Raw genomic sequence first — 52,543 nt, 5'->3', positions numbered from 1 at the left:
CGAAAATCCCTGATTTCGAACCGATTGAAGACAACTTCGACGTACCGGTGATCCTCAAGATGGGGGACAACATCTCGACCGATGAAATACTCGCAGGCGGTTCAAGGGTCCTCCCGTACCGCAGTAACATCGAGATGATCAGTACATTCACTTTCGAAGGTGTGGATGAGACGTACAATGACCGCGCACTGGATATCCGTGAAGAAAGCGGCCATATGATCGTTGCCGGCCATAACTACGGACAGGGCTCCAGCCGTGAACACGCCGTGCTCGCACCGCGCTACCTCGGCATGAAAGTTGCCCTGGTGAAGGACTTTGCACGGATCCACCTGCAGAACCTCATCAACTTCGGCATACTGCCGCTCACTTTCGCCAACCCGGAAGACCATGAACTGATCGAGCATGGCGACATCATAGAATTCAGGAATATCCATGACAACATCAGGAGTGGCAGCACATTCGAAGTCACCCTGAAGGAATCCGGCAGGAAAATCCCGGTCAGACACAGCATGACACAAAGACACCTCGACATCATGCTCGCCGGCGGCATCATCAACTGGGTGAAACAGAGAAGCTAGACCTTAGCATGAAAGGCCCCAAAAGGGCCTTTTATTTTTGTGCAAAATAAAAACCGTATGCCCCTGAAGGCACACGGTCCGTCGTTTTTACTGATCATACTCGATCTGGTCTTCAATCTCTCCGCTGTCACTATGGATGATCGCCTTTGAACCGGCTTCCTCCGCCCGCTTCTTCGCATCCTCGATGGCGTCATTCTTATTGTCGAAAGTTTTGAGCGGCGGATTTTTACCTTCTTCCTTCACTGCCCAATCCTTCTTATCGCCAGGCACGACATGGTAGCGCGCATCATCCGTACCGGCCCGCTTCTCGAAATAATTGCCGCGTTCATCTGCCATATATATGCCTCCTCGTTTTTAAGTATCCATTTATCATGTTACCCGGGAGGATTATATTTAAACAGGTAGGAGAATGTTCAATATCTTGATCGTCTTTTCTTCGTATAGCCGTTCCTGCCGAGTGTGCCCAGCTGATAATTGTGGTAGGCATTGAACTCTTCTATGCTCAAATTATTGTCTTTGAGGATATTGTACGTGATGTGCCCAGCCATTCTCGCATCCGCCAATGCATTATGGTGGTTGTCGGTGGCTACATTGAAATATTTCGCCATGTTCACAAGTTTATGGTTCGGCAGCCGGTATAAGCTTTTCGACAGCCTGTAGGAACAGATGTAATTGAGCGGCGGTATCGCCATACTGTATTTCCTGTAGGCATCCTGGATGCCGTACATGTCGAATTGGGAAAAGTATGCAACCATTATCTGGTCACCGATGAATGACTCAATATCACTGTTCACTTCAGGAAACGTCGGCTCACCCGTGATATCCGCTTCCGTGATGCCGTGTATTTCTATATTTGCGTAGGAGAAATAATCCTCCGGGTTGATCAGCGTATAAAATTCATCAACGATCTGTCCTTCTTCAAACTTGACCATACCGATCGAACAGATCGAACTTCTTTCGCGGTTGGCCGTTTCTATATCAAGCGCCACATATTTCATAAGCCGCCTCCTGTTCATAATGTCTTATTATAACATCTTCCGCCCGGATTTTATTAATATAAAACCTCTCTCCTTTCCGTTGTCGAAATATTTTGATAATGGTATAATTTTACTGATAAAAAAGCAAAGGGGACCTGTCCATGGAAAAATTATTTTCGCATTTGGATGCGCTTTACGGGGAAATTGTCGATATCAGGCGTCATCTGCACAAGCATCCGGAATTGTCGTTTGAAGAAGTCGAGACAGCGAAGTATATTACAGAATATCACAGGAAGCTCGGCCACGAAGTGAAGGAGAAAGTCGGGGGAAACGGTGTGGTCGCGACTTTAAAAGGGGACCTGAAAGGTCCGACGGTCGCCTTAAGGGCGGACTTCGATGCGCTGCCCATTACAGAAGAGAACGATTTTGATTTCAAGTCGGTGAATGAAGGCGTGATGCATGCCTGTGGACATGACGGCCATACAGCCACCCTGCTCGGTGCGGCAAAAGCACTCAATAAATTGAAAAGCGAACTGAAGGGCAATATCGTCTTCATCCATCAGCACGCCGAGGAACTGCCGCCCGGCGGCGCCAAAGCCATGATTGAAGATGGGTGCCTTGACGGCGTGGATGTGATTTTCGGAACGCACCTTCAGGCACAGGTCCCGCTGCATGAAATCCAATACCGCACTGATGCGCTCCAGGCTTCGGCCGATAGATTTGAAATCACCATCCAGGGCAAGGGCGGCCACGGTGCCGTCCCGGAAGAGACGAAAGACAGCATATTGATCGCTTCCCAGGTCGTCACGAACCTCCAGCAGATCGTGAGCCGGAGGGTGAGCCCGCTGGATGCCGCAGTCATATCCGTCTGCTCATTTGACGCCAGGGGTCCCTATAATGTGATTGCGGATACAGCGCATCTTATCGGGACATCCAGGGCGCTGAATGAAGAAGTGCGCACAAAAATCGAAGAAGAGATCGAGCAGGTGGTCAAAGGCACATCCCTTCTCTCTCATGCTTCATATGAATACAAATATACAAGGGGCTACCCCGTGACGGTGAACCATAAGGAAGAGGCGGAATTTGTGATGGAAATTGCGAAGGATGTCCCGGGAGTGGAAGAAATCAAGATCACGGAGCCTTTCATGGGCGCAGAAGATTACTCTTACTATCTGCAGAAGGTCAAAGGCACTTACTTCTTCACCGGGGCGAGGCCGAGAGGTGCAACAGATGCCTATCCGCACCACCATCCCAAATTTGATATCGATGAAGAGGCTCTGCTGATCGCCGCCAAAATTTTATCAAAATCGGCAGTGGAATATATCAACAGGCATTCGTGATACCGGACAATTAAAAAATGTACCTCTATCAATTAGAGGTACATTTTTCTTTATACAAAATAAATGACTACAAGCAGTGCATATCCTGCTGCCCACAGGGCCAGGCTGTACAGCACGTTATGCTTCGGCAAAGTGAATATGCTCCGGTCGGCAAGGCTTGATATCAACAGGTTGATACCGGTGAATGGTGACAAATTGACCGTAACGCTCCAGTTGAGCAGCAAACCGACCGCGATATAATAATGATCGCTCACATCCATGTCCATGCTGAGAACAGCAAGGGATGCGATCGTGATCGAGATAATCGGATGCACACTCAGAAAGGCGAGCCCGATGATCATCACGGCGAATATCGGGATGAGCAGCAGTACATGGTCCACGCCCGCCGCTTCCAGCGTATTGATCAGGAGTGTGTCGAAACCGACGACGAGGAGCGATGTCCCGAATACGCCGGCACTGATGAAGACAAGCAGTTCGTTACCCATCTTCGGTATGCGCTCCTGAGTATAGCTCTTCAGCCCCCTCACCACTTTCTCGACGCCGCCGATGACGGGCGTCCATATGAAGAACAGGATGATGGCGACGAGCGGGATGATATTGACGATGGCAAAATCGCTGAATACATCAAGAACGATGATCAGCACAGTCATGCCGATCATTATGACGCTGAGTTCAATGAGCCGGCATTTATTGTAGTAGGCCGGAGGCGATGACGGCATCTCAGAGTATTTATTGTTGTTGAATAAAAACCATTCAGCCACCATGCTAATCACCGCAAGTGCGAGCCCGTAAGCCGCGATGGTGATCCACTGGACCTCGAAGTACGACAGGACGACCGCAATGGAGATGAAGTACGGCGACCAGGCGAATAAGAGTGCGAAACCGCGGTTCAGCGCCGCCATGCGCATCACTTTGTGGTCTTTGAACTGCTCGGTGTCGGTCAGATAGTAGAGTATCGGCAGCGTACCGACATTCAGCACCGCGCCGATGGAAAATGTCCCAAGCTTCAAGGCGTTGTAGGACTGCTTCGTATTTTTAAAAGACGTTTTCATTATCCCCGTGATGTCCTTCAAGTATCTCGGTGATGTGATCGGGATGGATAAGAGAGGTACGAATATGAAAATCATGAGCACTGCCGTGTTCATCAGAAGTCCTTCAATGACATCATCCATAGTGCCGCCGATGATATAAAAAATTACGGCGGTCACGTTCAGTATGATGACGACCGTGAGCGGCACCCTGCTCAAGTACGGCAGATAACTGAACAGCGTAAGAGCGGTGAAGATGGCGATCGCGACTTCAATGCCCGGTATATCTACGAATAATGATGTGAGGAACATGATCCCCATACTCAGGACGAAAAACGGCCTGAAGAATTTAAATTTCATATGTATCTTCCTTAATCAGCTTTTAATTTTATAATAGCGCATTTGGAGGAAGCTTGACAGTAAACGGGATTGAAGCAAGAAACAGCCTCCCGTCCCCGTTTCACAATTACCATACTCTTATTGGAATCTTCTAGTTGCTTTCTTACGTATATTTCAAATAATCGGAAATCACAAATTAATTCGGCAAAGAGCAAAAGTTGAAAATTACACGATAAAGGGTATATAATAATGAGTGATAGATTAACTCAGGGAGGTGTTAAAATGGTTCGGTTGGCAATGAAAAAGTTGTATTTACAATGGTTGCAGGTGCAATATGTAAAAAAAGGAAATAATGATATACGGACTGAAGAAGAGAAAGAAGTGCTCCGTTATCTGCTCAGGCATCCAGGAAGACTCACAGTGAAAGAACGGGTGGACGACAACGAACAGTATGCCAAACAGCTTAACATTTTAACATCCAATGTGAAAAATGAACGCCTCTATGAATTGACGAAAAAGAGGTTGAAAAGTGTATAAAATATATGATGATTCCTTAAAACGTTATGAGGTACTCGATGAATTGTTGAGAGAAGCGGGTATTTCCAATGTGGAAGTTATCATTAGTCTAGAAGATTATATTAAAATTAGAGATTTGGATAACAGAATATAGAGATTCGCCACCTGAAATGGTGGTATTTTTTATCCTTTAATCTGCTGTGAAGGTATATAAATCCTCACATGACTTCGTATTCTGTGTTTTTCAGAATAATTAAACGGCTCTGTCAAAGTCCGTCTATCTATCTTATAATTAATAAGCATATTGATAAATCTTCTTCCATAGAAATTATTCTGAAAGCGGGTCTTACATTGAGTATCCTATATAATCAGACCATATTAAGGAACTTCTTTTACATATATGCCACTCTGTTCGTCCTGTTCCTCATCTATTTCTTCAGCGGTATCGGGGTACTTGGACAACTCGTGAACTACTTGGCGGCCGGCGTGCTGGTCATTTCCTGGCTCTTCAGTTCCAGGCTGTTCAAAATGATCGGCGGCCTCTTCGTTGCGGCGGGCGCCATCTTCACGCTCACAGCCGGCGGAAGCATCGGTGAAATCATCAGCAATACGACAAGCAATCTCCCGCTTCTTTTGTTTTTCAGCCTCTTACCGTGGATAGGTGTGGTCGTAAAAGTGGGAGGGCTTGATGAAAGCATCACGCAAATGATCCAGGATGAGGCAAACAAAGTGGAGAAAATCTACGGCAGAAGTGTCGTGACCTCTTACTTTCTCGCAATCTTCCTGAACATATCCGCCATATACATCATCCAGAATATATTGCGTGATCTGTTCAAAAATGAGTCGGTCGGCTTCATGAACCGATTCATCATCAAAGCTACCCTCCGGGCCTTCGCGCTTGCGGTCATTTGGAGTCCGCTCGAAGTGATCGTCGGCCTTACGGTCGACTCGACGGGTGTGTCGTACTTCGCCCTGCTCCCATGGTTGCTCCTGACCTCGATCATCGTCGGCTTGACCGAGATTCTGCTGACGCGGCGCGAATTTAAAGGCATAACGATCGACGCGCCGTTCGATGAGATCAACAGCAGGGCTCTCCGCAGTTCCATCATCAAAATGGTGATTCTGCTGGTCAGCTTCCTCGCTGTCGTGATGTTCTTCAATGTGAACTCCGACTTAGGCTTCGTCATGACGATTGCATTGATCATCCTCCCGTTCTCCTTCGCTGCGGCATTTGTCATGATACGTCTGCCGATCTTCATGAAGACCGGCTGGAAAACGTGGAAGAACCACAACAATCATATGCAGAACTTCTCTGTTCTATTCCTGTCGCTCGGCATCTTCTCCGGCGGCTTCAACAGCAGTGCCGTCCCGGAGATGATGCAGCAGGTTTTCGGTTATGTCGATTCATTCCTGATACTGATACTTCTGCTGATCATGGTCGTAATCTACGGCCTCGCCATGATCGGGGTACATCCGGTTGCGGCACTCGCCATACTTGCGGAAGTGCTGGTCCCTGTCCTGACGCCTGAAAATGCACTTTCCATCAGCATTGCCATGGTCGTCTGCGGCATGAGCATATCCGCCGCTGCACCTTACGGCGTTAATGCGACCATGACCGCACAGAGCATGGGCATCAATCCATACAGAATCACAAAAATGAATATCGGCTTCTCGATCAGGATGGGTCTCACCGGCATCCTGATTGCGATGATTGCACTTATCGTCTAAAAAACGTTAAAGTTTTTGAGGAAAAAACATTATTGTACTACAATCGTCTTACAAGATACCGGAGGTGTGGTGATGAGTATTACAATACGATTAGAAAAGGAAGAGGAAGAAATCCTGCGCGGTATTGTCGAGGCCAAAAACACGAACATGTCCGCTTATATTAGAGAATTCATTTCAGAAAAGCTCGATGAAGAAGTCGACAAAGAAATGTTCAAAAAAGCTATGAAGATAATGGAAAATGATGATACTGAATTCGTCTCATGGGAAGAAGCTAAGGCAGAACTGGGTTTTTCCGATGAAATATGAATAGAAGATGAAGAATTAGTGATTGCATTAATCGATTTAGCATATAGAAAACATATTTACAGGTCATAAAAAAAGAGGAATCCCGCGGATTCCTCTTTTCCATTTCTTATTATTTAGTTGTACCTTTCAATTCCACTTCAATGCCGTCGCGGGCCATCTTTGAATACGGGCACAATTTATGCGCATCTTCCACATACTGCTGAGCCTTGTCCGTATCCACGTCTTCAAATTCCACTTCTATCGAAGCGCCAAGCTTGAAGCCGCCGTCTCCTTCATCTTTCAAGAGTTTGGCGGTCGCTTTGACCACGCGGCCGGTGTTCTCAACCTTCGCTTTCTTTAAGACACCATCAAGGGCACTGTTGAAGCACGCACTGTATGCTGCCGCGAAAAGCTGTTCCGGGTTCGTCTCTTTCGTGTCTTCACCGGTCATCTGCTTCGGCTGTTTGACATTCAATGAAAACGACTTGTCTTCGCTGTGTACTTCGCCGTCCCTGCCGCCTGTGTTGATCATCGTTGTCTCGTACAAAGGTTCCATCAAAAGCTCAACTCCTTTTATAGTCCACCTTCATTCTATTGGAGTTTTGAGAGGGTCACAAATAAACTGAATCCCCTCACTTTACGTATAGTACCTCGGGACTGTCTTCTCCCATAGTTATTGTAGATAGCTCCTTCAATATATTGTGCGACGGTTTCCGAAATAAATTTAATTGATTTTACAGAACACTGAGATCATTAAACTAAAGAGGATATTGAGCCGAAATTCTTCACAATCAGAAAATCCTGTGGTTAGATATATTAGAAAGTAATTTGCAAAGGAGAAGTATAAATGCAGAAAATAGAAGGTAAAGTGGCACTCATCACAGGTGCGGGCCGCGGCATCGGGCGTGCAACCGCAATCGCATTTGCCAAAGAAGGTGTCCACGTCGGACTTGTCGGGCGTACGCCAGAAAACCTGGAGCGTGTTGCAGAGGAGCTTCAGCAGTATGGCGTGAAGACAGCGACCGCTGCAGCCGATGTGGCTGATATCGATGCCATCACTTCTGCGGTCGAATCCATCCGCAATGCACTCGGTCCAATCGACATACTTGTGAACAATGCCGGTATTTCAAAGTTCGGAAACTTCATGGATCTCACTCCTGAGGAATGGACGAATATCATCAACGTCAATGTCAATGGTTTGTATTACACGACCCGTGCAGTGCTGCCTGAAATGCTTGAACGCGAAACAGGCGATATCATAAACATTTCATCCACCGCCGGTCAAAAGGGCGGACCCGTCACAAGTGCATATTCCGCTTCAAAAGCGGCAGTCAACGGACTGAGCGAGTCACTGATGATGGAAGTGCGCAAGAAGAATATCCGTGTCACGACACTGACGCCGAGCACGGTCGCAACTGATATGGCGGTCGAACTGAACCTTACAGACGGCAACCCGGAGAAAGTCATGCAGCCGGAAGATATGGCGGAACTGATGGTCGCACAATTGAAACTGAACCCGCGTGTCGTATTGAAAAATGCAGGCCTGTGGTCGAACAACCCTTAAACACACTGAAGCACTTCCCTGACGGGAAGTGCTTCTCTTTTGTGGGTGTTACTCATTTTCCAGTTTTTCGATATACTCATCCAGCTCTTTTTTCTTATCATCATCTATTTTAGGAAATTTAGGATTGATTTCTTCAAGCTTTTCAATCATCACTTTGGCGATGACCGCCCTTGAATACCAGTTGTTATCGGCAGGCAGGACATACCAGGGTGCAATATCGCTCGCGGTCTCTCTCAGAACGCTTTGGAACACTTCCTGGTATTCATCCCAGTATTCCCTTTCCTTCACATCATTGAATGAGAACTCCCACTGCATGTCTTCCGACTTCATCCGCTTGAGAAGCCTTTCCTTCTGCTCATCCTTACTGACATTGAAGAAGAATTTGATGACATGCATATTGTTCTCATATAGATAGCGTTCATAATTATTGATTTGACGATATCTCATCGGCCACATGTCTTCAGGTTCCGTATTGGTCGGATACTCATCATTTTCGATATCTTCATGAACCTGCCTGTAGATGACTTCTTCATAGTAGGAACGGTTCAGCAGCGAAATCTCGCCACGCTCCGGTGTCCCTGAATGCATCCGCCATAAATAGTCATGTTTCCGCTCCTCCTCACTCGGCTTGCTGAAGGACATCGTCCGAAGCCCCTGTGCATTCAAGTTGGAGAACACAAAGCTGATCGCTTCATCCTTGCCTGCGGCGTCCAGTGCCTGGAGGACGACCATGACACCCGCCTTTTCTTCAGCGAACAATTTCCAGTGCCATTCCTTCAGCTGCTTCACCAGGTCCGGGATGATTTGTTCTTTTATATCGTCTTCAGGGAGGCCCGGATCAACCTTGGAAGGATAATCTTCCAGGTTGAACTTTTTATTTGATACCACTTTATAGTCGTTTGTATTGATATTCATTTCTAGCACCTCATAATTAAAGTATGTTTTAGTATTCCACGGGCTGCACGTGACGAAACAACTTTTTATGATTTATATAAATTTAAGAAATAAAATGAATCATCGTCATCAATGTCAGATGTATGAAGCAGTGCTATCATTACAGTAAATGATTATGAAGAAAAGAGGATAAGGAATGGAAGCGGAAAAACTATGGAAAGAATTTTTAAGGGGGTATCCGGAACATGAAGGTGACACATATGTCGCATGGTCTTACGGCGCTGCGCCGGATGATCTTGCTGATTTGACATTGAAAGGCATCAAGACAGCAACAGCATCGGCCTATTCACTTTACGAACTGGAAAATGAGCCGCTGCCGAAGCCCGGCGATTTCAACATCATCATGAATTCTAAAGATGAGGCCGTCTGCATCATACGGACGACCCGCGTCAATGTAATGCCGTTCGATGAAGTGGATGAGGACTTTGCATGGAAGGAGGGCGAAGGCGACCGTTCCCTCCAATATTGGCGCAAAGCCCATATAGAATTCTTCAAGGGGGAATACGCAAGGCACGGCATGGCCTTCGATGAAAAAATCAAAGTGGTGTGTGAGGAATTCGAAAGAGTCTATTGAAAAAAGATGGCTGCAACTCCATGGTTAACGTCCATTCAGCCGGGTAACTTATATGTAAAAGCACTCCATTAAATCAATACTAGTCAAAAGAGGTGACCCCTTATGACCAATAAACTGCTTTTATGCGGTACACTCCTTGTCAACGTGCTCAGTGCCATCGTGCTTGCCCTGACCATATTTCATCATTTTTCGGTAAAAAGCGAGCTGGATGAGTTGAAAAAGCACAGCCCCGTTGAGAGGGAAGTATGAACAGATTGATTGTGACTGCCTCCGGGTATAGCCAATGTGAGAGTTACAACATAGGAGGAATAACATGAAGCATATTAAATTGAATGATGAAGTGGAAATCCCGATCGTCGGCAGCGGTACAAACACTTACGGCAAGGAAGGCAACCAGTTTTCAGGTGCCCTTCGGGGTGACACTGAGGAAGTCGACTGGGCGATTGAAAACGGCTACCGCCATTTCGACTCAGCACAATTGTATAATAACGAAGAAGTCGTCGGGAAAGGTCTCGCGAAGTCTTCGGTCCCGCGTGAAGAATTCTTCATCACGACGAAGCTGAATACAAAGGATGGATACAAAGGTGCGGAGTGGGCCCATGCAGAAATCGAGAAAAGCCTGAAAAAACTGCAGACTGACTATGTGGATTCATTCCTCATCCACTTCCCGTGGGAGGACCACGATGAGATAGTGGAAGGATGGGGGATTTTGGAAGATTACTATGAACGCGGTGTATTCAAATCTATTGGAGTGTCCAATTTTGAGCAAGAGCATATCGATCTGATTCTTGAAAAAGGGAACATCAGACCGACAGTGAACCAGATTAAATCCAACGTCGGAAACTGGAATGATGAATTGATCGGTCACAATTATAAGAATGGCATTGCGACCGTCGCATGGGGCCCGCTCGGCGGCATCGAAGGTGAAGCAGAGCAGATTCTTACAGAAATCGGCGAACAGTACGACAAGACGGCTGCTCAGGTCGTCCTGCGCTACCAGATTGAACGTGAGGTCATCGTCATCCCGAAATCGCACAATAAAGACCGCCAGGCACAGAGCCTGGATATCTTCGACTTCGAACTGACAACAGAAGACCATGAACGCATCAGTTCACTGTAAACATCAATGAAATAAGCGCATCTGCCGCCGGCAGGTGCGCTTACTTCATTTCTCAAACCGTTTTATCTCGACATCCAGATCGAAGTATTCCTTTAAAAACTTTCGGTAATTGCGTCCGTTCACGTCATACTTTTCTGTTTTACCGTCCTGCGTGATCGTCAGACTGCTTTCCGACATGGATACACGGCCGTCACTCTTAGGCTGGGTAATGATCAGTTTCCTGACGAATATGGAGTCCGGGTGATGCTGGTTGTACTCCAGGTTATCCTGGAATGCTTCAATTTCCCTTGGTGTGAGACCGCCTCTGTACAATGTTTCAAACCCCTGTCCCCTATCCATCTGCACTTCGAATCCACCGTCCGTTTCAACTGCACGGTACCGGCCGTTCACATCATCAATGACGACCGCTTCTTCAGCCGGCCGGATCGGCATGGCTTTTACAGGCAGGTCGCCGAAACCGACATCGGCCACATATAATTCATCCGACCTCACCAGTGTCGACATATGGCTCCCTTCACGCGTCCAGCCATCCGAATTCTTCACCGTCGCTGATACATTGTAAGCATAATAACCCTTGGCATTTAAGTAACGTCTGAACAGCGTATTCATCTCGTAACAGAAACCGCCGCGCCCGCGTGTAATGATTTTATCGAATATGTCCTCAAGTTCGACTGATATGGGTACTTTATTCTGAACGTCGATGTTCTCAAAAGGCACCCGCTTCATATAGCTTGAAATATAATCATTCAGACCGCCTGAGGGATGTCCCAAAAACCGGTCCATTTCCTTGATCATGGCCTGACCTCCTTAAAGTAATATATGAATCAGAGACCCGTCAGCTTTGTCAGTCCGTCCGGCAGCATCTCCGCAATATAAATATCACCCCGGGAATCGACGGTGATGCCATGTCCGAAAGTGCCGAGCGTCCGGCATCTGCCGATGAACTCATCTTCAGTGTTGAAAACATGGAGGGACGGGACCTGATCCGTAACGTAGATGAAGCCCTCATCGTCTTCACATATATCCATCGGATGGAACACGTTGTTCAGTTCCTTCAAATAAGTGCCGTCCCGGCTGAAGATCTGCACACGGTTATTCTCACGGTCCGTCACCAGCACCCTCTCTTTTTGGTCGACCAGAATAGCATGAGGTGTCATGAAGCGGCCTGCCTCCGTCCCAAGACCACCCCACGTGTTAAGCAGTTTACCTGTACCATTGAAATGGTGGACATGCGCATTGCCGTAACCGTCCGCCACGAAAATATCTCCATCTTTAAAAAAGCTGATATCCGACGGGTGGTTGAACGGCTCCCCCACATCTCCAGGTTCGGTCCCACCACCCATGGTATGGAGCAATTCTCCCTGCTTATTGAAGACGAGGATCCTGTGGCGGTCCCTTTCCACTACGTACACTTCACCGTCAGGTCCCACTTCAAGGTAATGCCCATCCGTCACCGTTTCATCATGCCATCGACCCACCAGCTCACCGTCGGTTGTGAAGACGAGCATAAATGGATCACTCCTCTGCAGCACGTATATATGACCATCGTTATACAAAACAGTCGATACATTTTGATGTATTGTGCCGCGTCTTCTGCCCAGTCGCTGTCCACCCTGTATTTCCTCTTCCCCAGCCTGAATACCATATCAGACATACCTGTCTCCCCCTCACTGTTTTCTTTTGATTCGATTAATTTCATACTATCACAAACTGTGAGGGCCTTTTATTCATAAAGCTTTTATCTTCCCTTGCCTCTATATCTGTGTCAGCATGGATATAATAGAAAACTGTAAAATGATGGGAGGTCATCCAATCAAGTATTTTTTATTATCTGCAAGTTTGTTGGTATTTCTGTCGGCATGCGGTGAGTCCGGTGTTTCCAATGGAGAGGAACAGCCGGTCGAGGTGCTGGAATCGGCCGGGGTCGAAGAACCGGAGTATGGAGATATCTTCGTAATCGAGACGGAGGATTCAGATATCACTGTATATGCTTATGTGGAGACCGGCACGGAATGGACGGTGGATGAAGATGGTGATGCATTGAATGTCCATTTTGAGGAACCCGGTGCGGGGGAAGAATTGATGCTGCACAGCATTGACGTTGATGTCAATCTCGATGCGTACACTCTGAATTTTTATATCAATGGTGAGTCAGTGGATGCTGAGAACATTTAATTGTTGCTTATATGATCACGCTCGACATCATGAAGGAAAATGCTCCCCACATAAATAACCTTCTGCCCCAGCTGGGGCAGAAGGTATTTTTAATCGAAAGTGGCTTCTTTGAGAAAGTCGGCAGTCTATAAAGTGCCCACTGTTTTCACTTGTAATGATATCTGCAGGAAATGATCTGTATCTGGCTTTCTGTGACTTTGTATACCAGGCGATGTTCGCTGTCTATACGCCGACTGTAAAAACTGCTTAAGTTACCTTTCAACTTTTCAGGTTTACCTATACCGTTCAGTACACCCTCCCGATCAATACTTTTAATCAGGTCATTGATTTTCTTAAGGTGCTTCCTATCTGTACGCTGCCAGTATTTATAGTCTTCAAAAACCTCATGGGTAAATAAGATATTTAGTTTACTCATCGAGGGAAACCTCTTTGACCTCACTTTGTTCCAACTGTTCCATGGACTTTGCCAAATGCTTCGCATTGGCCGGGTTCTGCAGAAGGTAAATTGTTTCTACAAATTTATTATACTCCGCTTCAGAAATCAACACTGCATTATTATTATCTTTTGTGGTGATTGTAATGGCATCACTGTCCGCATTGACTTGTTCTATCAATGCTTTGAAGTTTTTACGGGCATTGGAATAAGTTGTAACCGACATATCCATCCCTCCTTTTTTCTATTGTACCACATGTTGTACAATAGAAATAATTTCAAGCTTCTCGGTATAGACGAAAAGAAGACCCCTTTAACAGGAGTCTTCACTACTTATTAAGTTTCAGGAAATGGATATATCCCTTTTTGACATTACTGGTAGAAAAACTTCTCGGATGACATGGCTGACCAGCTTAAGGACTCCGCCGGCCTGAATGGCTTGCTCTGTTTAGCCGATTTAACAGGTCTGATACTCTGGACACCCTTTACCGGTTCAAGCTGCTTCACCGGCCTGGTCGGCCCCGAGCCGCAAGTTTCATCGGCAAAGAATACACAGCATCCTTTGTTGTCCCTGATCCATCCATCACTGATGCGTCCCAGATGCTTTCCGTTAAATCCATAAACAGATTCATCCTTGAAGTAAGCTACAGGCTCACCGGAAAATAAGTATATATGCTCCTCATCATCCGTATAAGCCACAGGCTTTCCTTCACAATTATAAAAAGTAATATTATCCACTCTTACACTCCCATTATTGATTTCACTGAACACTTTAAATAAAATATCCATGTTTCTAAGTATTATGACACAAAGCTGAATTTTTTTCATTATTTAAAAAGTTTTGCAGTATATTATTCACCAACATCATTATAGTCTTAGACTCAGGAAATTAAAATAAACAGAGGATGCTTCCAAGAGCTCTCAAAAAAGTTTCATTTAATGAAACCCGAGCTGATTACTTTGATATGTGTTTTCAAATATCCTAAGATATTAATGTGGTCGGGATGCTTTTATTTCCGTTCAAATTGAAAATAACATCAGTTTAATACAAAAGGAGAATGAAAATGTCGACATTTTTAGATTTAGTGGAAAAACGCCGTACAGTCTATGCACTGGGGACGGACAGTGAGTATTCAAAAGAAGATATTGAAAATAGAATCCGCGAGGTCGTGAAGCAGGTTCCTACAGCTTTCAACAGCCAGACAACGAGGGTTGTTGTGTTATTCGATGAAGCAAATGATAAATTCTGGGACCATATATATGATGTTCAAAAAAACGTCCTTGAAGGTGAAATGTGGGACATGATGTCAGGCGTCATGACAGGTGCCAAGAAAGGCATCGGCACAGTCCTGTTCTTTGAAGATAAAGAAGCCGTTGAAGTAATGCCTGCACAGGGTGCGCGTCAGGAAGCATACAAGCAGAACAACAACGCAAACGCTCAATACGCTGTCTGGCTGGCTCTGGCTGAAATGGACCTGGGCGCAAGCCTGCAGCACTTCAACGTCGGCTATGAGCAGGGCTTCGACAAAGGTACGAAAGAAATGTTCAACCTGCCGGAATCATATGAGATGCTTGCACAAATGCCGTTCGGCTCCGTTGAGCAGGAGATTGGTGAAAAAGAGCATATCGATACAGATGTGCAGGTCAAAGTTTTGACATAATACAATATACTTGAAAGCAGAGCCCGGTTGATCTTGAAAGGTGACCGGGCTCTTTTTGTTGCATCCAACACAAAAAAGACCCCTTCGAAAAGGGATCTTTCAATATATAAACAAATATTAACGTTTTGAGAACTGTGGTGAACGACGTGCCTTTTTAAGACCTGGTTTCTTACGCTCAACCATACGTGGGTCACGTGTAAGGAGTCCTGCTCTCTTAAGTGGACCGCGGTACTCAGGATCCGCTTCAAGGAGTGCTCTTGCGATTCCGTGACGGATTGCCTGTGCCTGTCCTGTGAATCCACCGCCGTTGACGTTGACCTTCACATCGTAGTTACCTTCTGTTTCCGTAACTGAGAACGGTTGGTTCAAGTCAAGGATCAGACTTTCAAACGGGAGGTACTCTCTCATGTCGCGGCCATTGACCGTAACATTTCCTTCTCCCGGTACTAGACGTACGCGTGCAACTGATGTTTTACGACGACCTGTTCCATAATATTCTACTTTAGCCATTTAATCAATTCCCTCCTATTCTTATCCGCGAAGCGTATAGCTTTCTGGTTGTTGTGCTTCGTGTGGATGGCTGTCTTCAGCATACACAAAAAGTTTTTTCGCCTGCTTACGTCCAAGTGACGTTTTTGGAAGCATGCCTTTGATGGATTTCTCCAGAAGACGTACAGGGTTTTTCTCCCTGAGTTCACCGGCTGAAATTGATTTCATGTTACCGATATATCCAGTGTGTCTGTAGTACATTTTGTCCTGTGCTTTGTTACCTGTCATTTCGATTTTACCAGCGTTAAGAATGATTACATAATCACCAGTGTCGACATGTGGTGTGTACGTTGGTTTATATTTACCGCGTAAGATGGATGCCACTTCTGATGACAGGCGACCTAGTGTCTGCCCTTCAGCATCGATTACATACCATTTGCGCTCAATGTTCGCTTCATTTGCCATGAATGTCTGACGCATAATTTTTCCTCCTGTTTACACAAAAATTTCCCTTTAAATAAAAAAATCTCGTTTATACTCTATATACACTTCACAATAAGTTTCCGGGGCTTATCGTTGGAATGATATAAAATTATACCGTTGTTTATAATACTACTAATCCTTCATTTTGTCAATATGAATTGTGGATTTTGTTACTTTTCAAAAGCCCCGTCGAAGTGGACTTTCTCGAGGTACAGCCCTTCCGCCGGCGCGGTCCTCGGAACGATCGTGCGGTCTTTCTGCCGTATGATGGCTTCGGTTTCCGGTTTCCTTCTGCCTGCGCCGACTTCGACGATATAGGCGACGATGATCCGGACCATGTTGTACAGGAAGCCAGAGCCTGAGATGATGAAGTCGAAGCCTGCTTCCGTCTCCTCGATGCGGAATTCCGTAATGGTGCGGACTTTATTGACGATTTCCGCCTTGGCGCTCGAGAAGCTCGTGAAGTCATGTGTGCCGAGGAACGGCTGCATGGCGGCAAGCATCCGTTCCTTGTCCAACTCATGCGGGTAATGGGTCTTGAGTCCGTAAAAGAACGGATTCACGGTGTCTGCCGTGTAGACACTGTACCTGTACGTCTTGCCTTTAGAGTGGTACCTCACATGGAAGTCCTCCGGAATCTCGGCGACTTCGTTGATGCTGATGTCTGCAGGCAGGTTCCTGTTCAGTATATAGTGCCATTTGCCGGTGGTGAGCCCGAGGTCCGTATCGAAATGGCAGTACTGTTCAAGTGCATGGACGCCGCGGTCGGTGCGGGATGCGGGATGGATGCGCATCTGCCTTTTGTGCATCTTCGTGAGGGCCGCTTCGATCACGCCCTGCACGGTGCGGTAGTTGTGCTGGTACTGGAAGCCGTGGAAGTCCTTCCCGTTGTAGCTCATCTTAAGTAGTATACGCATGTGTCACACCCTCACAAGAAATAATAATACGCCGAAACTGATGATGACGATGAGTGCTGCCGTATCCCGCAGATGCCAGTTGAGCTCGCGGTAGCTCGTACGGCCCGCTTCACCCGTGTAACCCCTGACTTCCATCGCAACCGCCATCTCTTCGGCCCTCTTGAAGGCGGAGATGAAGAGCGGGATGAAGATGGGGATGAGTGCATTGATCCGTGATTTCAGCCTGCCGGTCATGAAGGTCGAGCCCCTTGCGCTCTGTGCTTTGATGATCTTCTCCGTCTCGTCCATCAGCGTCGGTATGAACCGGAGGCTGATGGAGATCATCATGGCAAGTTCATGCATGGGGATCTTGATTTTCTTAAGCGGTGCACCCAGCTTCTCGATGGCATCAGTCAGCTCGATTGGGCTCGTCGTGAGCGTCAGTATCGTCGTGATGACGAGCAGCATGATGAGCCGCACGGTAATGTAGATCCCCGTGATGAGCCCTTCCGAGTCGATCTGTATGAAACCCCATTCGAACAGCGTCGTCCCGCCCCTTGTGAAGAATATATGAAGCAGGAACGTGAAGATCAGTATGAACAATAAGATCTTCAATCCGTTGAACAGGAAGAACAGGTTGATTTGTGCCACTCTGATGATGCCGAGCACGAACAGCACAAGGAGGGCATAACCCGTCCAGTGGTTCGCAAAGAAGATGATGATCATCATCAAAAGGACGGAGACGATCTTGGCCCGCGGGTCGAGCCGGTGGATCACACTGTCCCCGGGAATATAGCGGCCGAGCAGCATATTACTGAGCATGCTGAACCCTCCATTCCCGGTACGATGTGATGAACGCTTCCGTATTGCGGGGCATCCGTTCGAACACCACTCCTTTACGTTCCAGATCATGCACGAGCCTGACGATATCCGGTATTTCGAGATGATGGTCGGTCAAAAGCTTTTCATCGGTCAGTATGTCTTCCGTCCTGCCCTCCCGGATCAATTCGCCTCCGGCAAGGAGCTTCACTTCATCCGCATATTCGAAAACATCGTTCATATCATGCGTGACGAGGATGATCGTGATATTGAAATCTTCCTGAATCTGTTTAAAAAGCTGCATCACTTCGATATGGCTCTTCGGGTCGAGCCCCGCCGTCGGCTCGTCCACGATCAGCACTTCAGGTTCCATCGCGAGTATGCCGGCGATGGCGATTTTACGCATCTGGCCGCCCGATAAATCGAACGGTGAACGGCCGAAGGCGCGCTTAGGCACGCCGAGCAGTGAAAGGTATTTCTCCGCCCGTTCTTCCGCCTCTTCTTCAGTGAGCCCCATATTGAGCGGCCCGAACATGACGTCCTTCAAAATCGTTTCATCGAACAGCTGATGCTCCGGGAACTGGAACACCATGCCGACATGTTTCTTCACCTGATGGATGACGCGCTGCTTCGTCCGGTGTTTCAATGTAAGGTCACCGACCTGGACGATCCCCCTTGTCGGCAGCAGAAGACCGTTCAGATGCTGGATCAGCGTCGATTTGCCGCTGCCGGTCCGCCCGATGACAGCGTAATATTTGCCGGGTTCGAATGTCGTGGTGAAATTGTTCAACGCAGTATGCTCAAATGGCGTGTTGTTGTGATAAATGCTGGTGAGGCCGTCCACTGTGATTTTCATAGGCGTGCCACCAGCTCATCATGTGTGACGTACCTGCCGTCGAGAAGCGCCCTTGAGATCTGCATCTGATAGGGCAGGACAAGCCTGCTTTCAATCAATATGTCCGTATCACTGAATATATGCTCGATCGATCCTTCATTGATGACCCTGCCATCCTTCATGATCACGGCGTAATCACTCTTTTCTATTTCGCTCAGATCATGGGTGATGTAAATGAGCGTGGTGGTTCGCGTCTTATGGATTTCATCGAGTATGGCGAGTATGTCATTCCGTCCTTCCGGATCGAGCATGGAAGTCGCCTCATCGAGTATCAGGACCTCCGGTTCCATCGCAAGTGCCCCTGCGATCGCCACACGCTGCTTCTGTCCGCCGGAAAGCCTTGCGGGGGCATGGCGCCTGTATGCGAGCATATTGACCGCAGAGAGCGCCTTTTCCGTCCTTTCGATCATCACTTCCCGGGGCAGCCCCTGGTTCTCAAGGCCAAAGGCCACATCATCCTCGACCGTCGCCCCCACGAACTGGTTGTCCGGGTTCTGGAAGACGATCGCAAACCTTTCACGGAAATCCTGGATATTATCCGGGGTGAGTGCTTCGCCATCCACGGTGATCTCACCTGTATAGCCTTCCAGTATCCCCATCAGTATTTTGACAAGTGTGCTCTTGCCCGAGCCGTTATGCCCGATGACCGATACCCAGTCCCCTTTGTTGAATGATAGGGAGATTTCATCAAGCGCCGTGGGACCGTCCGCCTGATAACGATAAGTTAGATTGTCGATTTTTATCATATGCTCCACCACCATTTTATATGTAAAAAAAAGCGCGTACCCTGCATAGAGCCGCGCGATCATTCATTTATAGCCTGCAGGATACGTAGAGCTAGACAAGGAGATTGGACTCCCTATCGTAACACTCCTACTGCTTTTAATTATTCAGCATCTTCTGAAGCTGCCACTGCACCTTCAACGAATTCGATGATGACGAGTTCAGCACCGTCACCACGGCGTTCGCCCAATTTTTTGATGCTTGTATATCCACCTTGACGGTCTTCGAAACGCGGTGCGATATCATCAAATAATTTTTGAAGTGCATCCTGAGTCGTTCCGTCTTCGTTAAGGATCTGGACGTCACGTACTGTACGGCCTGCACGGCGTCTAGCTGTGACATCTCCACGCTTACCGAGTGTGATAAGTTTATCGACGATGCTGCGCAGTTCTTTTGCACGTGCTTCAGTCGTAGTGATGCGCTCGCTTACGATCAATGAAGTCGCAAGGTCTCTCAGCATCGCTTTCCTCTGGCTTGATGTACGGCCTAATTTTCTGTAGCCCATGTGAAATAACCTCCTTTATCAGTCTTCTTTGCGGAGACCCAGTCCAAGGTCTTCCAGCTTGAATTTAACTTCTTCCAAGGACTTGCGCCCAAGGTTTCTGACTTTCATCATGTCCGCTTCTGTTTTATCAGTAAGCTCCTGGACGGAGTTGATTCCTGCACGCTTCAGACAGTTGTATGAACGTACGGAAAGATCCAGCTCCTCGATGGACATTTCAAGCACTTTCTCTTTCTGGTTCTCTTCCTTTTCAATCATGATTTCGACGTTTTGAGCTTCATCCGTCATATCGACGAAGATGTTCAAGTGCTCGGTCATGATTTTGGCGGATAACGATACTGCTTCCTGCGGTGTGATTGATCCATCTGTCCATACGTCAAGCGTGAGCTTGTCGAAATTGGTCATCTGGCCGACACGTGTGTTCTCCACAGTGTAGTTCACCCGTTCAACAGGCGTGTAGATTGAATCCACCGGAATGACGCCAATTGACAATTCATTCTTGTTGTCATCGGACATGGTGTACCCACGGCCGCGGTCGGCGATCATCCTTATCTTCAACTGTCCGCCGCTTGCGACAGTCGCTATCTTAAGGTCAGGGTTCAGGATCTCCACATCACTGTCATGTGTGATATCGGAAGCTTTCACTTCACCTTCACCTGAAACATCGATTTCCAATGTTTTTTCTTCTTCAGAATAAATCTTAAGTGCAAGTTGTTTAACGTTTGTAATGATCGTGGTCACATCTTCCACCACGTTCTCAATCGTTGAGAATTCATGCAGTACATTTTCTATTTCAATCGTTTTTACAGCCGCACCTGGTAAAGATGACAATAGAATGCGACGTAAGGAGTTTCCAAGTGTTGTTCCATAACCGCGTTCCAATGGTTCAACAACAAACTTACCAAACTTAGAATCTTCCGACACCTCGACTGTTTCAATTCTAGGTTTTTCGATTTCAATCATTCGTTTTTTCCTCCCTTTAAACGCCGAAAATATTATACAACCATGTGTTCTATTATAACTGATTTGACGTTACAAATTAAGCACTTACACACGGCGGCGTTTAGGTGGACGGCAACCATTGTGAGGTACAGGTGTCACATCTTTGATCGCTGTGATTTCCAGACCTGCAGATTGCAATGCACGGATTGCTGCTTCACGACCGGCACCTGGACCTTTGACTGTCACTTCAACTGTTTTCAGTCCATGTTCCATAGCCGCTTTGGAAGCAGTTTCGGAAGCCATTTGAGCTGCGAATGGTGTTGATTTCTTAGAGCCTTTGAATCCTAACGCACCTGCAGATGACCATGATAAAGCATTGCCGAATTCATCTGTGATCGTTACGATCGTATTGTTGAAAGTTGAGCGGATGTGCGCAACTCCTGCGTCTATATTCTTTTTCACCTTACGCTTACGACTTTGTTGTTGTCTACGAGCCATGATTACTCCTCCTTTACTTTAAATTATTTCCTTTTGTTCGCTACTGTCTTGATTGGTCCTTTACGTGTACGCGCATTGTTCTTTGTATGCTGTCCGCGTACCGGAAGACCACGACGGTGACGGATTCCTCTGTATGAAGCAATCTCCATCAAACGCTTGACGTTCAGGTTCTGCTCACGGCGAAGGTCACCTTCCACTTTATAACTATCAACGACTTCACGGATCTTGTTCAGTTCTTCTTCAGTCAGGTCTTTTACGCGAGTCTGCTCAGATACGCCGGCTTCCGCCAGGATCTGCTGTGCTCTTGTATTACCGATACCGAAAATATAAGTTAAAGAAATAACGACACGTTTGTCACGTGGTACGTCAACTCCTGCTATACGAGCCATATGTTACACCTCCGTTTATTTTATCCTTGCTTCTGTTTATGCTTAGGGTTCTCACAGATTACCATGACTTTACCGTTTCTGCGGATGACTTTGCATTTTTCACAGATCGGTTTCACTGATGGTCTTACTTTCACGAGTATTACCTCCTTAAAATGTGGAGTCCATTATTTAAAACGATAAGTGATCCTGCCACGCGTCAGATCGTACGGTGACATTTCAACTGTAACTTTATCGCCAGGAAGAATACGTATATAGTTCATACGGATTTTACCTGAGACATGCGCCAGAATCTCATGTCCATTTTCCAGTTCAACTTTAAACATTGCATTCGGTAAAGTATCAAGTACTGTACCTTCAAGTTCAATTACATCCTGTTTACTCACTTCAATTCCCCCTTTACAGTTTCATATTTCTATCGAAATACACTTCAGGTGAAGATCGCATTCACTTAACGTCAAATCAAAATATTGAACTCATATATTTTTAAACTGCGTCTTGCCTTATTCACCCAAAAGTACTGTCTGGAGGTGAATACTATAAATTTTGTAAAATCTCATCGATTTCAACAAAGACATCATCGATGTCCTTCGAGCCATCCACGTTTAGGAGGATGCCTTGATCTTTATAGAAGTCCAGTAATGGCTGTGTCTGTTTCAAGTTCACTTCAAGACGGTTTGCGACCGTTTCCGGGTTGTCATCCTCGCGCTGGTACAGCTTGCCGCCATCCAGGTCACACACGCCTTCTTGTTTCGGCGGGTTGAAGACCAGATGGTATGCCGTGCCGCACACTTCGCAGATGCGTCTTCCGGTCAACCGGTTGATCAGTTCTTCTTCGTCCACATCGACGTTGATCGTCCGGTCGATTTTGGTCCCGAATTCGTCCATTATTTCATTTAAAGCTTCAGCCTGTTCCACGGTGCGCGGGAAGCCGTCAAGCAGGAAGCCGTCTTTTGCGTCACTCTGTGACAGACGCTCCCTGACGATGCCGATCGTCACCGAATCCGGAACAAGTGCGCCTTCATCCATATAGGATTTGGCTTCCATGCCAAGCTCTGTCTCATTTTTTATAGCCAGGCGGAACATATCACCAGTGGAAATATGAGGGATCGGGTATTTTTTGATAATCTTTGAGGCCTGAGTCCCTTTACCTGCACCGGGCAGGCCCATCAATATGATATTCATCCAAATAATCCTCCTACCTGCGTTTTCTGAAACCGCGGTATTCTCTTTGGTTTGCTTGTGCTTCCAATTGCTTCATGGTTTCCAGTGCCACACCGATGACGATGAGCAGACTCGTGCCCCCGACCTGAATTGCAGGCGGCAGGTCCATGATATTCGTCACTACAAGAGGTATGATTGCAACCACCGAAAGGAACAGTGCACCCACGAATACAAGTCTGTAAAGTACGCTTGTAATATAATCCTGAGTCGCTTTCCCGGGTCTGATGCCGGGTACATAACTGCCCTGCTTCTTCAAATTGTCGGCCATCTTCTCAGGGTTGACCTGGACAAATGAGTAGAAATACGTAAATGCTATGATGATCAACATGTAGAAGACCATACCTGCATAGTTGGTGGGATCTGAAAAACGCGCCAATGTCTGGGCCCAGTCCGCATCCGGGAAGAACAGTGTGAACGTCTGCGGCAGCATGAAGAATGCCATCGCGAAGATGACCGGGATCACGCCTGCCGGGTTGACTTTCAAAGGAAGGAAAGTCGACTGCGGTGAAAGCTGTGATGACGTCCTCTGACGTTTCGCATACTGTATCGGGATTTTACGGACAGCCTGCAGTACGAATACCGCAAATGCCGTGAGCAGCAGCAGGAATGCAATCAGACCGACCATCTCAAGAATTGCCATGGTAGTGTCCTGACCGCCTGTGAACCTCTGCTGGTACAACTGGATCAGTGCACTCGGCAATACGGATAGTATACCCGCAAATATGATGATTGAGATGCCGTTTCCGACGCCATGTTCCGTAATCTGCTCACCAAGCCACATCAGGAACGCCGTACCTGTCGTGAGCACGAGTGCAATCAGCAGGTATGAAGCGATGTTGTTGTCATCTATGAGCGCGCCGCCGAACATCTGGTTGAAAGCATAGCTCATACCGATGGATTGGATAAACGCCAATACAATCGTGAAGTACCTCGTGAACTGGGCAAGCTTACGTCTTCCGACCTCACCCTGCCTTGCCCACTCGGCAAATTTAGGGACCACATCCATCTGCAAAAGCTGGACGACGATTGAAGCCGTGATGTAAGGCATGATCCCCATCGCAAGAATGGAGAAGTTCATCAGTGCCCCGCCTCCGAATGTGTTCATAAGGTCGAGTACACCCTGCTGTCCCTGATTCATATCAAAGACGCCCGGGTCCACGCCCGGTACAGGAATATAAGTCCCGATCTTGAAAATGACCAGCATGATCAAAGTAAAGAATATCTTATTACGAATCTCTTTAATCCTAAAGAAATTGGTGATAGTCCCTAACATTAAATCACCTCGTAGTTTCCGCCCTGTTCCTCAATTGCTTTGGCAGCTGAGCCAGAAAACTTGTGAGCTTTAATTGTTAATTTCTTTTCCAGAGTACCGTTGCCCAGCACTTTTATACCAGATTTTTCATTCTTAACAATACCATTTTCAGCCAAAAGCTCAGGCGTCACTTCTGTGCCGTCTTCAAAACGGTTAAGGTCACTCAAATTGACGATCGCATATTCCTTACGATTGACATTCGTGAAACCACGCTTTGGAATACGACGGAATAAAGGAAGCTGTCCACCTTCAAATGTCAGACCTACGCCACCGCCTGAACGGGAGTTTTGTCCATCATGACCGCGGCCTGCTGTTTTACCGTTACCTGAAGACATACCGCGTCCAACACGCTTGCGTGATTTACGGGCGCCTTCAACTGGTTTCAATTCGTGTAATTTCATCATCGCACCTCCTCTTTCATAATATCATTAAATTTCTTCTACAGTAACCAGGTGGCTGACTTTTTCAACTTGTCCTCTGATCTGAGGCGTATCTTCTTGTTCAACTGTCTGGTTGACTTTTCTCAAACCAAGAGAAGCCACAGTCTTCTTCTGTGTCTCAGGTTTTCCGATAACACTTCTTTTGAGGGTGATTTTAATCTTTGCCATTTATCTTTTCCCTCCTTAATTAGTAATCTCTTCTACAGTTTTTCCACGAAGCTTCGCCACTTCTTCAGCACTCTTAAGTTCTGAAATACCTTGAAGTGTCGCACGTACGACGTTGATCGGCGTATTTGCACCAAGTGATTTGCTGAGGATGTCCGTGATGCCGGCAAGCTCAAGCACCGCACGCACCGGTCCACCTGCGATAACACCTGTACCAGGCGCTGCCGGCTTCATGAACACTTGACCGGAGCTGAATCTGCCTATAACTTCGTGTGGGATCGTACCGTCCACCATTGGCACCTGTACCAGATCTTTCTTCGCAGCTTCAACTGCTTTCTTGATCGCTTCAGGCACTTCCTGTGCTTTACCTGTACCGAAACCTACACGGCCTTTTCTGTCTCCGACTACTACCAGTGCCGAGAAACGGAAACGACGTCCACCTTTTACAACTTTAGCAATACGGTTGATCGTCACTACGCGCTCTTCGAATTCTTGTACTCTATCATCTCTACGAGCCATTTATATTTTACCTCCTTCTATTAAAATAGTAAGCCGTTCTCACGTGCCGCTTCAGCGAGTGCTTTCACACGCCCGTGATACAAATAACCGCCACGGTCAAATACTACATTTTCAATGCCTTTATCTTTCGCACGTTTTGCGATCAAAGTGCCGACTTCTGCAGCTGCATCTTTGTTGGATCCGACTTCCATTTTGAATTCGGGATCCTGGGATGATGCACTGACAAGCGTCTTTTCACTGCTGTCATCGATCAGTTGTGCGTAAATGTGCTTATTTGAACGGTATACGTTCAGGCGTGGCTTTTCGCTTGTGCCAGCCAGGTCTTTACGTATACGCTGGTGTCTCTTAAGACGCACTTTGTTTTTATCCACTTTAGTGATCATTGATGTTCACTCCTCACTTGTTTAATTATTTACCGGTCTTACCTTCTTTACGACGAACGAGTTCGTCTTTGTAACGGATACCTTTACCTTTGTAAGGCTCCGGCGGACGTACAGCACGGATTTTCGAAGCCAATGCCCCGACATACTCCTTGTTGATACCTTCCACCTTGACTTTAGTGTTGCCATCAACTGAAATTGTCAGCTCATCAGAAGGTTCGAACTCAACCGGGTGAGAAAGTCCTACGCTCAATACAAGCTTTTTACCCTGCATCTGTGCACGGTAACCGACACCTACAAGCTCAAGCTCCTTGCTGAAACCTTCGGATACACCCACCACCATGTTGTTGATCAATGCACGGGTTGTTCCGTGTACTGTACGGTGCTCCTTGGATTCACTCGGGCGGACGACCTGAAGTGTGTTCTCTTCCAGTTCAAATGACATGTCTTCATTGAATGTGTCAACGAGTTCACCTTTCGGCCCTTTGACCGTAACTGTGGAACCGTCGATATCTATAGTTACATCTTTTGGAATTTCAATAATACGTTTACCAACACGACTCATCTCGATTACACCTCCTAAAATAAATTACCAAACGTATGCGAGTACTTCCCCGCCGATATTTCTTTTACGTGCTTCTTTATCTGTCAAAACACCTTCCGATGTTGAGATCAGGGCGATTCCAAGACCATTCAGGACTTTTGGAAGTTCTTCCCTTTGAGCGTACACTCTAAGGCCTGGCTTTGAAATACGTTTCAGACCTGTAATAACTCTTTCGTTATTACCTCCATATTTCAAAAACATGCGGATGACGCCTTGCTTTTCATCTTCTATGAATTCGACGTTCTTGACGAATCCTTCTGCTTTCAGGATAGAAGCGATCTCTTTTTTAATGTTTGATGCAGGGATTTCTAATGATTCATGTCTGACCATGTTCGCATTTCTGATGCGTGTCAGCATATCTGCAATTGGATCTGATACTGTCATTTAAATTTGCCTCCTTTCAATTTATGGCGATTACCAGCTTGCTTTTTTGACACCAGGGATCTGGCCTTTATAAGCAAGTTCACGGAAACATATACGGCATAGTCTGAATTGACGAATTACTGAATGCGGACGTCCACATCTTTCACAACGCGTGTATTCTCTCACTTTAAACTTTTGTTCTTTTTGCTGTTTAGCAATCATTGATTTTTTAGCCACATTTTCGCCTCCTTATTAACTTACTTTTGGAACGGCATTCCAAACTGAGTCAACAGTTCTCTTGCCTCTTCATCTGTGTTTGCAGTAGTTACGATAACGATGTCCATACCTCTGACTTTCGATACTTTATCATAGTCGATTTCAGGGAAGATCAGCTGTTCTTTGACACCGAGCGTATAGTTGCCGCGGCCGTCGAACGCTTTCTTCGAAACGCCTCTGAAGTCTCTTACACGTGGCAGGGAAACAGAGATGAGCTTATCCAGGAATTCATACATTCTTTCTCCGCGCAGTGTCACTTTCGCACCGATCGGCATACCTTCACGCAATCTGAACGTCGCGATTGATCTCTTCGCTTTAGTGATGATCGGCTTCTGACCGGTGATCGCTTCAAGCTCTTCCACTGCAGTATCCAGTACTTTTGCGTTCTGTACTGCGTCACCCACACCCATGTTGACGACGATTTTCTCTATTTCAGGCACTTCCATTACAGAAGAATAATTAAATTTATTTACAAGTTCTGTTTTGATTGATTCGTTGAATCTTTCTTTTAAACGAGCCACTTGAAATCCTCCTTTCACTTATACTGATTAGTTGTTCTCAACTGCCGGCAGTTCTTTACCGGATTTTGCTGCCACCCGTACTTTCGTTCCGTCCTCTTTGACCTCATAACGAATACGAGTACGTTCACCTGAGTCCGGATCGATGTGCATTACATTCGACACATGGATCGGTGCTTCAGTTTCCAGAATTCCGCCTTCCGGGTTCATCTGTGAAGGTTTTTGATGTTTCTTGACGATATTGACACCTTCGACAACGACTCTCTCTTTTGCAGGGATCGCCTTAAGGATAGTTCCTTCTTTGCCTTTGTCTTTACCGCTGATTACGACGACTTTATCACCAGTTCTTACGTGCATGAAAATTGCACCTCCTTATATAAATTGGGATTATAATACTTCTGGTGCAAGTGAAATGATCTTCATGAAATTGCCTTCGCGCAGTTCACGGGCAACCGGACCGAAGATACGTGTACCTCTTGGACCTTTATCATCACGAATGATAACACATGCATTTTCATCAAATTTGATGTATGAACCATCTTCACGGCGGACGCCTGTTTTGGTTCTGACGATGACAGCTCTGACTACTTCACCTTTTTTGACAACGCCACCTGGTGTTGCATTTTTGACTGTCGCAACGATGACATCACCGATATTCGCAGTTTTACGTCCCGTACCACCCAATACTTTGATGGTCAATACTTCACGCGCACCTGAGTTATCTGCAACTTTCAAGCGGGATTCCTGTTGGATCATGCGAATGGACCTCCTTTATCTTCGATAGTTTAAATAATTACTGATTCTTCAACGATTTCCACTAAACGGAAACGCTTAGTTTTTGATAACGGACGTGTTTCTTCGATACGGACCACATCGCCCATTTTCGCACTGTTCTTTTCATCGTGCGTTTTATATTTCTTGGAATATTTAACACGTTTGTTGATGATAGGGTGTCTTTTGTAAGTTTCAACAAGTACCGTAATCGTTTTATCCATCTTGTCGGATACTACGCGGCCCTGGTAAACTTTACGTTCATTTTTTGTTTCCACTATTTTAACCCTCCTATATTATTGATTGGCTCTTGCTTCCTCAAGCTCTCTCTCACGTACAGTTGTTTTCATTCTAGCGATAGATTTTCTGACTTGTTTGATACGAGCAGTGTTCTCTAGCTGACCTGTAGCTAGCTGAAAGCGTAGGTTGAAAAGTTCTTCTTTCAATTCTTTAACGTTTTCTTCAATTTCTGGTGTCGTTAAATCACGGATTTCTTTAGCTTTCATTCGTATCACCACCTAATTCTTCACGTCTTACGATTTTTGTTTTTACCGGAAGCTTGTGGCTCGCCAGACGAAGTGCCTCTTTAGCAACCTCTTCTTCAACACCAGAAACTTCAAACATTACACGGCCAGGTTTTACAACTGCAATCCATCCTTCAACTGCACCTTTACCTGAACCCATACGTACTTCCAAAGGTTTCTTCGTGTACGGTGTATGTGGGAAAATGTTGATCCATACTTTACCGCCACGCTTCATATAACGTGTCATTGCGATACGTGCTGATTCGATCTGTCTTGAAGTGATCCATGCAGTCGTTGTCGCCTGCAGTCCATATTCACCAAATGATACTTGATTACCGCCTTTTGACTGACCTTTTGTATCCGGACGGTGCTGACGACGGTACTTTACTCTTTTAGGTAATAACATTATCAATTTCCTCCTTTACTTGTTATCTTTTTTGACAGGAAGAACTTCTCCACGGTAGATCCATACTTTGACGCCGAGCTTACCATAAGTCGTGTCTGCTTCTTCGTGTGCATAATCAATGTCTGCACGGAGTGTATGAAGTGGAACCGTTCCTTCGTTGTAACCTTCTGAACGCGCGATATCTGCGCCGCCCAAACGGCCGGAAACTTGTGTTCTGATTCCTTTGGCACCTGCTTTGATCGCTCTTCCAAGCGCCTGCTTTTGAGCTCTACGGAATGACACACGGTTTTCAAGCTGGCGTGCGATGCTTTCTGCAACCAGTTTGGCATCCATATCAATTTTCTTAACTTCAACTACGTTGATGTGTACTCTCTTGCCGGTTAATTTGGATAAAGCTGAACGCAATTTATCTATCTCGCTGCCGCCTTTACCAATGACCATACCAGGCTTGCCTGTATGAACAGCTATATTAACTCGGTTTGCCGCACGTTCGATTTCAACTTTTGAAATGGACGCGTCTTTAAGATTTTTTTCGATATATTCACGTATTCTCAAGTCTTCATGCAAGAGGTCTGCAAAGTCTTTATCTGCATACCATTTCGCTTCCCAATCACGGATGATGCCTGTACGAAGACCAATTGGATTAATCTTTTGACCCAAATTAATTCCCTCCTTAGTTTTTAAGCGTTCTCTTCAACTTTTTCGTTCTCTTCAGTTTCAATTGCCGCATCCTCTTCAATGGCTGCCGGCTCTGCGACAACTACTGTGATGTGGCTTGTACGTTTGTTGATCTTCGTCGCACGGCCCTGCGCACGGGGACGGAAACGTTTAAGAGTCGGACCTTCATCTGCATATGCTTCAGATACGATCAGGTGATCGATGTCCATATCATAGTTATGTTCTGCGTTCGCCACTGCCGAGTTGATCAGCTTTTCGACGATCGGCGCTGTTCTTTTATTTGTATGCTTCAGTATTGAGATTGCTTCCCCGACTTCTTTGCCGCGGATCAGATCCATGACAAGTCTGACTTTACGTGGTGCAATCCTGACTGTTTTAGCAACTGCTTTCGCTTGCATGTTCGGTTCCTCCTTTATAGCGGATTATTTCTATTATCTGCCTGTTCTCTTATCATTATTGCCGTGACCTTTGAAAGTCCTTGTCGGTGCGAACTCTCCGAGCTTATGTCCGACCATATCTTCTGTAATATAAACCGGTACATGTTTGCGGCCATCGTACACTGCAATTGTGTGTCCAATAAAATTAGGGAAAATTGTTGAACGGCGTGACCATGTTTTTATAACGCTCTTCTTGCTCGTTTCATTTAAGTTTTCAACCTTCTTCATCAAATGATCATCGACGAAAGGTCCTTTTTTAAGACTGCGAGTCATTAGGGCGCCTCCTTTATCAAAATTGTGTGCGGAACTGTGTCCGCACAATTTTTATTTTAATTTATTTTTTCTTACGGCTTCTGACGATCATCTTATTCGAACGATTTTTGCCTCTGCGTGTCTTCTTGCCAAGGGTCGGTTTGCCCCATGGAGACATAGGTGACGGACGTCCGATAGGTGCACGGCCTTCACCACCACCGTGCGGGTGGTCGTTAGGGTTCATGACGGAACCACGTACTGTAGGACGTTCGCCTTTCCATCTTGAACGGCCTGCTTTACCGACGTTGATCAGTTCGTGCTGTTCGTTGCCGACTGCACCGACTGTTGCACGGCAAGTCGCAAGGATCATTCTCACTTCACCGGATTTCAGTCTGACGAGGACGTATTTGCCCTCTTTACCGAGAACCTGTGCACGTGCGCCTGCTGATCTTGCCAGCTGGCCGCCGCGGCCTGGTTTAAGCTCGATGTTGTGAACCATGGTACCTACAGGAATGTCCTGCAGTGCCAGTGCGTTACCAGGTTTGATATCCGCATCCGGACCACTCATGATTTCAGTGCCCACCGTTACACCCTTAGGTGCGATGATGTATCTCTTTTCGCCGTCTGCGTAGTGCACAAGTGCAATGTTCGCTGAACGGTTCGGGTCATACTCGATTGTTGCCACTTTACCAGGAACGCCGTCTTTAATACGTTTGAAATCGATCACTCTGTACTGGCGCTTATGTCCGCCGCCCTTGTGGCGCACGGTCATCCGGCCCTGGTTGTTACGGCCCGCTTTTTTCGGCAGCGGCTGTAATAGTGACCGTTCCGGAGTCGTCGAAGTGACTTCGGCAAAATCCGAGCCAGTCATATTACGACGAGCGTTTGTGGTTGGCTTATACTTTTTTATTGCCATCTCGTTTTACCTCCTTAATGGTAAGTCGCTCCTAGAATATATCTATAGAGCCTTCTTTTAATGTTACGATCGCTTTTCTTCTTCTATTCGTATAGCCTTCATAGCGACCCATACGTTTTTTCTTTGGTTTAACGTTCATTATGTTCACTTTGTCAACTTTGACGCTGAAGATTTCTTCAACTGCGTATTTGACTTGCGTCTTGTTCGCTTTGACGTCCACATCGAATGTGTACTTGTCCATCTGCATCAAATCTGCTGAACGTTCAGTAATGACCGGACGTTTAATAATATCACGAGCATCCATTACAGAAGTACCTCCTCTGCTTTAGTGATTGCACCTTCCGTAAAGATAACACGGTCAGCAGAAAGGATATCCAGTACGTTGAGCCCTTCCGGTGTAAGCACCGTCACACCCTGCAGGTTGCGGGATGAAAGTTGTACATTGACATCTTCATTTTCAAGGACTAACAGGACTTTTCTGTCTGCATCAAGATTTTCCAGAATTGCGAGGAAATCTTTCGTTTTCGGTGCTTCTAATGAAATGTTGTCCACTACTGTCAGGACATCTTCATTCACTTTTGCCGATAACGCTGAACGGAGTGCCAGACGGCGCATCTTTCTCGGCATCTTGTAGGAATAGCTTCTTGGCGTCGGTCCGAATACTACGCCACCGCCTCTGAACTGCGGCGCACGGATCGTACCCTGACGCGCATTACCTGTTCCTTTTTGTCTGAATGGCTTCCTGCCTCCGCCACGGACCGCTGAACGGTTTTTCACCGCATGCGTGCCACGGCGCTGTGAAGCCTGCTGCAACTGAACCGCTTCGAAAAGCACGTGCTGATTTGGTTCGATACCAAATATCTCCTGGTTCAATTCGATTGAATTCACTTTAGTTCCGTCTTTAGATAAAACATCGATTGCCATGTGTTAAATCCTCCCTTCTTGAATTTTTATTTATTTAACACTTTTTTTAGTTGCTGCTGAAATTTTTACATATCCTTTACGAGGGCCCGGCACGTTACCTTTAATGAGTAACACGTTACGCTCGGCGTCCACACGTACGATTTCAAGATTTTGCAATGTGATGGTCTGACCGCCCATTTGACCTGGCAATTTCTTACCTTTGAAAACTCTTGCCGGGTCTGCAGCTGCCGCCATCGCACCAGGTGACCTGTGGAAATGGGAACCGTGGCTCATAGGGCCGCGCGACTGGTTATGACGCTTGATTGAACCCTGGAAACCTTTACCTTTTGAAGTTCCTGTCACATCTACAAAGTCCCCTGCTTCAAATGTATCTGCAGTGACTTCTTGACCGATTTCGAATTCTTCAACGTTCAAGTTCTTGAATTCGCGAATGAAGCGCTTAGGGAGTACTCCTGAAGCTTTTGCATGTCCTGTTTCAGCTTTGTTAGCATACTTATTGGATCTTGCACCTTCAAAGTATTCACGCTTGTCGTCAAAGCCGATCTGAACCGCATTATAGCCGTCAGTCTCTTCAACTTTCTTTTGTACTACCACGTTACCTGCTGTTTCTACTACCGTTACGGGAATCAACTCGCCGTTTTCACCGAAAACCTGAGTCATTCCAATTTTTTTACCTAAGATTCCTTTGGTCATCGAAAGTCCACCTCCTGTGAAAAATTATAATTTGATTTCGATGTCTACACCAGATGGTAAGTTCAAGCCCATGAGAGCATCAACTGTTTTAGGTGTAGGGTTTAAAATGTCGATAAGACGTTTATGCGTACGCTGTTCGAACTGCTCACGCGCATCCTTGTACTTATGGACTGCACGCAGGATCGTGTAGATCGTCTTCTCAGTCGGTAGTGGGATCGGCCCTGAAACATCTGCGCCTGAACGCTTTGCAGTTTCAACGATCTTCTCCGCTGATTGATCCAACACTCTGTGGTCATACGCTTTTAAACGAATACGAATTTTTTGTTTTGCCATTATTAGTACCTCCTTTGGTCGTCATCATTGTTTGATAGACTTCTCCACGAAAATTCTCCAACACATTGCCATGGCAATGCGGCCGGGTGTGTCGGTAACCTCTCGCTTCACAGATATCGAAAAGCCGGAACATCAGCGTTCCACGCACTTTTCTTCTTCAAGACGGGGTTCCCCGCCTTTTTAGTCCAACGTTAGATATAATACACGAAAAGAGCGAAAAAATCAATAGATAACCTAAGATTTTTCCACTCTTTTTTCCGATGGGAATTTTCGACCCCATCATTATACTTTATTCAGCTGTAAATTACAATGCTATTCCGAGATGAACACGAAATAGAGTATGAAGATGAGGAACAGCCCATACATCATCGGATGGACCTCTTTCCTCCGTCCGGCCATTATCATCGTCACCGGATAGAATATGAAGCCGATCGCAATACCGGTCGCTATGCTGTAGGACAGCGGCATGAGGAACACCGTCAGGAATGCCGGCACCGCGATCTCAAACTGGTTGAACGGTATTTTGCTCAAGTTCGATGCCATGAGCGCCCCGACGATGATCAGGGCAGGCGCCGTCACTTCCGATGTGAAGGTGACGAGCAGCGGCGAGAAGAATATCGCCGATAAGAACAGGAAGGCACTCACCACACTCGCAAAGCCTGTCCGTGCACCGGCGGCAACACCCGCCGTCGACTCTACATAGGAAGTCGTCGTCGATGTACCGAATATGGCGCCCGAAATCGTCGCGAATGCATCCGAGAGCAATGCACGCCCTGCACGCGGGAGTTTATTGTCCCGGATCAGGTTCGCCTGGGATGCCACACCCACAAGCGTGCCCGCCGTATCGAAGAAGTCGACGAACAGGAATGTGAGCACGACGATCAGGAACTGTGTATTGAAGAGCTGCGACGGTTCTGCAAATGCCTCGAATGCTGCCCCGAATGTCGGCGCCATGCTCGGCGCCGCACTGATGATCCCTTCAGGCATCGGCACGAGGCTGAAGATGACACCTGTGACGGCCGTTATGATCATCCCGAAGAATATCGCACCCGGCACCTTTTTCGCCATCAGTATGACGGTGACGAGCAGGCCGAAGCCTGCAAGGAGGACGCCCGGATCATGGACCGGCCCGAGGCTGACGAGCGTCGCCTCGTCCGATGTGATGATGCCTGCGCCCTGCAGGCCGACGAAAGTGATGAAGAAGCCGATTCCGGCACTGACGGCCATCTTCATCTCCATGGGGATTGCGTTGATTATGTATTCACGTACACCGGACAGCGTCAGTATGACGAATATGATCCCTGAGAATAAAACTCCGGTGAGCGCGGTCTGCCACGGGATGCCCATGGTGAGCACCACGGAGAATGCGAAGAAGGCATTCAGGCCCATGCCCGGGGCGAGCGCAATCGGATACTTTGCAAATACACCCATGATCAGGGTGCCGACGAACGCTGCAAGCGCCGTTGCAACGAAGACTGCATTCATATCCATCTTCATGTCATCCGGCACACCGTCAATGCCCTGGAGGGACAGCATCGCCGGGTTGACTGCAAGAACATACGCCATGGAAAGGAACGTCGTCAGTCCGCCGATTATTTCGCGGCGGTATGTCGTGCCATGACCTTTGAAATCAAAGTATTTTTTCATTACATTTCTCCGATCTTTTTATTTTCGTGCCGGTTCCTGATGAATGGAACAGGAGGATGGATCCGTCATATCACTTTGATGATATCCGGATCATCGTGCCCGATGAACCTGACGAGCATACGGCGTGTGACCGGCAGGAATTTCTCTATCAGTTTGCCGAGCAGAAAGACTATGAGAAAGCTTCCGATGAATACCGGACCGCCGAGCAGGAACCCTCCGACGAGTGCAAAAGCTTCCATTAAGTTGCGGGCACTGGAGAGCTTCATATTGAACTTTTCAATGAAAAACAGCATCAGTGTATCGCGCGGTCCGGCGCCTAGATTGGGTGTGATATAAAATGCGATGCCGAAGGCCATGACGATCACCCCGGCTGTGAACGCAATTCCGTGCATCACCCAGCCGTCGACTTCGGGAAGCAGGAAGTTGAAAACATCTATGAAGATGCCGATTGTGAACATATTTATGTATACGCCAAGCTTGGGCAGCCGCTTCAGCGCCACCGCCGTGAACAGGACGATGACCGCACCGACTATGATGGACCATGAACCGATCGTCAGACCGAAAGTGTCCCATAAGCCGTAGTGGAAGACATCCCACGGGCCGAGTCCGTACAGACGCCCCTTGATGGTCAGGGCGACGCCCAGGGAAAGTATGATCATGCCCCCGACGAAGAAGAGCCAGCGTTTGAATATCGAATTCCTCAATCATTTTCCTCCTATTCATATATAGACTCATTTTATAGCTGTACCCCGGAAATGACAATAGACAAATTCAGCGTGTTTTCATTAAAATTTTGCCGGGATGTTTGAAGCCGCTTCTTAAAAGGTAAATTACTGATGAATAAAACAGTATAAGAATATGAAGGAGTGGTTGTAATGAAATCCCACAGATACGGGCTGGCCACGCTCATTTTATCCACTGGGCTGCTGCTCGGCGCATGTGGCGGCGAAGAGGAAGCCGACCCTGCAGGGGATGTTGTTGAGGAAGGTAATGAGGATACCTCAGTCGAGATGAACGACGAAGCAAATACATCAGACGGCGCAGCCGATGAGGGTACGGATGACACCACCGGCGAGAGCACGGTGGACGACACCTCTGAAGATGAAGCCGACACTGAGTAATGCACAGATTTAAAAATAAAATCAACCATGAAGGAGATGTTTTGAATGAAATCCCATAAATACAAATTGGCAACGCTGGTTTTATCCACAGGACTGCTGCTCGGTGCATGCGGCGGCGGTGAAGAAGATGCACAGGCACCGGAAGAAGAACCTGAAGAAGTTGCGGATACTGCAGTAGAGGAAGATGAAGGTACAGGCACAACTGATCAAAGCACCGACACTTCTGACGATGCTGCCGAAGAAGCGGATACATCAGATGATTCTGCCGGAGAAAGCACGGATGACACGGAAGATACTTCAGATACGACTGATGATACATCATCGGACAACACCGATTCGACCAGCGAATCAGAGGAAACAGAGTCCACTGACGGCGAAGCAACTGAAGACACCGAAACAACCGAACCTACCGGCGTTGCCGTACTGGATCAGCTCGGCTCCACTCCTGAAGAAGCCGTAAGCGCCGCCCAGGAGAATTTTGACGGAGAACTGATGGAGCTTGAACTTGATCAGGAAAATGGAGACTGGGTGTATAAAGTTTCAATGGAAAACGAATCGGAAGAATATGAAGCCAAAATGCTCGCAGAAGACCTCTCCGTCATCAGTGAAGAAACAGAAAACAATGACGGCATGGACGCAAATGACGTCTTTGCATACGAAGACGCCATCCCTCATGACGAAGCAGTTCAGACTGCAACGGATGAAGTCGGCGGCGAGCTCGAAGGCTGGACACTCGACAAAGATGACGGTCAGCTTGAATACGAAATCGAGCTCATGAACACGGATGCCGGCGGCGACGCAGAAGTGAAGATCAATGCAGAGTCCGGCGAAATCCTTGAAACAGACGACTAATATTGAACTTGAAGAGCAGGACCCCCGTGGTCCTGCTCTTTTTGCGGCGCACTTGTCAGGTTTTTGGTGCTTAGCCGGATGGAGAGTCCCTGAGGTGGCGTGCCATCTGGATTCCCGGCGCTTATCCGGACAGAGGGTGCCTAGGCCGGAGCGCCGTCTGGATTTCAAGCGATTATTCGGACGGAGGGGGCTTGAGGCGGCGTGCTATCTGGATCCCCGGCGTTTATCCGGACAGAGGGGACTTGGCACGGGGCGCTATCTGGATTTTCGGCGTTTATCCAGATAGAGAGTCCCTGAGCTGGTGCGCCATCTGGATTTTCAGCATTTATCCGGACAGAGGCGCCGACGGATGGAATTCTGTCCACCATTCGCGTTCAGCCGGGCGCTTTATTGTCCTCCATATATCTGATGCCAATGGGCAGCAAAAAGAGGCGGGGCATATGCCCCGCCTCCCGTCATGCCCTGAATCTTTTCAGGAAGTTCTGCAGTCTTGGGTTGTCGGATTTGTTGATGACTTCATCTGCTGTGCCGGATTCGGCGATGACACCTTCGTCCAGGAACAGCACCCGGTCTGCGATCTCGAGGGCGAAGTCCATCTCATGGGTGACGAGGACCATCGCCATCGAGGCGTTCTCGGCCAGATCCCTGATGACTTCCAGCACCTCGCCGACAAGTTCCGGGTCGAGGGCTGAGGTGACTTCATCGAAGAGCATGATCTTCGGCCGCATGACGAGCGCACGGGCCATCGCGACGCGCTGCTTCTGCCCGCCGGATAAGTTCGATGGATATGCATCATATTTGTCACCGAGCCCGACGCGGTCTAGCATCTGCTTCGCCATATCGCGCGCCTCGTTCTTTTTCATCTTCTTCACTTTGATGAGCGGCATGGCGCAGTTGTCGAGTATCGTCTTGTGCGGGAAGAGGTTGAAGTGCTGGAAGACCATGCCGATGTCTTTTCTGACGCTTGCCAGATGTTTCTCGTTTGCCGGCAGCTTCTTCCCGTTCTTCTCTATCTTCCACAAGTTTTTTCCGGCGACATATATATCGCCGTCCGTCGGCTCTTCGAGGGTCATCAGGAGCCGGATGATCGTCGTCTTGCCCGAACCGCTCGGTCCGATGATCGCGATTTTCTCACCCGGATTGATATCAAGGTCGATACCTTTCAATACATGGGTGTCCCCGAATGATTTATGAACATTTATATATTGGACGATCGGTTCCATCATTCTGTCACCTTCACTTTCGTAGTCTTTTTATCGAATTGGCGGTTCATCTTCTTCTCAAGCGCCCTCACAAGCAATGCGGACGGATAGCTCAGTATGAGGAATAAAATTGCCACAATCGTCAACGGTTCCAAATATGACCATGTCTGTGCACCGTAACTTCTCGCGATGCTCAGGATGCCGACCACACCGATGGTGGCTGCAAGCGGCACTTCCTTGAACAGTATGATCAAGTAGTTCCCGAGCATCGGGATCGTCGGCGGGATCGCCTGCGGCAGCACGATGCTGAACCACTTATCCTTCACGGAGAGATTGAGTGCCGTCGCAGCTTCCCACTGCCCTTTGTCCACACTCTCTATACCGGAACGGTACACCTCGCTGATATATGTTGAAAAGTGGATGCCGAGGGCGAGCATGGCCGCCACGAACGGTGTGAATGACATGCCGATATAAGGCACCATCGGCCACGCGAAGTACAGGAAGAAAATCTGTACGATCGGCGGCGTGGACCGGATGAATTCCCTGATCCAGTAGATGATGAAATTGAAAGCCCTGAAGGGTGTCGACTCAAGCAGCAGCCATATGAAACCCGCAGCCAGTGCAAGCAGGAAGCTGACCACCGTCAGGCCGAGCGTCACGTTGATCCCTGTGATGATGATTGGAAATGCATCGAAAAATGTTTCCCAGCTCCAGTAGGTCATCAGCTCGCCACCCCTCTTCTTGCGATTTTCTCACCTTTTTTGGACAGCCAGATCAGCGGCAGCGCAATGATGAAGTACATGATGAGCACCATCAGATATGCAAGCGGCCCCTCTGAAAGGTTCGTCGAACGGTAGATGTCACCGAAGTACAGTATGTCCGTCAATCCGATCAGTGACACAAGTGCCGTACCTTTCAGGATCTGGATTGAATAGTTGCCGAATTCAGGCAGCATCAGCCTGAACGCCTGCGGCAGTATGACTTCTTTCATCCTTTGATAACGTGTCAGGTTCAGCGCGATACTTGCCTCGGTCTGTCCTTTATCGACGGAAAGCACGGATGTCCTCACCACTTCAGACATATAGGCACCGTAATTCAATGCGATTGCGATGACCCCGACCCACCAGTTGCTTCCCAGGTTTATATTAAACAGCATCGGAACCGCATAATATAACCAGAAAAGCTGTACAATCAGGGAGGTCCCCCTGAAAACTTCAACATATACAGCAGTGACGCCCCTGATGAGAATATTCCCCGATAACCTCGAGAGCCCGGCGATGAAAGCCATCAGAAAAGAAAATGCCGTGGCCGTCAAAAATATACTCAAAGTGGTGCCGAGGCCCTGGGTCAGATAGTTCAGGATGTTCCAGCCCGTTTCAAACATAGACTCACTCCCCTGTATTCAAATGAAAGGGCCCAGTTCTTCCACCGGAATCACTGGACCCAAAAATCTTTTATTCTTCCCCTGCGCAAAGCTCCTCAGCAGTCATTTCTCCCACTTCGACCCTGTTCGCTTCCGCTTCGAATCCTTCAGCATCATCCAGGATGCCATCGATCGTTCCATCTTCTTTTAATGTTTCCAGTGCTTCATTGTAAGCATCACGCAGCTCTTCATCTTCCATGTTGAATGCTGCTGCACCGTAACTCGGCACACCGTCGATGTCCGGCTGCTCGAAATCTTCAACAAGCTCGACATCGTCACTGCCGAGTGATTCATACGCCGCCCTGAGTGTCGCTTCAGTCGCTGCTGCGACATCCGCATTACCGGACTGTACGGCAGAGAGCTGGCCCGGGATATCCGATACGGACATGATCTGATCATCGGCCACACCTTCCTGTGCCACAAAGTCGAACTGCGTCGTGCCTTCCATCAGTGCAAGCGTGACATCCGGGTTATCCGCAATATCAGCATAGCTGCGGATGTCGTTCGGGTTGCCCGCTGCAACGACAAGTCCTTCACCATACTGCATTTCAGGTTCCGAGAACAACGCATTTTCACATCTATCCGGCAGGATCGCCATACCGGCAGTGATGACATCATACTGGCCGGCCTGCACGCCCGGGATCAGTTCGCCCCAGTCCGTCAGATGTCCGTTCACTTCCTCGATGCCCATCTCCTGGAACACCGCTTTTGCGATCTCTATGCTCGCACCCTCAAGTTCCCCTGATTCAGAATTCTGGAATGCGTAAGGCGGTTCATTCGCGAAACCGACATTGACCGTGCCCGCTTCCTGCAGTTCGGCCACCCGGCCTTCGCCTTCGCCGCCCCCCGCTTCACCGTTTCCTTCTTCACCGCCGCCATCGCCGTTCCCATTGCCGCATGCAGCAAGGACAAGCACCATGGCTAAAGTAAGTAACATCGTGAGTTTCTTCAAAATGATCTCCCCCTGTGAGTTTTGATTTGCTCTTCATCCGCATGGCCTGCGGACAAGTTTTCAAGTAAGTTCTGGATGTATTAAAATGGGTGCTGAGGAAATAAAACTGCTTTCCATACAATATATGTTGTATGGAAAAATAAAACCATATCCGTATGGTACTATAGTCGTCACAATTTTGTAACATCAAAAGTGTAAAAGCTCCCATACAAATTGGATTTAATTCCATTTTACAACATAACGGATGCACTTTCTATATAAATCTGAATATTTAGAAATAAATAAAGGCACATATTAAATCTGTGCTTCCGCTTCCTGCAGCCGGGGTTTCAGCGCCGCTCACCGCTTCGCCGTACGACTTTTCGGGTTTCTTGAGAATTTCTTTATTCACCAGTGAGTTTTATAAGGTGGGGGAAATCATATTCAAAAATTGACGGCACGCAGCCGGCGTGCCGTCAATAAAATTCACTGGACTTCTCTAATGTCCCTTGAAATATTCAAGCTTGCCTTCATCGACTTCGCCCAAAATGCGGTAGCCGTCAAAGAAGTGGTCGACGTATTCTTGTCCAAGCAGTGTTTCGATGCTTTTTGCCATGCTTGCGATATCAACGTAGCGGTCGCGCATACCGATATTGATGACATCGACGCTGCCGGTGATGTAACTTTCATTGACGATGAGGTTCGAAAGTACGAAATCACCATGTCCGAAGACGATGTCATCGTGCATCCCGCCTGCCTCATCGTAGAAGATGAACGGGCAGTCTTCGACTTTCGTCTTATGTAATGCACTCAAATAACGTCCCGCCTGCTTCAAAATCGACGCACGTGTCCCATCATCCGCCTCTTTTAGGAATTCATCCGCTCCGACTCCGGGCAGGGCGATGTAGAAAAGGTATGCATATTCCTCCTGGTAGTAAGTGACGGGTTTTGGAACGCCGTTCACGCCGTTCAATTCCAGCCAGAGCTGGCGCTTATGTTCCCGCCGTGTCTTCTTGATGTCATCCGTATAGGATTTGGCGATCAGCGGCTCGGTCGGTTCGTACTGGTTCGGCGGATCATCTTTGCCATATTCCAGATAGTATATTTCAGTCGCGGATTCCCCTTCGAGCGGGTGCCACTTGTAATACTCCTCATAGATTTCAAAGGTGTGCATGACTTCTCCTCCATTCTTCATAATCATACCTGAGATGCAGTGGAAATGTCATTCAGTGATTCCCCTAATATTGGAACTTTATGATATGATACAATCAGTATTTAAGGTGGTGTGAACATGGACTTGGAATATAAATTAAAAGAGCTTAAACATGATTATGTCCGTATCCAGGCTGATTTGGAAAAAGTCGAGTCGACCGGGCATAATACCGACAGTCTTGAAAAACAGCTCGTCGATATAGAGAACGAAATTACAGAAACGAAAAATAAAATCAAACAACAAAAATAATGTATTCAGGAAGTGCATGAAATGAAAAGAATGATAACTGTAATCATGATCATTCAGTTCCTGATTTACTTCGGTTTCAGTATGATCATCCCCGTCATTCCGGAAATCGTCACGGAACTTGATGCCTCCACGACTCATATGGGATGGCTGCTTGCAATCTACTCACTGGCGAGCTTCCTGTCGGCACCCTATTTCGGGCGCCTCAGTGACAGATACGGACGGCGCAAAATACTGCTTTATGGGTTGTTCGCCTTTGCATTGAGCTTTTTCATATTCGGTGTATTCATCGACAATCTTCTGATCCTTTACATAAGCCGCATACTCGGCGGTGCAGCCTCGGGTGCGCTCTATACTGCAACGACAAGCATGGTCGCCGACATCACCACACGCGAGACCCGCACGAAATATATGGGGCTCGTCGGCATGGCGGTCGGCATGGGCTTCATATTCGGTCCCGGCATCGGCGGCCTGCTCGCCGGCGTCAGCCTGAGCCTCGCTTATTTCATGACCACTTTCGTCATTTTGGCGACTCTGGTCGTGGCGATATTCAAAATCGAAGAAACATACCGCCCGACGACAACGGTCAATAAAAATATCACCCTGCCGACGGAGTACCTTCTTCAGCCGGTCGGCATACTGCTCGTATGTACGTTCCTCGTCATGTTCATCAACAGCGGCATGGAAAGTACATTCCAGCTGCTCGGCATCGAAAGGATCAGCATCACGCCGGCGGAGATGGGTATTTTATTCTTCATCGGGGGTATATTCAATGCCATCGTCCAGGGCGGAGTGATCCGCAGATTGAAAGACGGCCAGGAGCTGCCGTTCATGATTGCCGGCCAGGTGTTCACCCTGATCGCATTCATAATGCTGCCGTTCATGAACGGGCTCGTCTACGCCGGGTTCTGCATCGTATTCCTGATGGTGGGCAACGCGCTTGTCCGGACACTCGTCACTTCACAGATCACCAAAGAGGCACAGGCGGGTGAAATGGGACGGATGACATCAACGACATATTCCATGGACAGCCTCGGCCGGATCTTCGGCCCGATCGTCTTCAATCTGCTGTTCCTCATCAGTCCGGGGACGCCATTCTGGTTCGGTGCTGCAGTGACTGTATTTGCCACATTTTTCATCTTCCAGTATTATCGTAAAGGAAAGCGGGTGATTCAATGATCGTCATACTGATGCTGCTTATATATCTCGTCATCGGGTACGCCACCGTCATGGTGATGAGGAGCCGCACACTGGATGTCTTACGGCTGATTTCCGGTGTCGCTTTCCTTCTGCTGATCCTGGTCTACAGCCTCTCACTGTCCAATCCGGATTCGGTCATCGTATTCGTGCTTGGCCTGTCTCTCATGCTGTCCATTGAAATAGCCGCATTCAAGGAAAATAAAGATGACCGCGATCATGTATTTTTAATCTACGCATTCACTGCGATGTTTTCAGCTGTTTTGGTCATAGTGGTGCTTATGAATTGAGTGGGAAGGTGGAAATATGAGAAGAGTCATATCTGTTCTGCTGATTCTGATGCAGCTGCTGTTCTTCCTCAACTATTTGATCAACGGAAGCATCATGCAGCTGAATCTGTATTTATGGATTTTCACGGCACTTTTCGGCGCGCTCGTCAGCTACCGGCTGTGGAGCAACGCGCCCCATATGCATGAAAGCGAGAAGCTTTATATGACCATGCGCATCTCCCTCTCCGTCGTGAGCGCCGCTTCAATCATCTTCATCCTGATGCTCATCATCGCAAGGCCCTACCTTCTGTAGGAGCACAATAAAGACACCGGACAGAATAACTCTGCCCGGTGTCTTTTCATGTCCTGTCTTTTTTCTCTTTCCTCAGCTGGTTCAGCCTGATCTTGCCTTTCTGGAAGATCGGCACGCCGACTTCCGCTGCCATATATAAAGGGCGTCTCAATATGAAGTCGAATTCCCCTATCTTCTCGGAAACTTCCGTACCCCATACTTTTTTGAACTGCCAGAGGCCGAAATGCGGTGAATCCTCTTCAGGCATCACGCTCACTCCGCCGAAGTCATACGTTTTTGCGCCCTTGTCCCTTGCATACTGCATCATGGCAAACTGCATATGATGATTCGGCAGATAATCCCTGTAGTCGTTCGAAGAGGCACCGTATAAATAATATGCCTTGTGCCCGGACAATGCGAGCAGGGCACCCGATAAGATGATGCCGTCGGGATGTTCACCTTTCAGCTCCTGCGCTTCTTTGAGCTGGCCTTCGAGCTTCGCTTTCCTGTTCTGAAGGTTCCTCAACTGATTGTCTTTTTTGCTGCCGTCCTTCTTCTTCTCCGCCTTCTGTGTTTCTTTATCCAGCTTCCCGAGGTCCGATTTTACGGATTCCTCCACTTTTGACGGGTTGAGCCGGACGAGGAACAGTTCCATATGGCCGTTCGGATTCAGGTGGTCATACATCGATTCGAAATAAGTGATGTCACGCGTGAGGAAGCCGTCACGCTCCCCCGTCTCCTTCATGAGGTCGACGAAGGTTGGCAGATCCTCACGTGATGCCTTGTAGACTTCCGTCCCTTTTTTCAGGGCACTGCGCACTTTCGTGCGGTTGTTACGTTCGAAACTCTGCAGCAGCGCCGCATCGTCTTTATCGATATCCGCCATCATCGTCTGGCGCGGCTGGATTGCATGCTTGCTCATGCCGTCATGGAAGCCGCGGTGTTTGAAACCGAGGACTTTCAGGTTTTCAAGCGCATCTTCATATTCCGACACCGGAATATCCGGGTCGATTTTGATCGCATAGGCTTTCTCTTCCTTTGCGATGACGACAGCTTCCTTCAGCATCGCCTCAACCAGCGCATGATCGTGATAGTCGCATACGAAACCGCGGGATATGTAGCACAGCGTCGCATTCAGCTTGGGCACTTTTTTGAATAAAAGTGTCGCAGCACCCCGGGTCTCCGAGGATGCATCCGCAATTGCGAACCGTCTGAAATACCACCCCGTCAGCTTCTTCGACGCCGCCCAGTCCGTCAGTTGGAGCAGGTCGCCGTTCGGATGATCTTCTATGAACCGGTTATGTTCTTCTTCACTTAAATGCAATCGTTTATACATAGTTATCTCCAATCCAAAAAATCTGTTATAATTCCAGTTATGAAAGGTGGCGTAACTTTATGAGAATCATCATATTAAGTATTTTAATACTGCTCAATGCGGTCAGCATGATCGAAATGGGCCAGTACTTCGATTCAGGCTTCATCCAGCTGTTGAGCGTCCGTATTATCCTTGCCGTGATTTCATTGATCTTATCCATCGTGTACCTCCTGGTCGGCGGTACAAAAGCATTGAAGCTCACCGGCATCGTGACCGCCCTCATCGCCCTTTCGCATCTCGTATTCATGCTTTATATAAACTTATAATCCGCACCCAGATACTCACCGCTTTCACCGGCTGTACCGATTTCGATCGACATGGCCGGCTGATTGCCTTCTTCCAGTTCGATCACTGTATGGTCATCGATATTACCCTGCCAGATGCCGATGACATCGAAGAAAGCCTGCCACTCGGCAGCATCCTTCACTGTCTGCCGTATCCTGAGCGGTGCCGGCTCCATTGATGCCCCGAAACCTTTGATCCGTTCCCTTCTTGCATCATCATCCTCTTCCCACTGTATGAAAAAAGGAAACATATGCTGATCATGCATTATATAAAGCAGCGACCAGCGCAGCGTCTCCCCGCCGGTCACACGCTCCATATACAAGGGGCCGAATGTCTTGAACCCCTGTGCCCGGTAACGCTCGGACAACTTTACGATATCGTCGGTCGCCAGCGCATATCGGATGAAACCTTCCTTATAATTGCATTTGTGGATCGCCTTGGCGAAGGAATCTTCCGCTTCACGAAGGTGGTCGTGGAACACATTGCGGTCCTTTATCGTAAGATATTCGATATAACGCATGTCGATATAGGATAACAGGTTCTCCGTGCCAAGACGCTGGTGCACACCGCCGGAATGTATATCGAGCGGCACCTCTTCCCGTGCTGCTTCCAGATTGTTGACATAATGGATGATATGGTCGAACTGGATCATATTCTGCCCCCTCAAGCTTTTAGTATGGTCGTACCCTTCCTGACAACAAAAGCCGGCATGAACACCTTGGCATCCCGTACCGGCTCGTTTTTATTCAGACTTTGATGATATCCGACCGGCCCTCTTTGAGCCGCTCCGCTTCCTTGGCGCGGTACTCCCGGCTCACTATCCTGTCCCCTGTCTCAGCGTCAAAAAAGTGGCCATTCTCCATATCGAATGCGAACTTCACCCGGTCGCCAGCCATTATATTATGCCTGGCATCCACCCTTGCGATGAATTCCTGGCCTTCATAATCCGCATAGAGCATGGTTTCGGAGCCATGCATCTCACTCACGCGGATCTCGACATCAAAACTTGCTTTCGATGCTTTGACATATTCCGCTTCATCCCGGATGTCTTCCGGACGGATGCCGAATTTGACCGGCTTGCCGTCGTACCCTTCATCCAGCAGCATCTCCCTTTTATCCCGGGGGATTTCAAAACGGGCATCCCCGATGGTCAGAACACCGCCGTCCATGCGGCCGTCGAAGATGTTCATTGCAGGAGAGCCGATGAATTCGGCAACAAAGACGTTCTCAGGCAGATCATAGACCTCTTTCGGCGTACCGACCTGCATGATGTTGCCCTCGTTCAGCACGACGATCCTTGTCGCCATCGTCAATGCCTCTGTCTGGTCGTGGGTGACGTAGATCGTCGTCGTCTCAAGACGCTTGTGCAGTTTGGTGATCTCGGCACGCATCTGGACGCGGAGCTTTGCATCGAGGTTAGATAAAGGTTCATCCATCAGGAAAACCCCGGCATCACGCACAATCGCCCTGCCGAGTGCGACACGCTGCCGCTGGCCGCCCGACAATGCTTTCGGCTTCCGGTCGAGGTACTTTGTGAGCCCGAGTATTTCCGCCGCTTCATGGACCTGTGCCTTGATATCCTTCTTCGGCGTCTTCCTGAGCTTCAGGCCGAAGGCCATATTGTCATACACGCTCATATGCGGATACAGCGCATAGTTCTGGAAGACCATCGCAATATCCCTGTTCTTCGGTTCGACATCATTCATCCTTTTGCCGTTGATGTATAATTCGCCGTCGGTGATTTCCTCAAGCCCTGCAATCATCCTGAGCGTCGTCGACTTCCCGCAGCCTGACGGGCCGACGAAGACGATGAACTCCCCGTCGCCGATTGTGAGATTGAAATCCCTTACCACTTCCGGGCCGTTGTCATACACTTTTCTGATATTTTCGAGCTTCAACTCTGCCATATTATAATCCCCTTATTATATTATAGAAAGCATTTACTTATGATCGTCCCCCGGCTTCCTTCAAGTGCTTCGCCAGTACTTCACCCGCCATATCGTTCATGGCACGGACGTATTCAAAGACACCCCGCAGCACGGGATAGACCGTCCTGATGCCGGCCTCGCCGAAAGTCGAGAGGACGAATGTAATGACATTCAGCTTACGCACTTTCAACACGGTGGATATAAGCGTCGTGAGCGGACCGATCATCTTCCTGTAGTTGCCTGCCACTTTACCTGTATCCTTCGCCTGATTGACGAACTCCTTGACTCTTGGCATCGACATGCCGATGAACCCGGCATCTTCCTCATCCAGATGGAAATGGCCTGCCGTCTTCTGTTCGATCGCTTTGAACTCCCTGCTCAATATCAAGTCCTTAAAGCCCGGGGTGAGCAGTCTCGCGCCGAGGGTGCTGCTCTTTTTATTGAGGAATTTATCGAAATACCTGGAATTGCGGAGCCTTTTTTGGAATTCTTCATCCTTTGAATCGAAGTACGCATCGATTTCTTCTTTGAGCGTATCGATGCCTGTACCGTCCTTGACGCTGACGAAATGATATTTAAGAGGATCTTTGATGATTTTCTTGAATGTGACATGCAGTTCAGAATTCTTCTCCTGCTTGAGCAATTCGCGGTCGTAGGCGCCCGATACGTCGATGAGTGCGTCCAGCTTGCTGTATACGAAAGTGATTTTAGTTTTATTTTTGGCAAGGAACCTGATCACTTTTTCATCCGCTTCCCTGATCTTCGAGGAGAACACATACAGTACATGCTTCACCTTATGCTTTTTCAGCAGTTTCTTATATTGCGCAGGCGAAAATTCCGTCGTGCCGACACCCGGGAAATCCAGCAGTTCACCGTATCTGCCATAGCGGTAGCCTGCGACATCCCTTGTCGCATCGGTCTCCGTCGATATATGGGGGTCCCCGCCCGTCAGCGCATGGATCAGCGCGCTCTTTCCGGCGTCCACCTGTCCCGCGACCGCAATGCGGTAATCTATCGTCCCGCGTATATAATCGTAAAATTCTTCCACCAACGGATGTTGCTGTGTCATCATGTCACCCCATCATATAGTTTCATTATTTTTGCTGCCCATATATGTACTTATTGACAATCCGGCAGCAAGTGAAACAATTGAAGCGATCCATGTGCCCGCCGCATCCGGCAACCCGGGATAGAGCGGGAAGACCGAACCGAACAGGAGACCTATGATGGCTGCATACATGATGTAAGTGTAATTCCTGAGCAGGAACTGGATCCCCCTGCTTGCGAGCAGCAAGCCTGAAACGATGCCGAGCCCCGTCGCGATCAGGATCGGCAGCACACTGAAGTTGAATGATGTGAATTCGCTGATGGCCCTCATGATGACGGGATAGGCGCCGAGGATCAGCAGCATGAGCGAACCTGATATGCCCGGCAGCAGCATGACGGCTGAAGCAAGCATCCCGCTGAAAAACAACCCGATCATCACCGGCACCGAAATGTCGATGCTCTCCGCCGGCGCTGCAGCATCGTTGACCGTCGACATCCAGTACAGGAGGACGATCACCAGCCCCATCACTATGTAGTGGGCCGGCCTGAACTCGGTTTTGTAGCTCGAAATGCTGAACATCATAGGGATGACGCCGAGCACCATGCCGATGAAGAACCAGTGCGTCGGGACCATGTGTTCGGTCAGCAGATAATCCATCAGGGACGACATCGTAAGTATCGCCACACCCATGCCGATGACAAGGGGCAGCAAATATAACACCGCAGTCTTGAAGTGCCTGGAGACGATGCGGCTGATCGCCCCAAGGAATTGTTCGTATATACCTAAAAGCAATGCCATCGTACCGCTGCTGACACCCGGGATGATTTCGCATATCCCCATTAAAAATCCTCTGAAGAGGTTCGTCCATCTAAACATCTCTCTGCCCCGCCATTCGATCATGAAGTCTCCTCATGATGCTTTTATTGATTCCATTATAGAACGATTGTAGCATAAATAGACTCAATTTTTCAGAAATTATGCGTATAATGGAGGGTGAATGCGATTATCAATGAACAGGAGTTGTGCATATGAAAAAACTGGGCGTTTATTTCGGTACATTCGCACCATGCCATGTGGGTCATTTCGAACAGATCATCCGTGCCAAAAGGGAGAATGATCACGCGCTCGTCATCGTCAGCGGCTACGCAGGCGACCGCGGGGACGAATACGGGATGTCTTTGAACCACAGGGTGAAGGCGATGCGGCAGCTGTGTGCCGGAGATGAGAATGTCACGGTCCTGAAGCTCGATGAGACGGATATCCCCCGCTACCCGGAAGGCTGGAGACTCTGGCTGGAAATGATGGCGGACCTGATAAGGGACGGGACGCCGGAGCATGCCGGAGATTTCGGCTCACTGACGTTTTATGTCGGTGAAGAGGAATACATCGGGCCGCTCGAGGAGTTTTATTCCCGGAAATGGGAAGACGTCCCGGTAAGTGTCACGCTTGTGGACAGGGCGCTGCTCAGGATCAGCGGCACAAACATCCGTGAAGCGGCGCTCATCAACTGGGATTATGTGACACGTCCGTTCCGCCGCTTCTTCGTTCAGAATGTCCTCATCCTCGGGGCGCCCGGTACCGGCAAATCGATGCTCGTCAAAGATCTCGCCCGCCGCTATTCAACGAGCTATTCCGTCGAATATAAAAAGGAATACTTGAAAGCGCACCAGGTGGGCGAAGATGAGCTGGATGCCAAGGATTTCCATGCAATCGGCATCGGCCAGTTCGATCTGAACCGCAGGCACATCCATTCGCCTGCAACACGTAAAGCTTTTTTCGCAGATACCGATGTCATGACCGCCAAGGTGATGACTCAGCTGTCCGATTCGAATGAAGCATCAAGAAAACTCTACGAAGTGTTCGACTATTACATCCAGCTGCAGAACTGGGCGCTCATCCTGCTGCTTCCACCGGCGGATGATGATGAATATGGGCATACACTTTACCGGGCGTTGAAAGATGAGATTGCACACAACAACCTCACCGCCGTCACCCGTGAATTGAAAGGGGATTCATACAGGGATATTTACCGTGAGGCGCATTCACTAGTCGACGGAATGCTCGCAGAAGGCAAAGATAATTGAATAATCATTTTATATTTTCGTAAAATTACGATATTATGGAACTTAGTAAAATACATAGGAGGAATTCATTTTGTTTAAGAAGTTGCTTATGACACCCGGCCCCACCCCGATTCCAGAAAAAGTGAACCAGCGCATGGCAGAAGGCATGATCGGACACAGGTCCGGAGACTTTTCCGAATTGATGCGCCGCATCAAGCCAAAGATCAAAGATGTATTCGGCACGAAAGATGATGTCGCAATCCTGTCCTCCAGCGGGACGAGCTCGCTTGAAGCTGCGATGGTCAACCTGGCGGCGAAGGATGAAAACGTCGTCGTCATCGTGAGTGGTGCATTCGGTGCACGTTTTGAAGCCATAGCAAAAACCTATCCATACAATGTCCACACTTACGAAGTGGAATGGGGTGAAGCGGCGGACCCTGCCGACTTCAGGGAATTCCTGAACAAGCTGGATGATGTCAAAGTCGTCGTCTCCCAGGCTTGCGAAACTTCGACTGCAGTGCTCCATCCGGTGACCGAGCTTGGTGAAATCGTCAAAGATTACGACGAAGATGCCCTGTTCATCGTGGACGGCGTGAGCAGCGTCGGCGGCATGAAGTTCAATATGTCGGAGTCGAAGATCGACTGCCTGATTTCTGGCAGCCAGAAAGCACTGATGCTCCCTCCGGGACTTGCATTCGTCGCGATGAATCAGAATGCACGCCAGAAGATGAAAGACAATGACCTTCCAAGGTTCTACCTCGACTTGAACCAGTACTTCGATTCACTCGATAAAGATACGACCCCGTTCACTCCGGCGGTCTCCCTGATCCAGGGGCTTGAGGCTGTGCTCGATTCAGTTGCGGAGGAAGGGCTTGAAAATGTTTATGACAGACATGCCAAAATGCGGGATATGCTGAGGGCGGGACTCAGGGCGCTGGATCTCGGATTGCTCGTGGAAGATGAATATGCATCGCCTACCGTTACGGCGTTCAAATCCACGTCTGACGAGCTTTCTCACATCAAAGACGAGCTCAAGAATAACTTCGGAATAACGATAGCCGGCGGCCAGAAACATCTGAAAGGACAAATTCTCCGTATCGGCCATATGGGATATATGTTCCCTTCCGATATCATCGTCGTGCTCGGTGCGCTGGAAGGCATCTTATCCAAATACAGACAAAATGATTATTATGGAAAAGCAATCAAGGAAGCTCAGGAGGTATTTTTCAATGACTTATAAAGTTCTTGTCCTGGACCCGGTAAGTGAGGATGGCATCAGCGAACTGCTTGAACATCCGAATTATCAGGTGGACGTCAACACCGGTCTTACAGAAGATGAGATCATAGAAATCATCTACGACTATCATGCAATCGTCGTACGCAGCCAGACGAAAATCACCGAAAATATCATTCAACGCGCACGGCACTTGAAGGTGATCGCACGCGCGGGCGTCGGCGTGGACAATATCGATATCGATGCAGCCACGAAATTCGGCGTGATCGTCATCAACGCCCCGGACGGCAACACCATCTCCGCCACTGAACATACGTTGGCGATGATGCTGTCATTGTCACGCGACATCCCGGAAGCGCATAAGGAACTCTCCGAAGGTACGTGGAACCGCGGTGCACATAAGGGCGTCGAACTCTACGGCAAAACGCTCGGCATCATCGGTGTCGGCAAAATCGGCTTCGGCGTCGCACGCCGTGCACAAGTGTTCGGCATGAATGTCGTCGCTTTCGACCCGTAC

At 48.0% G+C, this 52,543-nt stretch carries 79 protein-coding genes (2 of these 79 running past the window's edge); 21 read left to right on the top strand and 58 right to left on the bottom strand.

Going from position 1 to position 52,543, the window contains the following annotated elements; translation table 11 throughout:
• Positions 1–578, top strand: partial view of an aconitate hydratase gene (locus CRN96_RS08025; protein WP_097040927.1) — the final stretch only. Its footprint begins 1,360 nt before the window's first position; the window shows 578 of its 1,938 coding nt (coding positions 1,361–1,938); its start codon lies off the left edge, out of view; its stop codon occupies positions 576–578.
• Between the two features lie 87 nt (positions 579–665).
• Here the strand turns inward: CRN96_RS08025 and CRN96_RS08020 are convergent, their stop codons facing one another.
• A complete protein-coding gene (locus CRN96_RS08020) occupies positions 666–914 on the bottom strand; it encodes a DUF2188 domain-containing protein (protein ID WP_097040925.1) in 249 nt (82 codons plus the stop codon).
• Positions 915–991: 77 nt separating this feature from the next.
• Positions 992–1,576 (bottom strand): 3'-5' exonuclease, encoded by a 585-nt coding sequence (locus CRN96_RS08015; protein WP_179647152.1) that lies wholly within the window; start codon positions 1,574–1,576, stop codon positions 992–994.
• A 140-nt stretch (positions 1,577–1,716) separates the two neighbouring features.
• Between CRN96_RS08015 and CRN96_RS08010 the strand changes: the two genes are divergently transcribed.
• Entirely contained in the window at positions 1,717–2,895 is a 1,179-nt protein-coding gene (locus CRN96_RS08010; RefSeq protein ID WP_097040921.1) for a M20 family metallopeptidase, read from the top strand.
• Between the two features lie 50 nt (positions 2,896–2,945).
• Here CRN96_RS08010 and CRN96_RS08005 read toward each other — a convergent pair whose 3' ends face one another.
• Complete coding sequence (locus CRN96_RS08005) at positions 2,946–4,283, bottom strand: hypothetical protein (protein ID WP_097040919.1); 1,338 nt, start codon at positions 4,281–4,283, stop codon at positions 2,946–2,948.
• Positions 4,284–4,589: 306 nt separating this feature from the next.
• On the opposite strand from CRN96_RS08005, the gene CRN96_RS08000 reads away from it, so the two are divergent.
• From CRN96_RS08000 to relB, 3 genes are all read left to right on the top strand, one after another.
• Positions 4,590–4,799: a hypothetical protein gene (locus tag CRN96_RS08000; protein WP_179647151.1), complete on the top strand. Its 210-nt coding sequence runs from the start codon at positions 4,590–4,592 to the stop codon at positions 4,797–4,799.
• Positions 4,800–5,129: 330 nt separating this feature from the next.
• On the top strand, positions 5,130–6,506 hold the full coding sequence (locus CRN96_RS07995) for a hypothetical protein (RefSeq protein WP_097040916.1): 1,377 nt from the start codon (positions 5,130–5,132) through the stop codon (positions 6,504–6,506).
• A gap of 72 nt (positions 6,507–6,578) precedes the next feature.
• A complete protein-coding gene (gene relB / locus CRN96_RS07990; protein ID WP_097040914.1) occupies positions 6,579–6,812 on the top strand; it encodes a type II toxin-antitoxin system RelB family antitoxin in 234 nt (77 codons plus the stop codon).
• A gap of 109 nt (positions 6,813–6,921) precedes the next feature.
• On the opposite strand, the gene CRN96_RS07985 is transcribed toward relB, so the two are convergent.
• Positions 6,922–7,350, bottom strand: coding sequence for an Ohr family peroxiredoxin (locus CRN96_RS07985; RefSeq protein ID WP_179647150.1), 429 nt, complete (start codon positions 7,348–7,350; stop codon positions 6,922–6,924).
• A 288-nt stretch (positions 7,351–7,638) separates the two neighbouring features.
• Here CRN96_RS07985 and CRN96_RS07980 point away from each other — a divergent pair, with 288 nt between their 5' ends.
• On the top strand, positions 7,639–8,355 hold the full coding sequence (locus CRN96_RS07980) for a 3-ketoacyl-ACP reductase (RefSeq protein ID WP_097040910.1): 717 nt from the start codon (positions 7,639–7,641) through the stop codon (positions 8,353–8,355).
• A gap of 48 nt (positions 8,356–8,403) precedes the next feature.
• Here CRN96_RS07980 and CRN96_RS07975 read toward each other — a convergent pair whose 3' ends face one another.
• Positions 8,404–9,270 (bottom strand): PPK2 family polyphosphate kinase, encoded by an 867-nt coding sequence (locus tag CRN96_RS07975; RefSeq protein WP_097040908.1) that lies wholly within the window; start codon positions 9,268–9,270, stop codon positions 8,404–8,406.
• A gap of 175 nt (positions 9,271–9,445) precedes the next feature.
• Here CRN96_RS07975 and CRN96_RS07970 point away from each other — a divergent pair, with 175 nt between their 5' ends.
• The 3 genes from CRN96_RS07970 (at position 9,446) to CRN96_RS07965 (ending at position 11,003) form a co-directional block, all read left to right on the top strand.
• Positions 9,446–9,883 carry an ASCH domain-containing protein gene (locus tag CRN96_RS07970; protein ID WP_097040906.1) on the top strand — a complete coding sequence of 146 codons (438 nt, stop codon included), beginning with the start codon at positions 9,446–9,448 and terminating at the stop codon, positions 9,881–9,883.
• Positions 9,884–9,985: 102 nt separating this feature from the next.
• On the top strand, positions 9,986–10,132 hold the full coding sequence (locus tag CRN96_RS13260) for a hypothetical protein (RefSeq protein ID WP_179647149.1): 147 nt from the start codon (positions 9,986–9,988) through the stop codon (positions 10,130–10,132).
• Positions 10,133–10,196: 64 nt separating this feature from the next.
• Positions 10,197–11,003: an aldo/keto reductase family protein gene (locus CRN96_RS07965; protein ID WP_097040904.1), complete on the top strand. Its 807-nt coding sequence runs from the start codon at positions 10,197–10,199 to the stop codon at positions 11,001–11,003.
• Positions 11,004–11,048: 45 nt separating this feature from the next.
• On the opposite strand, the gene CRN96_RS07960 is transcribed toward CRN96_RS07965, so the two are convergent.
• Genes CRN96_RS07960 through CRN96_RS13335 form a run of 3 tightly spaced genes read right to left on the bottom strand, consistent with a single transcriptional unit; the run spans position 11,049 to position 12,702 of the window.
• Positions 11,049–11,798: an arylamine N-acetyltransferase family protein gene (locus CRN96_RS07960; RefSeq protein ID WP_097040902.1), complete on the bottom strand. Its 750-nt coding sequence runs from the start codon at positions 11,796–11,798 to the stop codon at positions 11,049–11,051.
• 29 nt (positions 11,799–11,827) lie between these two features.
• Entirely contained in the window at positions 11,828–12,511 is a 684-nt protein-coding gene (locus CRN96_RS07955; RefSeq protein ID WP_097040900.1) for a 6-bladed beta-propeller, read from the bottom strand.
• Positions 12,454–12,702: a hypothetical protein gene (locus tag CRN96_RS13335; RefSeq protein WP_218839922.1), complete on the bottom strand. Its 249-nt coding sequence runs from the start codon at positions 12,700–12,702 to the stop codon at positions 12,454–12,456. The genes CRN96_RS07955 and CRN96_RS13335 overlap by 58 nt, the downstream gene beginning before the upstream one ends.
• 140 nt (positions 12,703–12,842) lie before the next feature.
• Here CRN96_RS13335 and CRN96_RS07950 point away from each other — a divergent pair, with 140 nt between their 5' ends.
• Complete coding sequence (locus CRN96_RS07950) at positions 12,843–13,178, top strand: hypothetical protein (RefSeq protein WP_097040898.1); 336 nt, start codon at positions 12,843–12,845, stop codon at positions 13,176–13,178.
• Positions 13,179–13,323: 145 nt separating this feature from the next.
• Here CRN96_RS07950 and CRN96_RS07945 read toward each other — a convergent pair whose 3' ends face one another.
• The 3 genes from CRN96_RS07945 to CRN96_RS07935 form a co-directional block, all read right to left on the bottom strand.
• Entirely contained in the window at positions 13,324–13,593 is a 270-nt protein-coding gene (locus CRN96_RS07945) for a Txe/YoeB family addiction module toxin (RefSeq protein WP_097040896.1), read from the bottom strand.
• Positions 13,586–13,837: a type II toxin-antitoxin system Phd/YefM family antitoxin gene (locus tag CRN96_RS07940; protein ID WP_097040894.1), complete on the bottom strand. Its 252-nt coding sequence runs from the start codon at positions 13,835–13,837 to the stop codon at positions 13,586–13,588. The genes CRN96_RS07945 and CRN96_RS07940 overlap by 8 nt, the downstream gene beginning before the upstream one ends.
• Positions 13,838–13,983: 146 nt before the next feature.
• Entirely contained in the window at positions 13,984–14,400 is a 417-nt protein-coding gene (locus CRN96_RS07935; RefSeq protein ID WP_425442532.1) for a 4-fold beta flower protein, read from the bottom strand.
• Positions 14,401–14,675: 275 nt separating this feature from the next.
• Here CRN96_RS07935 and CRN96_RS07930 point away from each other — a divergent pair, with 275 nt between their 5' ends.
• On the top strand, positions 14,676–15,272 hold the full coding sequence (locus CRN96_RS07930) for a nitroreductase family protein (RefSeq protein ID WP_097040890.1): 597 nt from the start codon (positions 14,676–14,678) through the stop codon (positions 15,270–15,272).
• Positions 15,273–15,389: 117 nt separating this feature from the next.
• Here CRN96_RS07930 and rpsI read toward each other — a convergent pair whose 3' ends face one another.
• The 37 genes from rpsI to CRN96_RS07745 all read right to left on the bottom strand — a co-directional run bounded on the left by rpsI (position 15,390) and on the right by CRN96_RS07745 (position 36,051).
• Positions 15,390–15,782, bottom strand: coding sequence for a 30S ribosomal protein S9 (gene rpsI / locus CRN96_RS07925; RefSeq protein WP_097040888.1), 393 nt, complete (start codon positions 15,780–15,782; stop codon positions 15,390–15,392).
• Between the two features lie 21 nt (positions 15,783–15,803).
• Positions 15,804–16,241, bottom strand: coding sequence for a 50S ribosomal protein L13 (gene rplM, locus CRN96_RS07920; RefSeq protein WP_097040886.1), 438 nt, complete (start codon positions 16,239–16,241; stop codon positions 15,804–15,806).
• 173 nt (positions 16,242–16,414) lie between these two features.
• Positions 16,415–17,161 (bottom strand): tRNA pseudouridine(38-40) synthase TruA, encoded by a 747-nt coding sequence (gene truA / locus CRN96_RS07915; protein WP_097040885.1) that lies wholly within the window; start codon positions 17,159–17,161, stop codon positions 16,415–16,417.
• Positions 17,162–17,164: 3 nt separating this feature from the next.
• Positions 17,165–17,962 (bottom strand): energy-coupling factor transporter transmembrane component T family protein, encoded by a 798-nt coding sequence (locus tag CRN96_RS07910; RefSeq protein WP_097040883.1) that lies wholly within the window; start codon positions 17,960–17,962, stop codon positions 17,165–17,167.
• Positions 17,952–18,815 (bottom strand): energy-coupling factor transporter ATPase, encoded by an 864-nt coding sequence (locus tag CRN96_RS07905; RefSeq protein ID WP_097040881.1) that lies wholly within the window; start codon positions 18,813–18,815, stop codon positions 17,952–17,954. The genes CRN96_RS07910 and CRN96_RS07905 overlap by 11 nt, the downstream gene beginning before the upstream one ends.
• Positions 18,812–19,600, bottom strand: a complete 789-nt coding sequence (locus CRN96_RS07900) for an energy-coupling factor transporter ATPase (protein WP_097041057.1) — start codon at positions 19,598–19,600, stop codon at positions 18,812–18,814. The genes CRN96_RS07905 and CRN96_RS07900 overlap by 4 nt, the downstream gene beginning before the upstream one ends.
• Positions 19,601–19,740: 140 nt before the next feature.
• Positions 19,741–20,142 carry a 50S ribosomal protein L17 gene (gene rplQ / locus CRN96_RS07895; RefSeq protein ID WP_097040879.1) on the bottom strand — a complete coding sequence of 134 codons (402 nt, stop codon included), beginning with the start codon at positions 20,140–20,142 and terminating at the stop codon, positions 19,741–19,743.
• An 18-nt stretch (positions 20,143–20,160) separates the two neighbouring features.
• Complete coding sequence (locus CRN96_RS07890; RefSeq protein ID WP_097040877.1) at positions 20,161–21,102, bottom strand: DNA-directed RNA polymerase subunit alpha; 942 nt, start codon at positions 21,100–21,102, stop codon at positions 20,161–20,163.
• Between the two features lie 84 nt (positions 21,103–21,186).
• Positions 21,187–21,579 carry a 30S ribosomal protein S11 gene (rpsK, locus tag CRN96_RS07885; RefSeq protein WP_097040875.1) on the bottom strand — a complete coding sequence of 131 codons (393 nt, stop codon included), beginning with the start codon at positions 21,577–21,579 and terminating at the stop codon, positions 21,187–21,189.
• Positions 21,580–21,602: 23 nt separating this feature from the next.
• Positions 21,603–21,968, bottom strand: a complete 366-nt coding sequence (rpsM, locus tag CRN96_RS07880) for a 30S ribosomal protein S13 (protein WP_097040873.1) — start codon at positions 21,966–21,968, stop codon at positions 21,603–21,605.
• Positions 21,969–21,988: 20 nt separating this feature from the next.
• Positions 21,989–22,102 (bottom strand): 50S ribosomal protein L36, encoded by a 114-nt coding sequence (gene rpmJ / locus CRN96_RS07875; RefSeq protein WP_017473641.1) that lies wholly within the window; start codon positions 22,100–22,102, stop codon positions 21,989–21,991.
• A gap of 30 nt (positions 22,103–22,132) precedes the next feature.
• Positions 22,133–22,351, bottom strand: coding sequence for a translation initiation factor IF-1 (infA, locus tag CRN96_RS07870; protein WP_017547668.1), 219 nt, complete (start codon positions 22,349–22,351; stop codon positions 22,133–22,135).
• A 151-nt stretch (positions 22,352–22,502) separates the two neighbouring features.
• The gene (locus CRN96_RS07865) at positions 22,503–23,150 is read right to left on the bottom strand and encodes an adenylate kinase (protein WP_097040871.1); all 648 of its coding nucleotides are present in this window, start codon (positions 23,148–23,150) and stop codon (positions 22,503–22,505) included.
• 13 nt (positions 23,151–23,163) lie between these two features.
• Positions 23,164–24,462 (bottom strand): preprotein translocase subunit SecY, encoded by a 1,299-nt coding sequence (gene secY, locus CRN96_RS07860; RefSeq protein WP_097040870.1) that lies wholly within the window; start codon positions 24,460–24,462, stop codon positions 23,164–23,166.
• Entirely contained in the window at positions 24,462–24,902 is a 441-nt protein-coding gene (gene rplO, locus CRN96_RS07855; protein ID WP_097040867.1) for a 50S ribosomal protein L15, read from the bottom strand. Before rplO ends, secY begins: the two co-directional genes overlap by 1 nt.
• Positions 24,903–24,929: 27 nt before the next feature.
• Complete coding sequence (gene rpmD / locus CRN96_RS07850) at positions 24,930–25,109, bottom strand: 50S ribosomal protein L30 (protein WP_097040866.1); 180 nt, start codon at positions 25,107–25,109, stop codon at positions 24,930–24,932.
• 15 nt (positions 25,110–25,124) lie between these two features.
• Complete coding sequence (gene rpsE, locus CRN96_RS07845) at positions 25,125–25,625, bottom strand: 30S ribosomal protein S5 (RefSeq protein ID WP_097040864.1); 501 nt, start codon at positions 25,623–25,625, stop codon at positions 25,125–25,127.
• A 20-nt stretch (positions 25,626–25,645) separates the two neighbouring features.
• Positions 25,646–26,008 carry a 50S ribosomal protein L18 gene (gene rplR / locus CRN96_RS07840; protein WP_097040862.1) on the bottom strand — a complete coding sequence of 121 codons (363 nt, stop codon included), beginning with the start codon at positions 26,006–26,008 and terminating at the stop codon, positions 25,646–25,648.
• A 25-nt stretch (positions 26,009–26,033) separates the two neighbouring features.
• Positions 26,034–26,570, bottom strand: coding sequence for a 50S ribosomal protein L6 (gene rplF / locus CRN96_RS07835; protein ID WP_097040860.1), 537 nt, complete (start codon positions 26,568–26,570; stop codon positions 26,034–26,036).
• A gap of 24 nt (positions 26,571–26,594) precedes the next feature.
• Positions 26,595–26,993: a 30S ribosomal protein S8 gene (gene rpsH / locus CRN96_RS07830; RefSeq protein ID WP_097040857.1), complete on the bottom strand. Its 399-nt coding sequence runs from the start codon at positions 26,991–26,993 to the stop codon at positions 26,595–26,597.
• 30 nt (positions 26,994–27,023) lie between these two features.
• Positions 27,024–27,209, bottom strand: a complete 186-nt coding sequence (locus CRN96_RS07825; protein ID WP_097040855.1) for a type Z 30S ribosomal protein S14 — start codon at positions 27,207–27,209, stop codon at positions 27,024–27,026.
• 20 nt (positions 27,210–27,229) lie between these two features.
• Positions 27,230–27,769, bottom strand: a complete 540-nt coding sequence (rplE, locus tag CRN96_RS07820) for a 50S ribosomal protein L5 (RefSeq protein ID WP_097040853.1) — start codon at positions 27,767–27,769, stop codon at positions 27,230–27,232.
• Between the two features lie 27 nt (positions 27,770–27,796).
• Positions 27,797–28,123: a 50S ribosomal protein L24 gene (rplX, locus tag CRN96_RS07815; protein ID WP_097040851.1), complete on the bottom strand. Its 327-nt coding sequence runs from the start codon at positions 28,121–28,123 to the stop codon at positions 27,797–27,799.
• 30 nt (positions 28,124–28,153) lie between these two features.
• On the bottom strand, positions 28,154–28,522 hold the full coding sequence (gene rplN, locus CRN96_RS07810; protein ID WP_097040849.1) for a 50S ribosomal protein L14: 369 nt from the start codon (positions 28,520–28,522) through the stop codon (positions 28,154–28,156).
• A 29-nt stretch (positions 28,523–28,551) separates the two neighbouring features.
• Positions 28,552–28,815, bottom strand: a complete 264-nt coding sequence (gene rpsQ / locus CRN96_RS07805; protein WP_097040847.1) for a 30S ribosomal protein S17 — start codon at positions 28,813–28,815, stop codon at positions 28,552–28,554.
• Between the two features lie 18 nt (positions 28,816–28,833).
• Positions 28,834–29,043, bottom strand: coding sequence for a 50S ribosomal protein L29 (gene rpmC / locus CRN96_RS07800; protein WP_097040846.1), 210 nt, complete (start codon positions 29,041–29,043; stop codon positions 28,834–28,836).
• Complete coding sequence (rplP, locus tag CRN96_RS07795; protein ID WP_097040844.1) at positions 29,033–29,467, bottom strand: 50S ribosomal protein L16; 435 nt, start codon at positions 29,465–29,467, stop codon at positions 29,033–29,035. Before rplP ends, rpmC begins: the two co-directional genes overlap by 11 nt.
• A 15-nt stretch (positions 29,468–29,482) precedes the next feature.
• Positions 29,483–30,127 (bottom strand): 30S ribosomal protein S3, encoded by a 645-nt coding sequence (gene rpsC / locus CRN96_RS07790; RefSeq protein WP_097040842.1) that lies wholly within the window; start codon positions 30,125–30,127, stop codon positions 29,483–29,485.
• 20 nt (positions 30,128–30,147) lie between these two features.
• The gene (gene rplV / locus CRN96_RS07785; RefSeq protein ID WP_097040840.1) at positions 30,148–30,543 is read right to left on the bottom strand and encodes a 50S ribosomal protein L22; all 396 of its coding nucleotides are present in this window, start codon (positions 30,541–30,543) and stop codon (positions 30,148–30,150) included.
• Between the two features lie 33 nt (positions 30,544–30,576).
• Complete coding sequence (gene rpsS, locus CRN96_RS07780; protein WP_097040838.1) at positions 30,577–30,855, bottom strand: 30S ribosomal protein S19; 279 nt, start codon at positions 30,853–30,855, stop codon at positions 30,577–30,579.
• 61 nt (positions 30,856–30,916) lie between these two features.
• Positions 30,917–31,750, bottom strand: coding sequence for a 50S ribosomal protein L2 (rplB, locus tag CRN96_RS07775; protein WP_097040835.1), 834 nt, complete (start codon positions 31,748–31,750; stop codon positions 30,917–30,919).
• A gap of 31 nt (positions 31,751–31,781) precedes the next feature.
• Entirely contained in the window at positions 31,782–32,054 is a 273-nt protein-coding gene (gene rplW / locus CRN96_RS07770; RefSeq protein ID WP_097040833.1) for a 50S ribosomal protein L23, read from the bottom strand.
• On the bottom strand, positions 32,054–32,674 hold the full coding sequence (gene rplD / locus CRN96_RS07765) for a 50S ribosomal protein L4 (protein ID WP_097040831.1): 621 nt from the start codon (positions 32,672–32,674) through the stop codon (positions 32,054–32,056). The genes rplW and rplD overlap by 1 nt, the downstream gene beginning before the upstream one ends.
• A gap of 30 nt (positions 32,675–32,704) precedes the next feature.
• Positions 32,705–33,367, bottom strand: a complete 663-nt coding sequence (rplC, locus tag CRN96_RS07760; protein WP_097040829.1) for a 50S ribosomal protein L3 — start codon at positions 33,365–33,367, stop codon at positions 32,705–32,707.
• A 24-nt stretch (positions 33,368–33,391) separates the two neighbouring features.
• Complete coding sequence (gene rpsJ / locus CRN96_RS07755; RefSeq protein WP_097040827.1) at positions 33,392–33,700, bottom strand: 30S ribosomal protein S10; 309 nt, start codon at positions 33,698–33,700, stop codon at positions 33,392–33,394.
• A 312-nt stretch (positions 33,701–34,012) separates the two neighbouring features.
• The gene (locus CRN96_RS07750; protein ID WP_097040825.1) at positions 34,013–35,347 is read right to left on the bottom strand and encodes an NCS2 family permease; all 1,335 of its coding nucleotides are present in this window, start codon (positions 35,345–35,347) and stop codon (positions 34,013–34,015) included.
• A gap of 65 nt (positions 35,348–35,412) precedes the next feature.
• Positions 35,413–36,051 (bottom strand): YczE/YyaS/YitT family protein, encoded by a 639-nt coding sequence (locus CRN96_RS07745; RefSeq protein WP_245844588.1) that lies wholly within the window; start codon positions 36,049–36,051, stop codon positions 35,413–35,415.
• A 171-nt stretch (positions 36,052–36,222) separates the two neighbouring features.
• On the opposite strand from CRN96_RS07745, the gene CRN96_RS07740 reads away from it, so the two are divergent.
• Together CRN96_RS07740 and CRN96_RS07735 are read left to right on the top strand one after the other, a co-directional pair.
• Positions 36,223–36,468 carry a hypothetical protein gene (locus tag CRN96_RS07740; protein ID WP_097040823.1) on the top strand — a complete coding sequence of 82 codons (246 nt, stop codon included), beginning with the start codon at positions 36,223–36,225 and terminating at the stop codon, positions 36,466–36,468.
• A gap of 45 nt (positions 36,469–36,513) precedes the next feature.
• Complete coding sequence (locus CRN96_RS07735) at positions 36,514–37,320, top strand: PepSY domain-containing protein (RefSeq protein ID WP_097040821.1); 807 nt, start codon at positions 36,514–36,516, stop codon at positions 37,318–37,320.
• Positions 37,321–37,775: 455 nt separating this feature from the next.
• On the opposite strand, the gene CRN96_RS07730 is transcribed toward CRN96_RS07735, so the two are convergent.
• From CRN96_RS07730 to CRN96_RS07710, 5 genes are all read right to left on the bottom strand, one after another.
• Positions 37,776–38,546: an amino acid ABC transporter ATP-binding protein gene (locus tag CRN96_RS07730; RefSeq protein ID WP_097040819.1), complete on the bottom strand. Its 771-nt coding sequence runs from the start codon at positions 38,544–38,546 to the stop codon at positions 37,776–37,778.
• Positions 38,543–39,244 (bottom strand): amino acid ABC transporter permease, encoded by a 702-nt coding sequence (locus CRN96_RS07725; protein WP_097040816.1) that lies wholly within the window; start codon positions 39,242–39,244, stop codon positions 38,543–38,545. Before CRN96_RS07725 ends, CRN96_RS07730 begins: the two co-directional genes overlap by 4 nt.
• Positions 39,244–39,906 carry an amino acid ABC transporter permease gene (locus tag CRN96_RS07720; RefSeq protein ID WP_097040814.1) on the bottom strand — a complete coding sequence of 221 codons (663 nt, stop codon included), beginning with the start codon at positions 39,904–39,906 and terminating at the stop codon, positions 39,244–39,246. The genes CRN96_RS07725 and CRN96_RS07720 overlap by 1 nt, the downstream gene beginning before the upstream one ends.
• Before the next feature lie 70 nt (positions 39,907–39,976).
• Complete coding sequence (gene ehuB / locus CRN96_RS07715; RefSeq protein WP_245844587.1) at positions 39,977–40,882, bottom strand: ectoine/hydroxyectoine ABC transporter substrate-binding protein EhuB; 906 nt, start codon at positions 40,880–40,882, stop codon at positions 39,977–39,979.
• Positions 40,883–41,375: 493 nt separating this feature from the next.
• Positions 41,376–42,050, bottom strand: a complete 675-nt coding sequence (locus tag CRN96_RS07710) for a phosphotransferase (protein WP_097040810.1) — start codon at positions 42,048–42,050, stop codon at positions 41,376–41,378.
• Positions 42,051–42,167: 117 nt separating this feature from the next.
• On the opposite strand from CRN96_RS07710, the gene CRN96_RS13255 reads away from it, so the two are divergent.
• The 4 genes from CRN96_RS13255 to CRN96_RS07695 are packed head-to-tail and all read left to right on the top strand — an operon-like array spanning position 42,168 to position 44,114.
• Positions 42,168–42,338, top strand: coding sequence for an SE1832 family protein (locus CRN96_RS13255; protein ID WP_179647148.1), 171 nt, complete (start codon positions 42,168–42,170; stop codon positions 42,336–42,338).
• Positions 42,339–42,359: 21 nt separating this feature from the next.
• Entirely contained in the window at positions 42,360–43,514 is a 1,155-nt protein-coding gene (locus tag CRN96_RS07705) for an MFS transporter (protein WP_097040808.1), read from the top strand.
• Positions 43,511–43,822, top strand: a complete 312-nt coding sequence (gene mspA, locus CRN96_RS07700; RefSeq protein WP_097040806.1) for a membrane stabilizing protein MspA — start codon at positions 43,511–43,513, stop codon at positions 43,820–43,822. Before CRN96_RS07705 ends, mspA begins: the two co-directional genes overlap by 4 nt.
• 16 nt (positions 43,823–43,838) lie before the next feature.
• Positions 43,839–44,114 carry a hypothetical protein gene (locus CRN96_RS07695; protein WP_097040805.1) on the top strand — a complete coding sequence of 92 codons (276 nt, stop codon included), beginning with the start codon at positions 43,839–43,841 and terminating at the stop codon, positions 44,112–44,114.
• A gap of 46 nt (positions 44,115–44,160) precedes the next feature.
• Here the strand turns inward: CRN96_RS07695 and CRN96_RS07690 are convergent, their stop codons facing one another.
• Positions 44,161–45,429, bottom strand: coding sequence for a lipid II:glycine glycyltransferase FemX (locus CRN96_RS07690; RefSeq protein ID WP_097040802.1), 1,269 nt, complete (start codon positions 45,427–45,429; stop codon positions 44,161–44,163).
• A gap of 59 nt (positions 45,430–45,488) precedes the next feature.
• Here CRN96_RS07690 and CRN96_RS07685 point away from each other — a divergent pair, with 59 nt between their 5' ends.
• The gene (locus CRN96_RS07685) at positions 45,489–45,734 is read left to right on the top strand and encodes a hypothetical protein (RefSeq protein WP_097040801.1); all 246 of its coding nucleotides are present in this window, start codon (positions 45,489–45,491) and stop codon (positions 45,732–45,734) included.
• On the opposite strand, the gene CRN96_RS07680 is transcribed toward CRN96_RS07685, so the two are convergent.
• The 4 genes from CRN96_RS07680 to CRN96_RS07665 form a co-directional block, all read right to left on the bottom strand.
• On the bottom strand, positions 45,719–46,405 hold the full coding sequence (locus CRN96_RS07680; protein WP_097040799.1) for a VOC family protein: 687 nt from the start codon (positions 46,403–46,405) through the stop codon (positions 45,719–45,721). The two genes, CRN96_RS07685 and CRN96_RS07680, sit on opposite strands and share 16 nt — an antisense overlap.
• Positions 46,406–46,499: 94 nt before the next feature.
• On the bottom strand, positions 46,500–47,660 hold the full coding sequence (locus CRN96_RS07675; RefSeq protein ID WP_097040797.1) for an ABC transporter ATP-binding protein: 1,161 nt from the start codon (positions 47,658–47,660) through the stop codon (positions 46,500–46,502).
• Between the two features lie 37 nt (positions 47,661–47,697).
• On the bottom strand, positions 47,698–48,750 hold the full coding sequence (locus CRN96_RS07670; RefSeq protein ID WP_097040794.1) for a GTPase domain-containing protein: 1,053 nt from the start codon (positions 48,748–48,750) through the stop codon (positions 47,698–47,700).
• Between the two features lie 12 nt (positions 48,751–48,762).
• A complete protein-coding gene (locus tag CRN96_RS07665; protein WP_245844586.1) occupies positions 48,763–49,629 on the bottom strand; it encodes a DUF368 domain-containing protein in 867 nt (288 codons plus the stop codon).
• A gap of 128 nt (positions 49,630–49,757) precedes the next feature.
• On the opposite strand from CRN96_RS07665, the gene CRN96_RS07660 reads away from it, so the two are divergent.
• From CRN96_RS07660 to serA, 3 genes are all read left to right on the top strand, one after another.
• Entirely contained in the window at positions 49,758–50,813 is a 1,056-nt protein-coding gene (locus CRN96_RS07660) for an AAA family ATPase (RefSeq protein ID WP_097040792.1), read from the top strand.
• Between the two features lie 88 nt (positions 50,814–50,901).
• Positions 50,902–52,032, top strand: a complete 1,131-nt coding sequence (locus CRN96_RS07655; protein ID WP_097040790.1) for a pyridoxal-phosphate-dependent aminotransferase family protein — start codon at positions 50,902–50,904, stop codon at positions 52,030–52,032.
• Positions 52,022–52,543, top strand: partial view of a phosphoglycerate dehydrogenase gene (serA, locus tag CRN96_RS07650; protein ID WP_097040788.1) — the start only. Its footprint extends 1,071 nt past the window's final position; 522 of the gene's 1,593 nt are visible here — the first part of the coding sequence; the start codon lies at positions 52,022–52,024; its stop codon lies beyond the right edge, outside the window. Before CRN96_RS07655 ends, serA begins: the two co-directional genes overlap by 11 nt.

This window comes from Salinicoccus kekensis, assembly GCF_900220995.1.
GTDB lineage: Bacteria > Bacillota > Bacilli > Staphylococcales > Salinicoccaceae > Lacicoccus > Lacicoccus kekensis.
This window is presented reverse-complemented; position numbering and strand designations above follow the sequence as displayed.

Excerpts from the sequence above, each read along its gene's own strand:
- CRN96_RS07670 (WP_097040794.1), bottom strand. The coding sequence starts at position 48,750 with ATGACACAGCAACATCCGTTGGTGGAAGAATTTTACGATTATATACGC.
- CRN96_RS07690 (WP_097040802.1), bottom strand. The coding sequence starts at position 45,429 with ATGTATAAACGATTGCATTTAAGTGAAGAAGAACATAACCGGTTCATA.
- CRN96_RS07960 (WP_097040902.1), bottom strand. The coding sequence starts at position 11,798 with ATGATCAAGGAAATGGACCGGTTTTTGGGACATCCCTCAGGCGGTCTG.
- CRN96_RS07975 (WP_097040908.1), bottom strand. The coding sequence starts at position 9,270 with ATGAATATCAATACAAACGACTATAAAGTGGTATCAAATAAAAAGTTC.
- rplQ (WP_097040879.1), bottom strand. The coding sequence starts at position 20,142 with ATGGGCTACAGAAAATTAGGCCGTACATCAAGCCAGAGGAAAGCGATG.
- CRN96_RS07910 (WP_097040883.1), bottom strand. The coding sequence starts at position 17,962 with ATGCTCAGTAATATGCTGCTCGGCCGCTATATTCCCGGGGACAGTGTG.
- CRN96_RS07865 (WP_097040871.1), bottom strand. The coding sequence starts at position 23,150 with ATGAATATCATATTGATGGGCCTGCCCGGTGCAGGTAAAGGGACTCAG.
- CRN96_RS13260 (WP_179647149.1), top strand. The coding sequence starts at position 9,986 with ATGACCAATAAACTGCTTTTATGCGGTACACTCCTTGTCAACGTGCTC.
- rpsS (WP_097040838.1), bottom strand. The coding sequence starts at position 30,855 with ATGACTCGCAGTCTTAAAAAAGGACCTTTCGTCGATGATCATTTGATG.
- rplM (WP_097040886.1), bottom strand. The coding sequence starts at position 16,241 with ATGCGTCAGACATTCATGGCAAATGAAGCGAACATTGAGCGCAAATGG.
- CRN96_RS07740 (WP_097040823.1), top strand. The coding sequence starts at position 36,223 with ATGAAATCCCACAGATACGGGCTGGCCACGCTCATTTTATCCACTGGG.
- CRN96_RS07730 (WP_097040819.1), bottom strand. The coding sequence starts at position 38,546 with ATGATGGAACCGATCGTCCAATATATAAATGTTCATAAATCATTCGGG.
- CRN96_RS07965 (WP_097040904.1), top strand. The coding sequence starts at position 10,197 with ATGAAGCATATTAAATTGAATGATGAAGTGGAAATCCCGATCGTCGGC.
- CRN96_RS07905 (WP_097040881.1), bottom strand. The coding sequence starts at position 18,815 with ATGAAAATCACAGTGGACGGCCTCACCAGCATTTATCACAACAACACG.
- rpsE (WP_097040864.1), bottom strand. The coding sequence starts at position 25,625 with ATGGCTCGTAGAGATGATAGAGTACAAGAATTCGAAGAGCGCGTAGTG.
- CRN96_RS07710 (WP_097040810.1), bottom strand. The coding sequence starts at position 42,050 with ATGCACACCTTTGAAATCTATGAGGAGTATTACAAGTGGCACCCGCTC.
- rplV (WP_097040840.1), bottom strand. The coding sequence starts at position 30,543 with ATGCAAGCGAAAGCAGTTGCTAAAACAGTCAGGATTGCACCACGTAAA.
- CRN96_RS07970 (WP_097040906.1), top strand. The coding sequence starts at position 9,446 with ATGGAAGCGGAAAAACTATGGAAAGAATTTTTAAGGGGGTATCCGGAA.
- rpmC (WP_097040846.1), bottom strand. The coding sequence starts at position 29,043 with ATGAAAGCTAAAGAAATCCGTGATTTAACGACACCAGAAATTGAAGAA.
- CRN96_RS07900 (WP_097041057.1), bottom strand. The coding sequence starts at position 19,600 with ATGATAAAAATCGACAATCTAACTTATCGTTATCAGGCGGACGGTCCC.
- relB (WP_097040914.1), top strand. The coding sequence starts at position 6,579 with ATGAGTATTACAATACGATTAGAAAAGGAAGAGGAAGAAATCCTGCGC.
- CRN96_RS07655 (WP_097040790.1), top strand. The coding sequence starts at position 50,902 with ATGACACCCGGCCCCACCCCGATTCCAGAAAAAGTGAACCAGCGCATG.
- mspA (WP_097040806.1), top strand. The coding sequence starts at position 43,511 with ATGATCGTCATACTGATGCTGCTTATATATCTCGTCATCGGGTACGCC.
- rplC (WP_097040829.1), bottom strand. The coding sequence starts at position 33,367 with ATGACCAAAGGAATCTTAGGTAAAAAAATTGGAATGACTCAGGTTTTC.
- CRN96_RS07680 (WP_097040799.1), bottom strand. The coding sequence starts at position 46,405 with ATGATCCAGTTCGACCATATCATCCATTATGTCAACAATCTGGAAGCA.
- CRN96_RS07705 (WP_097040808.1), top strand. The coding sequence starts at position 42,360 with ATGAAAAGAATGATAACTGTAATCATGATCATTCAGTTCCTGATTTAC.
- CRN96_RS07720 (WP_097040814.1), bottom strand. The coding sequence starts at position 39,906 with ATGTTTGAAACGGGCTGGAACATCCTGAACTATCTGACCCAGGGCCTC.
- rpsK (WP_097040875.1), bottom strand. The coding sequence starts at position 21,579 with ATGGCTCGTAGACAACAACAAAGTCGTAAGCGTAAGGTGAAAAAGAAT.
- rplO (WP_097040867.1), bottom strand. The coding sequence starts at position 24,902 with ATGAAATTACACGAATTGAAACCAGTTGAAGGCGCCCGTAAATCACGC.
- CRN96_RS13255 (WP_179647148.1), top strand. The coding sequence starts at position 42,168 with ATGGACTTGGAATATAAATTAAAAGAGCTTAAACATGATTATGTCCGT.
- CRN96_RS07940 (WP_097040894.1), bottom strand. The coding sequence starts at position 13,837 with ATGTCGGTTACAACTTATTCCAATGCCCGTAAAAACTTCAAAGCATTG.
- rplB (WP_097040835.1), bottom strand. The coding sequence starts at position 31,750 with ATGGCAATAAAAAAGTATAAGCCAACCACAAACGCTCGTCGTAATATG.
- CRN96_RS08010 (WP_097040921.1), top strand. The coding sequence starts at position 1,717 with ATGGAAAAATTATTTTCGCATTTGGATGCGCTTTACGGGGAAATTGTC.
- rplP (WP_097040844.1), bottom strand. The coding sequence starts at position 29,467 with ATGTTATTACCTAAAAGAGTAAAGTACCGTCGTCAGCACCGTCCGGAT.
- rplF (WP_097040860.1), bottom strand. The coding sequence starts at position 26,570 with ATGAGTCGTGTTGGTAAACGTATTATTGAAATTCCAAAAGATGTAACT.
- rplW (WP_097040833.1), bottom strand. The coding sequence starts at position 32,054 with ATGGATGCTCGTGATATTATTAAACGTCCGGTCATTACTGAACGTTCA.
- secY (WP_097040870.1), bottom strand. The coding sequence starts at position 24,462 with ATGTTAGGGACTATCACCAATTTCTTTAGGATTAAAGAGATTCGTAAT.
- truA (WP_097040885.1), bottom strand. The coding sequence starts at position 17,161 with ATGCGTATACTACTTAAGATGAGCTACAACGGGAAGGACTTCCACGGC.
- rplD (WP_097040831.1), bottom strand. The coding sequence starts at position 32,674 with ATGGCAATCGATGTTTTATCTAAAGACGGAACTAAAGTGAATTCAATC.
- CRN96_RS07660 (WP_097040792.1), top strand. The coding sequence starts at position 49,758 with ATGAAAAAACTGGGCGTTTATTTCGGTACATTCGCACCATGCCATGTG.
- ehuB (WP_245844587.1), bottom strand. The coding sequence starts at position 40,882 with ATGTTACTTACTTTAGCCATGGTGCTTGTCCTTGCTGCATGCGGCAAT.
- CRN96_RS07725 (WP_097040816.1), bottom strand. The coding sequence starts at position 39,244 with ATGACCTACTGGAGCTGGGAAACATTTTTCGATGCATTTCCAATCATC.
- CRN96_RS07665 (WP_245844586.1), bottom strand. The coding sequence starts at position 49,629 with ATGATCGAATGGCGGGGCAGAGAGATGTTTAGATGGACGAACCTCTTC.
- rpsI (WP_097040888.1), bottom strand. The coding sequence starts at position 15,782 with ATGGCTAAAGTAGAATATTATGGAACAGGTCGTCGTAAAACATCAGTT.
- CRN96_RS08020 (WP_097040925.1), bottom strand. The coding sequence starts at position 914 with ATGGCAGATGAACGCGGCAATTATTTCGAGAAGCGGGCCGGTACGGAT.
- CRN96_RS07735 (WP_097040821.1), top strand. The coding sequence starts at position 36,514 with ATGAAATCCCATAAATACAAATTGGCAACGCTGGTTTTATCCACAGGA.
- CRN96_RS07945 (WP_097040896.1), bottom strand. The coding sequence starts at position 13,593 with ATGAGTAAACTAAATATCTTATTTACCCATGAGGTTTTTGAAGACTAT.
- rpsM (WP_097040873.1), bottom strand. The coding sequence starts at position 21,968 with ATGGCTCGTATAGCAGGAGTTGACGTACCACGTGACAAACGTGTCGTT.
- CRN96_RS07890 (WP_097040877.1), bottom strand. The coding sequence starts at position 21,102 with ATGATTGAAATCGAAAAACCTAGAATTGAAACAGTCGAGGTGTCGGAA.
- CRN96_RS07980 (WP_097040910.1), top strand. The coding sequence starts at position 7,639 with ATGCAGAAAATAGAAGGTAAAGTGGCACTCATCACAGGTGCGGGCCGC.
- CRN96_RS07675 (WP_097040797.1), bottom strand. The coding sequence starts at position 47,660 with ATGGCAGAGTTGAAGCTCGAAAATATCAGAAAAGTGTATGACAACGGC.
- rplR (WP_097040862.1), bottom strand. The coding sequence starts at position 26,008 with ATGATCACTAAAGTGGATAAAAACAAAGTGCGTCTTAAGAGACACCAG.
- CRN96_RS08015 (WP_179647152.1), bottom strand. The coding sequence starts at position 1,576 with ATGAAATATGTGGCGCTTGATATAGAAACGGCCAACCGCGAAAGAAGT.
- rpsJ (WP_097040827.1), bottom strand. The coding sequence starts at position 33,700 with ATGGCAAAACAAAAAATTCGTATTCGTTTAAAAGCGTATGACCACAGA.
- CRN96_RS08005 (WP_097040919.1), bottom strand. The coding sequence starts at position 4,283 with ATGAAATTTAAATTCTTCAGGCCGTTTTTCGTCCTGAGTATGGGGATC.
- rpmD (WP_097040866.1), bottom strand. The coding sequence starts at position 25,109 with ATGGCAAAGATTAAAATCACCCTCAAAAGAAGTGTTATCGGAAAACCT.
- rpsH (WP_097040857.1), bottom strand. The coding sequence starts at position 26,993 with ATGACAGTATCAGATCCAATTGCAGATATGCTGACACGCATCAGAAAT.
- CRN96_RS07930 (WP_097040890.1), top strand. The coding sequence starts at position 14,676 with ATGTCGACATTTTTAGATTTAGTGGAAAAACGCCGTACAGTCTATGCA.
- CRN96_RS07935 (WP_425442532.1), bottom strand. The coding sequence starts at position 14,400 with ATGGATATTTTATTTAAAGTGTTCAGTGAAATCAATAATGGGAGTGTA.
- rplX (WP_097040851.1), bottom strand. The coding sequence starts at position 28,123 with ATGCACGTAAGAACTGGTGATAAAGTCGTCGTAATCAGCGGTAAAGAC.
- CRN96_RS07955 (WP_097040900.1), bottom strand. The coding sequence starts at position 12,511 with ATGCTCGTCTTCACAACCGACGGTGAGCTGGTGGGTCGATGGCATGAT.
- rplN (WP_097040849.1), bottom strand. The coding sequence starts at position 28,522 with ATGATCCAACAGGAATCCCGCTTGAAAGTTGCAGATAACTCAGGTGCG.
- CRN96_RS07685 (WP_097040801.1), top strand. The coding sequence starts at position 45,489 with ATGAGAATCATCATATTAAGTATTTTAATACTGCTCAATGCGGTCAGC.
- CRN96_RS13335 (WP_218839922.1), bottom strand. The coding sequence starts at position 12,702 with ATGAAATTAATCGAATCAAAAGAAAACAGTGAGGGGGAGACAGGTATG.
- CRN96_RS07695 (WP_097040805.1), top strand. The coding sequence starts at position 43,839 with ATGAGAAGAGTCATATCTGTTCTGCTGATTCTGATGCAGCTGCTGTTC.
- CRN96_RS07750 (WP_097040825.1), bottom strand. The coding sequence starts at position 35,347 with ATGAAAAAATACTTTGATTTCAAAGGTCATGGCACGACATACCGCCGC.